Origin of the sequence: Kitasatospora sp. NPDC053057, assembly GCF_044546945.1 — a bacterium.
Taxonomy (GTDB): domain Bacteria; phylum Actinomycetota; class Actinomycetes; order Streptomycetales; family Streptomycetaceae; genus Kitasatospora.
Window position 1 is genome coordinate 1 of record NZ_JBITZP010000034.1, and the last position, 56,804, is coordinate 56,804.

The window sequence follows — 56,804 nt, forward strand, 5'->3', positions numbered from 1 at the left end:
GATCAGGCGTAGAGAACCTCGATCATCTCAAACCCACAGGGACACCTGTCGTCGTATCAGCCACGAACCCCCACCACTACCTGCGGATTCGGGTCAGATGCCGACGTAGTTCTCGGCGAACCAGTCCTGGTGGGTGCGCGAGGTGCGCAGGGATTCGACGCGGGAGCGCCGCATGGCTTCATGGAAGAACGATTCCTCGTCCGCTCCGGCCGGGGCGTGCAGGAGTTGGATCATCCAGTGCGCGAACTCCTGCGCCCGCCATATGTGGTCCAGGCAGCGCTGCGAGTACCGGTCGAGCGCCTGGGAGTCGCCGTGGGAGAGCTCGTCGATCAGGGCCTCGGCGAGTAGTTCGGCCTCCAGGACGGCGAGGTTGGCGCCCTTCGCGGCGGCGGGGGCGGGCAGGCTGGCGGCGTCCCCGGCCAGCAGCAGCGAGCCGTGCCGCAGCGGTTCGATCACGTCGGACTCCAGGTTGATGACGGAGCGTTGGATGATCCGGCCGTGGTGCAGCGGCCCGTGGTCGGCGGTGTACATCCGCAGGTCGAGTGCCGCCCAGATCCGCTCCTCGGACCAGGCGTCGCCGGGGACGCCGCGCTCGTACTGCAGGTAGTAGCGGGTGATGTCGGCGGTGCGGGCCATGTGGCCGGCGAAGCCGTCGGGGTGCATCGCGTAGCCGACGGCGTCCAGGCTCGGGGGCGCCTCGGCGAGCAGGCCGAGCCAGGTGACGCCGTGGTCGCGGTGGTGGCGGCGGGTGCCGGCGGGCAGGGAGCGCCGGGCGGCGCCGTGGCGGCCATCGCAGCCGGCCACGTACCGGGCTCGCCACCAGCCGGGGCTGCCGTCGGCCGCGCGGACGGCGACGGTGGGGCGGGGGCCGGTGGCCTCCTGCACGGTCCGGGCCTCGGTCTCGAAGCGGATACGGCCGCCCGCGTCCAGGTAGTGGGTCAACAGGTCGGTGACCAGATCCTGTTGGGGGTAGACGGTGTGTCGCTCGCGGCGGCCGAGGGCGCCGTAGTCGAGTCGGAAGCTGCCGTTCTCGGCGCGGAACTCGCAGGTGCCGTGCGGGTGGCCGCGCCGGTGCAGGCCGTCGGCCAGGCCGTGGCGGTCCAGCACGCGGACGGTGTTGGCGGCGAGGAAGCCGGCCCGGGCTCTGGTCTGGACGTGGGCGCGGTCGGCGCGTTCGAGGACGACGCAGTCGATTCCGGCGGCGTGGAGGAGGTTGCCGAGGGTGAGTCCGGCCGGTCCGGCGCCGAGGATGACGACGTCGGCGGATTCCTGGGCTATTCGGTTTGTCTGACGTTCAGTCACAGTACGGGGAGCTTAGCCACCGCTGGATACAAGAAAAGGCCGGAATGGCTCGGATCGGTGAATAGGGCGATGATCTTCACCGGTGCTTTGCCTGTTCGGGAGGTCGAGGGTCAACCGGCCGAGCTGGAGGGATCTTTGGAAGGCGTGGTCGAGGGTGAGGGTCGAGCCCGCGATGGAGCTGCCGTCGGGGAGCATGGCGACGCCGTCCTCGACCTGACCTGAGGGGGCCGAGGGGGTAGAGGCCGTCGCCCATGCCGGCGGCGCCCATGGCGTCGGTGATCAGGGCGATGCGGTGGGTCACGGTCATGGCCTCTTCCGTTCTCGGCGATGAGCGGTGCGATGCGCGATCGTGCTTGTATATGTTCAAAGCTTCGGGAGTTCAAGCATTCGTACGCAGAATCTCCAGGCCGTCAAGTGGACGGGTCGGGCAACGGCCGAGGAAGAGCCCACAGTCTGCGATCGTCGACGCGGGCTGAACTACACTCCGTCCATGCTCAAAGCTGATCGCGCCGCCAGGATCGTGTCGCACATCGCCGAGGCGGGGAGCGCGGACGTCCGCACGCTCTCCGAACTGCTCGGGGTGTCGGACGCGACCGTGCGCCGGGACCTGCAGGAACTGCAGGACCAGGGGCTGCTCCAGCGCACCCGCGGCGGTGCCGTGACGGGCGCGGTCAACCTGGAGATCCCACTGCGGCACCGCGGCGACCAGCAGCAGGAGGAGAAGCGCCGGATCGCCCGGGCCGCCGCCGAACTGGTGCCGGAGGGCGCCGTGGTGGGCCTGACCGGCGGTACCACCACCACCGAGCTGGCCAGGGTGCTGGGCGAGCGCGGCAACGTCACCGTGGTCACCAACGCGGTCAACATCGCCGCCGAGCTGATCGTGCGCCCCGAGGTCCGGCTGGTGGTGATCGGCGGGCTCGCCCGCTCGGCCAGCTACGAACTGGTCGGCCCGGCCGCCGAGCGGATGCTCGACCAGTACCACCTCGACCTCGCGTTCATCGGCGTGGACGGCCTGACCGTGCAGCAGGGCTGCACCACCCACGACGAGATGGAGGCGCAGACCGACCGGGCCTTCCTGCGCAGCAGCGCGCACACGGTGGTGCTCGCCGACCGGACCAAGGTCGGCCGGGTCACCTTCGCCACCATCTGCCCGCTCACCGACGTCCACGACCTGGTGACGGACTCCGGACTCCCGGACGCCCAGGAGCACGCGATCGCGGAGTGCGGCGTCCGGGTGCGGCGGGCCTGACCCCCCGGCGGACAGCCCCGGAACGCCAAGGACGGCCCCAGCCCTGGCCCGTCCCGGGACGGCGGAGGGACGCGGGAGGGACGGCGAAGCGTGGTGGACGGGACCACCGCGCTCCTAGCGTGGCAGCCGTTCGGTCCGCCGCACCGCGGACCCCTGCTGATCCCGAGGAGAACCGTGGCCCTCCAGTCCCTGGTCAAGCGCGCCGCCGTGGTGGCGGCCTCCGCCGCCGTCGCCCTGGGCGCCCTGTCCGGTACGGCCGGCGCCAACACCAACGCCGGGTACGTCGGCCCCGGCCAGGCCAACAACTGGACCGCCGTGTGGTGCGTCCAGCACGACATCAACGTCTTCAGCAAGGCCCGCGGCGGCTGGTACCCGCAGCTCACGGAGGACGGCTACTGGGGGCCCAACACGGACAACGCGATCCACTGGTTCCAGAACCAGCTGATCAGCTACACGAAGAACGCGGACGGCATCGTGGGCCCGCTCACCGGGGACATGCTGCTCGCGTACGGGGACTCCGACCAGGACGCCAAGTGCCGGGCCGCCCTGCCCACCACCTCCTGACCGGGCGCCGCCCGTAACTCCCGCACCCCCCTGCACCCCTGCCCCCGCGCCGTCAGCAGGCCCGGGGGCAGGGGCCTTTCCGTCTCCCCCCTGAGCCGTGAAGGACCAGGTAGCCCGCGTGATCCACGTTGACCCCGCCAACTCCGTCGGCCCCGGCCGCCGCTCCTTCCCGGCCGGTGCCGTGTCACCGGCGTCCCAAGGCCGTCCCAGGTCCGTCCCACGGTGTCCCGGAGTGCACCGGGACGTCCCCGGTGCCGCCGATCCGTGGCGGGACGGCCGGTCGGCCCCCGAGAGTGGGCGGCACCGCCTGATCACCCGACAGGCACCTGAGGAATGGGATGACCGTGAAGACAACCCCGGCCCTGCGCGGGCTGGCCGTGGCCGTGCTCGCCTTCGTCGCGCTGGCCCTGCTGCCGGCGCAGGCCCAGGCGCTGGACAGCACCACCTGGGTCCAGCGCAACCTGGTGGGCATCGGCTACCTGGCGAGCAGCGGCGTCGACGGCAACTACGGCCCGCAGACCACCGCCGCCGTCCGCAGCTTCCAGCACGACAACGGCCTCGACGAGGACGGCGCGTACGGCGCCCGCACCGAGCTGGCCCTGCACAACAAGGTCGCCGAGGTCCAGCGCGCCGCCGGCGCGGGCGCGGACGGCGCCTACGGCTCCGGCACGACCGGCTCCGTCACCGACTGGCAGCGCGCGCACAGCCTGGGCGCCGACGGCATCGCCGGCCCTGCCACCATGAACGCCATGGGCATCGCCCGCACTGTGCAGATCACCGCCCAGTGGAAGTTCCCCAGCCACGGCTGGAGCGTGAGCGGCCAGTTCGGCTGCCTGGACCAGATCTACATCCACGAGAGCGGCTGGAAGGTCTACGCCACCAACCCGTCCTCCGGTGCCTACGGCATCCCGCAGTCGCTGCCGGGCGACAAGATGGCCAGTGCCGGTTCCGACTGGCAGACCAACCCGGCGACCCAGATCCAGTGGGGCCTGGACTACATCAAGGACCGCTACGGCGACCCGTGCTCGGCCTGGAGCTTCTGGCAGGCCCACAACTGGTACTGACGGGCCCCCTGATCCCGTCCTTTTCACCCTTGTTCGTCCTTGCTCGACGTCTCCCAGTGCCGACTCCTCGAAGGAGCACGTAGTGAACAGCTCTTCTTTCGACCGCCGCTCACTCCTGCGCTACGGCACCGGCGCCGTGGCCGCGGCCGGGCTCGCCGCGGTCGCCAACATCGGGTTCGCCCGCCCCGCGGCCGCGTACGGCTGGTCCGGCAACCTCAGTGAGGGCTCCTCGGGTTCGGCCGTGGCCGAGCTCCAGATCCGCGTCGCGGGCTGGGCGGCGGACTCCGCCTCGCAGACCTACGTGGCCGTGGACGGCTCCTTCGGGCCGGGCACCGCCGCCGCGGTGCGCCGGTTCCAGGCCGCTTACGGGCTGAGCGCGGACGGCGTGGCCGGCCCGCAGACCTTCGGCGTGCTCAACTCGCTGGAGAAGTCGGACGGCTCCACCGCCCACTTCAACTGGTCGGAGTTCACCAGCCACGACGGCTCGGGCTTCGGCGGCGGCAACGTCGGCTCCGGCGAGGTGCAGGAGAACGTCCGCCGCACCATGTACAAGCTGGAGGCGCTGCGGAAGAAGGCGGGCGACCGCGCGATCACCATCAACTCCGGCTTCCGCAGCACCGCGTACAACTCCTCGGTGGGCGGTGCGGGGAACTCCATGCACACCTACGGGGTGGCGGCCGACATCGCCGTCTCGGGCCTGTCGACGCTCTCCGTCTACCGGATCGCCGAGACCTGCGGCTTCTCCGGCCTGGAGACGTACACCGTCTCCTGGCAGCACGTGGACAGCCGGATCGAGCACTCCAACTACGGCTCGGGCTTCTGGTGGTGGCAGGACGGCGTCGCGTAACGGCGAGCGCCCTCCGCGTGCCGCGGCACCGCGCCCTCCCCACGGGGGTGCGGTGCCGCTTCGCGTGTCCGCCGTTCTCGCGGTGCGGCCGGTCAGGCCTCGCGCCGGAACGGACGCCGGCCGGCGGCGACCAGCATCCCGCCCGCCCCGAGCGCCAGGGAGAGCAGGGCCACCCGCCGCAGCAGGGTGGCCTGCCGGCGGTGCGGGCACGCGGAATCCGCGTCCTCGGCCGGGCCCCCGTCGGCGGGACCGGCCACGGGGGCCGTCGTACCGGGCGCCGGGGCGCCCGGCGGGATGAACGTGATGCGGCGGCTGTCCGCGAGGCGCCACAGCTCCAGCAGGCGCTCGGCATCGCCCCCGCAGACGGACGCGATGCTCTGCACCGCGTCGCGCGGAGGGAACTGCTTCCCGTTGACCCAGCGCTCCCACGAGGACTTCGCGTAGTGGGTGCGTTCGCTGAGCCGGGCGTAGGTGAGGCCCGACCCGGACTTCAGCGACTGCAGCTCGCCGGCGAGCTGGTCGGCCGGCGACGGTGATGTGATCTCGGACGTGTGGTGGCGGCCCATGAGGTAACTCCCCGAACTTCCTCTGAGATGACCGTTGTGGTGCGGAGTACTCGGTGGTGCACCGGGCGCCCTCGTCTGCTCTGACTCGTCGAGGTCTTTACCCGGACCAGAACCGGTGTTGACCTCGGGCTACCCGGCGCGGCCAACTCTGCGCGATCGTGCACCGATCTTCGACCGTCTCCGATGGTTCTGAGACGACGGGCCCCGTTTCAGGGCCCCTGAGCTGGGGCTTGAGACACCGGGGTGGAGACGGTTGAGACGGAGGGCCGGATTCCGCGGGAGGTCGAGGGCGGAGCGGATTAAACTGATCATCCTAACGAAGATCAGTCCATGTCTGCCGTCGACCCGCCAGAGGTGCACCCCCACGATGAGTCAGTCCTGGAAACCGCTCCCTGACGACCTTTCGGAGCCGGCCCGGCGCCTGGCCGAGGAACTGCGCGCGGTCAAGGACGCGCACCGGATCTCGCTCGCCGAACTCGGGAAGCGGACCTACCTCAGCAAGGCCTCCTGGGAACGCTGGCTGAACGGCAAGCGCCTGATCACCTCTCAGGCGCTGGCCGGGATGATCGCCGCCCTGGACTGCGACGGCGAGCTGCTGACCTCCCTGCTCCAGCAGGCGGAGGCGGCGCGCGATGAGGCCGAAGGGTTCGCGTCGGCACCGGGGGCCGCCCCCGTGCCCGTCCCCGTTCCCGAGCTGCCGACCGAAGCGCCGGCCCCGCTCTCCGGCCGGCCCGAGCCGCGGATCGGACGGTTGACGGGCCTGCCCGCCATCCTCGCCCGAGCCGCCGGGTGGCGCCGCCCGTCAGTCCTGCTAGCCGCCGCCGTCGGCGTCGCGCTCCTCCTGGTCGCGAGCCTGTACCTGCACGGCCTGAACGGCGACACCGACGCCGCGGCCGCCGGGCTTCCGACGGTGAGTGCGGCGGCCGGGTCCGCCCCGCTCTGCCAGGGCATCGGCTGCGCCGGCAAGGATCCCCAGGCCATGGGGTGCGAGGCCGACGACCACACCCTGCTGACCGGCAACGTCGGCCAGGTGATCCTGTACCTCCACTACAGCCCGCGCTGCCGCGCCGCCTGGGCGGGGATCACCGATGGCGCCCCCAAGGACACCGTCACCATCACCACCAACACCGGCTGGCAGGAGACCGCCGTGATCCACTATGGCTACGACAACTACTCGGCCATGGTCGACGCCGGTCCGGCCGACACCACCTTGCAGGTGTGCGGCCACCAGCCGGGCGGCGACGGCTGCATCCCGCTGGTCACGGACCCCGCCGCCCGGGCGAGCACCATGGCCACCCCCTCGCCGAAGACCGCGACGCCGGCGGTGGGGACCCCGACGACCGCGGCCCCGACGACCGCGGCCCCGGCGTTGGAGACCCCGACGCCGAGTGCGAGTTCGTGAGGTCGGCCCGGTGGCCGGACCACCGTCCGGCCGCCGGGCTCACACGAAGTTCTTGTCGATGAGCATCTGCAGCACGTTCACATGGAAGTCCGGGAAGTCCATCGGGACGATGCCGAACCGGGCGCGCTGCCGGGTGCGGGCGACGAGGTACGGGTAGATGCTCCGGTCCATCAGGGCCTGCGAGCTGGTCTTGGGCCAGTAACCGCCCGCGTAGCTGAGGAAGTTCACGAACATCCGCGGGTAGCCCGGGTTGAGGAACGCCTTGTCGAACTGGGCGGTGATGTACCGGCCCTTCTCGCCCAGGGCGTCGGGGCCGCCGATCTGCCAGACGTCCTGGGTGTCGAACCAGCCGTTCTGGCCGCTGGACCAGTCGATCAGACCCCACGGATTGGCGAAGTCGGCGAGCAGCACGACCTTTCCGCGGGCCGTGCCCAGGGTGGGCCAGCCGTGGAAGTGGAACAGGCCGCGGTAGCCCAGGTCGTCCAGGTAGTGGTTGACCCGCCGCTGGAACTCGGTCTCGTCGAGCAGGCTCCTGACGGCAAGTCGGCCTCAGACCCGGTGGGCGGCGACGTAGCGGGCCGGGTCGCGGCCGAACTCGCCGTGCCAGCGTCCGAGGCACTGCTCGGCGAAGGTGCGGCCGGTGGCGACGATCTCGTCCAGCGGGTCCAGGAAGCCGGGGACGTGCGGCGGTTCGAGACCCGCCGCGACGCGGGCGCACAGGCCGGCCCGGGCGAGGCGGAGCAGTTCGGCGGCCAGCGGGCGGACGGGGTCGCCGCCCAGCCGGGTGGCGAGGCCGAGGGCGGGCAGCTCGGCGAGTGCGGCGCGGTGCTGCGCCGCCGTGTGGTGGCCGAGCAACTTCCAGGCGGCGGCACGGGATTCGGGGTGGTAGGTGAGGCCGGTCCACAGGGCCGGGACGGCGGCGATGAACGGGTACGGCGGTCCGTCCGCGCCGCGCAGTTCCAGGGTGTTGCGGACCCGGGTGTGGGTCCAGAGCTGGTTCAGGTGGGAGGCCCAGTGGGCGGGCGTGGGGCGCGACCCGTCGTCGTAGCCGTGCCGGAGGAGGTCGGCGAAGGGGCGGTCGGGCGCCGGGTGGTAGCGGCCGTCCGGGGTGCGGTAGTGGATCAGGGGGATGTCGAGGGCCCAGTCGATCACGTCGTCCACGCTGACGTCCGGGCGCAGCGCGGGCGGGAGCACGCCGACCCGGCGTGGGTCCATCCGCAGCCAGGCCCAGCTGCGGTGCGACAGCAGGCCCTCCGAACGCCCCTCCTGGATCGGGGAGTTGACGAGCAGGGCGGCGACCACCGGCGCGGCGGCCATCTGTGTCCGCAGCTTCTCGGTGAAGTCCCCGGGCGAGAGGTAGTCCAGTGTGACCTGGGTGGAGAGCGACAGCGCCATGATGTACCGGGCCCGGTCGCCCGCCGCGCCCAGCCCGGCGAAGTAGTCGCGCATGATGGCGCCCCTGGTCATCGGCACCCACTGGATGTCGGCCAGCCGGTCGAACGGGAGGTTGCCGCCGGGCACCAGGGCCAGGCCGAACCGGCCCACCAGGTCGGCGAGTTGCTCCAGTGCGGTGCGCATGTCGTGCACTGCCTCGGCCACGCTCGGGACGGGCACCGAGGAGTATTCGAGCTGGCCGCCGTGCTCCAGGGTGATCTGGCTGCCGTCCGGGCGCAGCACTCCGGTCAGCCGTCCGGCGTCCTCCTGGCGTTCGCCGCCCCAGTGGGCCAGCACGGCCTCCAGGACGGCCAGGACGCCGCGGTCCCCGAAGTAGCGAGCGGCCAGGCCGGTGGCCGGGTCGAGCAGGCCGCACTCGACCTCGATGCCGATCTGCTCGCTGCGGGCGGGTCGGAACGGGGCGCGGAGGTCGTCCCGGGCGAGCTCCCGGTCGGTCACGCGGTGCTCACCCGGGTGGCGGTCCGAGGGCGGCCGGCGCGGTCGAGCACGGCGCTCACCGCGTCGAGGGCGGACCGGGCGGCGCCCTGGCACCAGGCGTGGGCGCCGGACAGGTGCTCGCCGGCGAAGAAGATCCGCGGGTCGTCGGCCGGGTGCGGCGAGCCGAGCACCGTCAGGTAGCGGGTGTGCTCGCCGGGCGTCAGGTGGGCGAAGGCGCCGCCGCCCATGCCGGTCTGCACGTCCCAGTCGCAGTGCAGGATGTCGTCCACGTCGGCGGAGATGCCGGGGTGGAGCCGTTCCAGGCAGTCCAGGACCAGGGCGTCGCGGTCCGCCGGGGGCAGCGCGGCGAAGCGCCGGGCGTTCGCGCCCCACTGGTAGGCGCCGAGCAGGGCGGTCGGCTCGGCCGAGCGCAGCGGGTCGCGGGCGGCCCAGCGGTGGTCGGCGCTGCCGTTGACGCCGTCCGTGACCGGCATCGCGTTGTCCGACGGGTACCAGCACTGCTGGATCGGCAGGTCGGTGAAGCTCCCGCCGCCGTGGATGCCGTCCTCCAGCTCCCAGCGGCGGCGGGTGAGGTGGAGGACGGTCTTGCTGCTGCTGGCGTAGCTGATGCCGCGCACGGCGTGCCGCTGGGCGTGGGGCAGGCCCGGGCTGACGGTGATCTGGTCGAGTGCGGGCGCCGGGACGCAGCACACCACGTAGTCGGCGCGGTCCTCCAACGGGGCGCCGAGCCGCTTGCCGTGGATCCGGACGCCGTCCGTCGTGAGCGCCAGTTCGTCGATCCGGCTGGAGAGCCGGAGGGTGTCGGGGCGCAGCGCCCGGACGAAGGCGTGGATCAGCGCGTCCAGCCCGTTCACCAGCTCGACCTGCCCTTCGTGGAACAGGCCGAAGTAGTCGACCAGGACCTCCAGCAGGGAGGACTGCTCGTAGTGTGCGAGCCCGCTGGCGTGGCCGATGAGGTCCCAGGCGTCCTGCGACAGGTGCTCGTGGACGAACTGCCAGAGGGACACCGAGGCCGCCCGCTCCAGCGCCGGGTCGTCCCAGTGGCCGGCCAGCGTGTGCTCCTGCTGTTCGACGGTGAGCGCGCGCCACACCGGGCCGAGCAGGCGGTCGAGCACCGGCGTCGGGGCCTGCCGTTCGCCGGGGCGCAGCGCGTACGCGGGGTAGAGGGAGGCTACGTCCCGCACCCGGACCCGGCGGCCGCGCAGGTGGTAGTAGGCGCGCGGGTTGGCGTTGACGAAGGGGCGGGTCTCCAGGTGGAACCGGGAGACGTAGTGCAGCACGCAGTGGTGGTTGCCGGGGATGCGCATGGCGCCGAGGTCGACGTGGGTGCCGTCCCAGAAGCGGTGGGTCCGCACCCGTCCGCCGGGCCGGTTCGACCGCTCGTAGACCACGACGTCGAATCCACGCCGTTCCAGCTCGTACGCGCACACCAGGCCGGCGACTCCTGCGCCGATGACGGCGACCCGCCCTCGGGCGCCTACCACCGGGTTCAGCAGGGAACGCGGGAACGCAAAGCTCGTATCGAACATCGACACCGCACCCATCTGGCGACCGGACTTCCGCCTCAGCCTGGTCCAGGCCCGGTTCGTGTGCCACTCAGCGGCGCCGACGCGGGTGACGGGACGGGCCCGGCGTGCAGGGCCAATGTTGCTACCTAGCGCCCGGCGGCCCGGCCCCGGTGCGTCCGGGCGATCGGGCCGGACCCGGCGGTGCACCGGTTCCCGCACGCCGGGCCGAGCCTTCGTTCGAGTGCGGAAATTGACCTGACCGGTATTTCGGCGGCGGCGCGAAAAGGCCGGTTCGGCGTGTGCGGCGGAGGCATTTGTCGGGGGCCCGCCAGAACCCCGGGGCGCGACCGCACCGAGGGCGGTGGGATGGGCGACACCGCTGGTCGTGACGGTTTGGACATGCTTCCATCAAATTCCGTCCACCCCCCGGACATTGAGTGCGGACCAGCTCCGGAACGGGCTTGTGCCAGTAAATCCCCAGACCTTGGTAAATCTTGTTCCCAGGCTGCTGCGCCGGGCCGATCCGGCCGGGCATTATCAGCTCCCATGAGTCGACTCACCGTAATATCGCAGGGGGCTTTCGCGTGAGAGCCTTCCGCTTCCTCCCCGTCGTCGCGCTGGCCGTCGCCACCGCGGTGATCGGGTTGGCCACCGTCGTGCCGGCCTCGGCCACGAGCTCGCGGGTGGACCTGAACGTCCTGGTGGTCACCGACGGCAACCCGTGGGTCGAGGGCATCCGACAGCAGCTCTCCGCCGAGGGCGTGCCGACCACCGTCATCGACCTGACCAGCACCAGCCGCGCCACGATCACCGCCGCCTTCCTGGCCGACACCCTGGCCGACGGCACCCCGCACGGGCACTTCGAGGGCGTCGTGCTGCCCAACGACGCGCCGGCCCAGCTCTCCGCGGCCGAACTGAGCGCACTGAGCGGGTACGAGCAGACCTACCAGGTCCGGCAGGTGGACGCCTACGTCTGGCCCGGCGCCAACACCGGCCTGTCCGCGCCGACCTGGTCCGGTTCGTTCGACGCCACCACCGCCACCGCGAGCGCCTCCGCCCGGGCGGACGCCTTCCGCTACCTGAACGGCCCGGTGACCTTCGAGGGCACCGCCGGCGGCAGCGGCTCGTACGGCTACCTGCCGACCCCGCTGCCCGACAACCCGGCCACCGGCTCGCACTTCGAGCCGTTCCTGACCGAGACGATCCCCGGCACCGGCACCCAGGGCACCCTCGCCGGGGTCTACACCTCCGGCGGGCGCCAGCAACTGGTGCTGACCTTCGCGTACAACTACTACCAGCAGCAGTTCCGGCTGCTGGCGCACGGCATCGTGGACTGGGTCACCAAGGGCGTCCACCTCGGCTACTGGCGCAACTACTTCTCCGCCCACATCGACGACCTGTTCAACGCCAACTCGCGGTGGAGCCAGGTCGGCAACTGCACCCCGGGCGAGGGCGACTGCGTCGGCACCGTCCCGGCGACCACGCCGATCCGGATGACGCCCGCGGACGTCACCGCCACCGTGGCCTGGGAACAGCAGAACAACTACACCCTGGACTTCCTGTTCAACGGCGGCCCCAGCCTGGACTACGCGGCGGCCAACGGCGGCACCGACCCGCTGACCACCGCGCTGCTCGCGAACAAGAACAGCTTCATGTGGCTCGACCACACCTACCAGCACCCGTTCCTGGGCTGCGTGCAGAACTTCACCGTGATCCCGTGGAAGTGCCAGACCGACTCCACCGGTGCGATCCAGTACGTCGACCAGGCCACCGTCAACAGCCAGATCCAGCAGAACATCCAGTTCGGCCAGGCCAACGGACTGCCGTTCCGGCCGGGCGAGCTGGTCGCCGGTGAGCACTCCGGCACCGTGATGCTGCCGCAGCAGCCCAACGACAACCCGAACTTCCTCGCCGCGCTCAGCCGGAACAACATCCAGTGGCTCGGCGTGGACGCCTCCCGGGAGACCGGCCAGCGGCAGATCGCCTCGGCCCTCGGCGTGCCGCGCCACCCGGTCAACGTCTTCTACAACGTCTCCACCCAGTCCGACGAGGTCAGCGAGTACAACTGGCTCTACACCTCGAAGGCCAACGGCGGCAGCGGCAACTGCGAGGCCAACCCGACCACCACGACCTGCATCTCGCCGCTGAACCTCAGCACCGGCTGGGCGGACTACGTCCTGCCGATGCAGGCGAAGATCACCCTCGGGTACGTGCTCAGCAACGACCCGCGCCCGTTCTTCATGCACCAGTCGAACCTGACCGACGACCGGCTCGCCCTGCAGACCCTGACCAACATCCTCTCCACGTACCGTGGTTGGTACACCGCCGACACCCCGGTGGTCAACCAGACCCTCACCGACGCGGGCACCACCCTGCGGCAGCAGACCGCCTGGCAGCAGACCCTGACCGCCGGCACCGTCAGCGGCTACGTCCAGGGCGGCGTGGTCACCGTCCAGGGCCCGGCCGGCACCACCGTCCCGGTCACCGTGCCCTCCGGCACCACCGTGACCGGCGGCGCGGCCTTCGGCAGCGTCTACGGCGGCGAGCAGTCCGCGTTCACCACCCTCGGCACGACGCCGACCAGCCTCACCGTGGCCAGCGCCCTGTTCGGCACCGCGCCCAGCGCCAGTGCGACCCCGAGCACCGGGATCGCGCTCGCCTCCTACTCGATCGGCTCGCCGCACGAGGTGCGCCGCAGCGGCAACGCGGTGACCGTCACCGACCCGTTCGGCACCCACGTGCTGCCCAAGCTCGCCGGCAAGCCGGACGAGGAGCTGCACGTCGGCGGCACCCACCACCACCCGTACCAGACCCCGGTGGCGCAGACGAAGAAGTAGCCCGCAGCGCAGCGCAGGCGAACGGCCGGCCGGGAGCAGCCGCTCCCGGCCGGCCGTCGGCTGTCGGGTGGGGCTGGCTACGCTCGGTCCGGCTCGGCCGGGCGGCGGACGGAACGATCGCCTCCGTCGTGGTGGTCGGCGGCTTCCAGCCGCACCCGTACCGACGGGTAACGCCGCCGGGCCGCGGCTGAACCCCGGTCGACGGAAGCCACGTTGAGCGGGACGGAAAGGGACGGGGGGAGGAACAGCGGATGGATGCGGACGGCCCGGAGGTGCGTGCGTACATCGCGGCCCTGGTGCGGATGGGCGCGCCGGAGGTGCCGGGGCCGCCCGCGCTGGCGGTGCCGGCGGACACCGCGGCCGAGGTGACGGCCGTCGCCCGGCGGCTGGCGCTGCGGGCACTGCCGGAGCGCCAGCGGCGGCCGGAGCCCACGCCGGGGCTGCTGGCCGTGGCGAGGGAGCTGGTGGTGGACGTGCACCCGTCCGCCCCGGGGTGGACGGTGGCCGAGCGGGAACGGCTGGCGGGGTGGGTCGCGGTGCTGATCGAGCACCGGGGCGAGGACGGCGTCCAGGAGCTGGTCCGGGAGCTCGACGAGGGCTGAGCGGTGGCACTCGGCGGCGGGGCCGGTGCCCGCGGGTCGGCGTTGGCGGATCGTTGGCGGGTCCTTGGCGGCGCCCGGCAGGCTGCTGTCCGACCGCCACGGGGGATGTCCGGCGGAAGCCCTGCCATGTGCCCTTGCCCGACCTGAGAGGTAGCGCGTGTCGAAGCCGTCCGTCGCCCAGCCCATGCCCGTCGCCCAGCCGCCCGCGGGCCCCCCGGCCGCCTCTGCGGCGACACCCGAGCCGGCCCCGGCCCGACCGACCCTCGACCCCGACACCCTGGCCGAGATCCACCGGCTGCACGGCGGCTACCTGCTGCGCGCCCTGATGCGCACCACCGGCGGCGACCGCGGCAAGGCCGAGGACATCCTCCAGGAGACCCTGCTGCGCGCCTGGCAGCACCCGGAGGCCCTGGCCGCCGGCCCCGAGCAGGCCCGCCCCTGGCTGTTCACCGTCGCCCGGCGGATCGCCATCGACCACTACCGGATGGCCGCCGCCCGCGCCAAGGAGGTGATCGGCGAGCCGGTCGAGGACCGCCCGCTCGCCGACGACCCGTACGAGCAGGTCGTGGTCGCCCGGGACCTCGCGCTGGCGCTGCGGCGGGTGCAGAAGCACCACCGCGAGGTGCTGGTCGAACTGCACCTGAAGGACCGCTCGGTGGTGGAGGCCTCGGCCCGGCTGGGAGTGCCGCCGGGGACGGTCAAGTCCCGGAACTTCTACGCGGTCCGGGCCCTGCGGCCGGTCCTGGCGGCGGAGCACGGGTACGCTCCGGTCACCGGCTGAGCGCCCGCCGGGGGCTTTGTCTCAGGGGGTGCGCAGGCTGAGCGAGGTCTCCAGGCCCGCGGTGAACTCGCTGCGGTAGCCCGCCAGCCGGTCGTGCCGGCGGAAGCGCTCCAGCGCCGAGGCCAGCCGTGCCCGAACCTCCGGCGCGCGGCCCCGGGCCACCAGGTGGGCCGCGTAGGACTGCTCGGTGACGGCGTGCAGGTAGAGCAGGCCCGCCTCCTCGCAGGCGGCCAGCAGCCGGTGCCAGGCGAGGTCCGCCGCGTCGTCCCGGACGGTCGGCGCCAGCGCCTGCGCCTCGGTCAGCAGCGACCACAGGTGCACCTGGGTGACCGGACGGGGCGGCAGCAGCTCCCTGGCCTCCCGGGACCGGCGCTGCGCACCCGCCGGATCGCCGGTCGCCAGGCTCACCCAGCCCTGGTGCACCAGGGCGTCGACCAGCCGCTCGCGGTTGCCGGACTCGACGGCCAGCGCGGCCGCCTCGGCCGCCAGCCGCTGTGCCTCGGTGGAGTCCCCGAGCATCGCGGTGACCAGGCCCAGGGTGGCCAGCGCCCGGACCCGCGCCGAGGCCGCGGCGGGCCCCTCGGCGGACTCGGCGGCGGCCACCCCCTTTCGCGCCGCCTCGGCCGATTCGTGACGGCGCTCCAGGGCGACCAGCGCCTGCGCCCGGCAGTTGTGCAGGAAGGCCACCGCGACCGGGTCGGCGCAGCGCTCGGCCGCCGCCAGGCCGACGTCGGCGCGGGCCAGCCAGTCGGTGAAGCGACTGGCGCCGTAGTAGAGCGAGCCGGCGGTCAGGGCGAGCCGCCAGGCCCGGTCGGGGTGGGTGACGGCGGCCCCGTCGATCAGGGCCCGGACCGCGGGCTCCTCGGTGCGGAACCAGTCCAGCGCGGTGCGGATGTCGACGGCGGGCGGCAGGGGCTGCGGCGGCTGGGCGGGCGCCCCGTCGTCCTCCTGGCCGGGGTCGAGGTAGGAGCCGCAGTGCCGCAGGGCGGTCTGGTAGTGGTCCAGCAGGCGGAGGAGGGCGCGCTCCCGGCGCCGTCCGGACGGTGCGGGCTGTCCGGCGAGCAGGTCGACGCTGAACAGCCGGACCAGGTCGGAGCGGTGGTAGCGGCCGGGGGCGGCGCCGGTGAGCAGGTGGTGGGAGGCCAGCTCGCCGAGTGCCCGGTGGGCGGTCGCGGTGTCGGTGCCGAGCAGTGCGGCGGCGGCGTGGCTGTCCACCTCGTGGCCGGGGTGGAGGGCGAGCAGGGCGAGCAGTTCCGCTGCCGGTGTGGAGAGTTGATGCAGCGTCAGACTCAGCTGCTGTCGCAGCCCGGTGTGCGCGTCGAGCTCCAGGGCGGCCAGCCTGGTCCGCTCGTCGGTGAGTTCGGCGACCAGTTCGGCGACCGTCCAGCTCGGGTGGGCGGTCAGCCGGGCGGCGGCGATCCGCAGGGTGAGCGGCGACTGCTCGCAGAGCCGGACGAGTTCGGCGGCAGCCTCCGGCTCGGCGCGCAGCCGCCCGGGTGTCAGCAGGTGCTCCAGCAGGCCCAGGGCGTCGTCCTCGGGCAGCGCGGTCAACCGCAGCAGGGCGGCGTCCTCGGTGGCGACCAGCTTCTCCAGCGAGCCGCGCGCGGTGATCACGGCGGCGCAGCCCGGCCCCTGTGGCAGCAGGTCGGTGAGCTGGTCGGCGTCGGCCGCGTCGTCCAGGACGACGAGCAGGCGGCGGCCCTTCGTGTGCTCCCGGTAGAGCGCGGCGCGGCCGGCCGGGTCGGCGGGGACGGCGTCGTCCGGGACGCCCAGGGCACGAAGGAAGCGGCCGAGGACGGCCCCGGGCTCGGCGGGCCCGGCCGGGTCGAGGCCGCGCAGGTCCGCGTACAGCCGGCCGTCCGGGAAGCGGTCGCCGGCCCGGTGGGCCCAGGCGGTGACCAGGGCGCTCTTGCCGATCCCGGCCGGGCCGACCACCAGGGCGGGCCCGTCGGTGGCCCGGTCGGGGGCGCAGGCGCGGTCCAGCCACTGGGTCTCGGCGGTGCGTCCGACCAACTCGACGCGCCGGCGGGGGAGTTGCTGAGGAGCCAGATGGCTGGGCCGGGCGGCCGGGGGAGCGGCGGCGGCGACGGCGGCGGGGACGGCCGGGGGTGCCTCCGGGCGGTCGTCCGCCAGCACCTCGGCGAACGCGGCCCGCAGCGCCGGTCCGGGGCGGATGCCCAGCTCGCGGTCCAGCCGCAGCCGGGCCCGGTGGTAGGCGTTCAGCGCGTCCGCGGGCCGTCCGGCCTGGTGCAGACAGCGCATCAGCAGTGCCACCAGCTCCTCGCGCAGCCCGTCCCGGCGGACGCTCTGCTCCAGCACCGCCACCGCCGCCGCACCGGTGCCCTGGCGCAGCCGCAGCCCCGCCCAGCGGAGCAGCGCGGCGGTGGAGGACTGCTTCAGGTGGTCCACGGTGGCGGCGCGCAACGGGGTGTCCGGCAGGTCGGCCAGGGCCTCACCGCGCCACAGTTGCAGGGCCTCCTCCAGCAGCGCGATCGCCTCGTCGCCGGCACCGCGGTCGGCGCGCTCGCCCGCCCGCTCGGCGAGCGCCGTGAAACGCAGTGCGTCCACCTCCTCGGCCGGTCCGCTCAGCAGGTAGCCGCAGGCCCGGGTGTGCAGCTCGAAGGGGGTGTCGGCGAGCACCTTGCGCAGCGCCGCGACATGCCCCTGCACCGCCGCCCGGGCACTGGCCGGCGGCCGCTCCCCCCACAGCAGCTCGCAGAACTGGTCCATGCTGACCACCTGGCCCAGCCGCAGCGCCGGCAACGCCAGGACCGCCCGCCGCTGCGACCCCGCCAGCGTGGCGAGACCGCCCGCCGCGACCTCCAGCTCCACCGGCCCGAGCAGCCGAATCCGCACCAGTAACCCCACCCTCGCCGCACCCCGAGACCCGAAGGCGGCCTTCGGGGTGGAGCAGTGTAGTGCGCACACGTGTCCGGTCCGCACTCGAACGCTCGCAGCCGACGGAGCCGCCACGGGTACAGAGTCCGTGGGGGCGGCGGATGGTTGCCTGCCGACGTCCGGGGCGAGGTTCCGGCGGCTCAGGCCCGGGATCCGCCGCGACACCCGGTCGACCTCGGCGGTGGTGGGCGGGATCGGTCACGGGCCGGGATCGCAGGCCCGCGGGCCGACACCGAGGCGGGAGGTGCGGGGCGCCGTGTCGGGGCGGGCCGATAGCGTGCGGGCATGGACGAGACTCTCGGGAGACACGTGAACGCCCGGTTCGAGCGGCTGGCCCAGCGGGTCCGCGACGAACTCGCCGCCGCCGGACTGCCGGTGGTGGCCCCGGGCCTGGACGACGAGCTGGCCGTCGGTGCGGCGGTACGGATCAGCGCCTGGAACCAGCACTTCGGGGAGGAACCGGAGGTGCTGGTGAGCTGGCACACGAGCCCCCGGCTGCGGAGCAAGGCGATGGCGGACCTGCGGCGGTACGGGGAGCCGACTCCGGCGATCGTCCAGGGCGGTCAGGTCCACCAGGCGATGTCCGCCGCGGTGATCGCGATCCTGTCGGCGGCCGGCTTCACCGTCAGGGGCTCGGGGAACGACTACGCGCCGTTCGACGTGCTGGTCGTCGAGGGGCCGGACTTCAGGACGCCGCCGGTCTGGTCCGACCTGGCGGAAGGCCCGGACCGTATGGAAACGGACCGTACGGAGGGTGAGCCCGCGAAGTGAACCGGCGGCGTCCGGTTCGGCGTACTGTCCCACGACGAGAGGGAAGGGGAGCATGGACATCGAGCTGCTCGGGCCGATGGTGGTCCGGCGGGAGGACGGCACGGTGGCCACGCCCTCGGCGCCGAAGCGGCGTGCGCTGCTGGGGGCGTTGGCGGCACGGCTGAACCAGCCGGTGAGCGCCGAGGAGCTGATCGAGCTGGTCTGGGACGGCGCCGCGCCGCCGACCGCGCGGGCGGCGCTGCAAGGCCATGTCGCCGCGCTGCGGCAGCAGTTGGACGACCCCCGGCTGGTGCTCGGCACCCGCGGCGGCGGGTACGTCCTGGAGGGGGACGCGGACCGGGTGGACCTGGTGCGCTTCGGGGCGCTCTGCGACCGGGCGGGGCTCCTGCTGCCCGATGCGGCCGCCCGGGTGGGGACGGACGACCCGGCGGTTCCGCTGCTGCGCGCGGCTCTCGACCTGTGGCGCGGGCCCGCGCTCGCCGACTGCGGGTCCGCCCTGCTGCGCGAGCGCACCCTCCCGTACCTGACCGACCTGCGGCTGCGGGCCCTGGACCGGCTGGCGCAGGGGCTGGTGCTGGCCGGTCGCGGCGGGGAGCTGGTGGCCGAGCTCACCGAGGCGACGGACGCGCACCCGAGCCGGCAGCCGCTGGCCGCCCGGCTGGTCGAGTGCCTGGAGCAGGCCGGGCGCGGGCTGGAGGCCCGGGAGCGGTACGAGCAGGCGGTCGCCCGGCTGTCCGGCCCGCCCGGGCCGGAACTGCGGCAGGCGGGTGAGCAGTTGGCGCGCCACGCCGCGCCGGACCGCCGCTTCGTCGGCCGCGCCGCCGAACTCGCCCGGCTGCACGAGGCGTTGGCCGTCGCCGCCCGGACGGCCTGCCCGATCCTGGTCACCGGCCCGGCCGGGGTGGGCAAGACCGGCCTGGTCCAGCACTGGGCGGCGCAGCGCTTCCCCGAGGGCGTCCTGCACGCCGACCTGCGCGGCTCCGGCCCGGACGGTCCGCGCCGGCCCGCCGACGTCCTGGCCGGCTTCCTCACCGACCTCGGCGTCGCGCCGGAGGCCGTCCCCGCCGGGCTGGAGGAGCGCGCGGCCCGCTACCGCGAACTCCTCGCCGACCGCCGGATCCTGATCCTGCTCGACGACGCCGCCTCGTACCGGCAGCTCGCCCCGCTGCTGCCCGACCGGCCCGCGGCGACCAGCACCGTCCTGGGCCCGGTCGCCGTCATCACCAGCCGTGACCGGCTGCGCGAACTGCTGCTCCACGAGGACGCCCTGGTGCTGCCGCTCGGCCCGCTCGGCGCCGAGGACGCCCGGGCGCTGCTCGCCCGCGGACTCGGCCCGGACCGCCCGGCCACCGACCCGGAGACGGCCGCCGAGCTCGCCGACCTCGCCGAGCGCTGCGACCATCTGCCGCTCGCCCTGCGCCTGGCCGCCGCCCGGCTGGCCGCCCGCCCGGACTGGTCTCCGGCCGACCTCGCCGCCGAACTCGCCGACGAGCAGACCGGCCTCGCCGCCCTGGCCGGGGTCGGTGCCGCGCGCGGCCCGATCGGCGTCGGCGCCGCCCTGGACCGTACGTACCGGACCCTGCCGCCCGCCGCCGCCCGGCTGTTCACCCTGCTCGGGCTGCACCCGGGCGCGGAGATCGACACCGCCACCGCCGCCGCGCTCGCCGACCTGCGGCCGGCCGCCGCCCGCCCGCTGCTGACCGCGCTCGACGCCGTCCACCTGCTGGCGGAGACCACCCCGGGCCGCTACGCCCGGCCCGAACTGGTCCGCCGCTACGCCGCCGGACAGGCCGCCGCGCTGGACTGCGAGGAGCGGTTCGGCGCCCTCGACCGGCTGATCGCCCACTACCTGGAGCTCACCGCCCCGTGGGTCGGCGAGGGCGGCGAGGCCCCCCGGCTCCCGGCGGCCTGGTTCCGCCGGGAGGAGAGCGCACTGCGCGCCGTCGTGCTCTGCGCCGAGCAGTACGGGCGCACTGACGCTGCCTGGCAACTCGCCCACCGGGTCAGCCTGTTGTACGAGCGGTCGGACGAGCCCGGCGGCCAGGACCAGGCGCACTGGCGGACCGTCGCCGAGATCGGGCTGCGCGCCGCGCACGCCGACCGGGACGAGGCGGCCCTCGCCCGGCTGGGCACCGACCTCGCCGTCCTGCATGTGCGCCGGGCGGCCCACCGCACCGCCCTGGAGCACCTCGACACGGCGGCCGCGGCCGCCGACCGGGCCGGGGACGCGGTGCTGCGCCACCACTGCCGCAGCCGGGTGGCGGCCGCGCTGGTGCGGGCCGGGCAGTACGACCGGGCGCTGCCGCTGCTCACCGACCTGGTGGCCGCCGCCCGGATCCCGGCCGCCGGGCACCTGCTGGTGCGCGCCCTGACCGATCTCGCCGAGGCCCTGGTGCTGCTCGGCACCCCGGAGCGTGCGCTCGCCCACGCGGACGAGGCGGTCCGCACGGCCACCGCCCGTGCCGCCGACGGCCGGCCGGCCGTCGGCCGCCCCGACGGTGTCGAGACGGTGCTGGCCACCCACAGCCGGGCCCGCGCCCTGCACGCCCTCGGCCGCCGGGACGCCGCGCTGTCCTCGGCCCGGCTCGCCGTCGCGCTCGGCCGCACCGTCGGTGACGCCGCCGTGGAGGCGCGCTCGCACGGGCTGCTCGCCGACCTGCTGTTCGAGCTCGGCCGCAGCGTCGAGGGGGCGGAGGCCAGACGGCAGGAACAGGCGCTGGCGGCGGCGGAGCGCTGAGCACGGGCACCGCGCACGGGCACTGAGCACCAGGCACTGAGCACCGGGCACTGAGTACTGGTGCACAACTGCCTCCCGCGCTGTCGGCACAGGCGGAACTATCGGCGGTTCCGGCGCGCGGAACCAGTTGCCGGGCCGCCCCCGTCCCGGGCATCCCCGCAGGCGGAGGGCGGGTACGCGCGGTACTTCCGCCGGGGCATACTTCTGCCTGAGGGGAACTGCCCGGCACGGCGCCCGGCAGAACTGCGAAAGTACGGAACCAGGGGCGGGGCGGGGACATGACGGTGGTGAGCGGAACCGGGGAGTTCGGCCACCTGCTGGCCGGGCATCGGGTGGCAGCGGGTCTGACCCAGGAGGACCTGGCCGCCAACGCGGGGATCAGCCTGCGGGCCCTCGGGGACATGGAGCGCGGCCGCACCCGGGGACCGCAGCGGCGCACCGTCCGGGCGCTGGCCGCCGCCCTGGGCCTGGACGGCGCGCAGACCGCCGCGCTGGAGGGGGCCGCGCAGGCCGGCCGGCCCCGGGGCGTGCGCCAGGTGCCGCTGCAGGGGCAGGCCGTACGGCCCGTCGGCCCGGCCGTGCCCGTACCGGAATCGGCAACGCCCGTACCGGAATCGGCAATGCCCGTACCGGACGTTGCCGGAGAGCCCGCGCCCCCCGGCGCGCTCGCCCTCCCGCGCGACCTCGCCGACTTCACCGCCCGCGAGCAGGCCCTCGCCGAGCTCGCCGCCCTCACCGCCGACGAGCACCCCGCCCACCCCCGGGTGGTGCTGATCAGCGGTCAGCCCGGCCTCGGCAAGACCACCTTCGCCCTGCACGCCGCCCATTCGCTCGCCCCTGCCTTCCCGGACGGCCAGCTCTCCCTCGACCTCGGCGGCATGGCCGCCACGCCGCTGTCCGCCCGCGAGGCCCTCGGCCAGGTGCTGCGCGCCCTCGGGGTGGCGGACGGCGCGGTGCCCGCCGGGACGGAGGAGCGGGCCGGTCTGTTCCGCGCCCTGGTCCGCGACCGCCGGCTGGTCCTGGTGCTGGACAACGCCGCCGACGAGGGCCAGGTGCGCCCGCTGCTGCCCGGCTCCGGGCCGGCCGTGACCATCGTGACCAGTCGTCACGCCCTGCCCGGCCTGGAGGCGGTGCACCGGCTGCGGCTCGACGTGCTCTCCCCGGCCGAGGCGTCCGCACTGCTGGCCCGGATCGCCGGGCCGGAACGGGTCGAGGCCGCCCCGGACGCGGCCGCCGAGCTGGCCCGGCTCTGCGGCTACCTGCCGCTCGCGCTGCGGATCGCCGGGCAGCGGCTGGTCGCCCGCCCGCAGCAGCCGGTGGCCCAGCTGGCGCGTCAGCTCGCCGCCGAGGAGAACCGCCTGGACCTGCTGGAGACCGGGGACCTGGCCGTTCGCCCGGCCTTCGAACTGTCCTACCGCAGACTGCCCGCCGAATCCCGACTGGTGCTGCGCCGCTGCGCGCTGACGGCCGGGGCGGACTTCACCGCGGCCGTCCTGGCCCGCTACGCGGAGCTGTCGGCCGCGCGCACCGAACTGGTCCTGGAGCAGCTGGTGGACGCCGGCCTGGTGCAGCCGGCCACCCCGGAGCGCTACCGGCTGCACGACCTGGTGCGGCTGTACGCGGGCGAGCGCCTGGCCGCCGACGAGACTGCCGAGGCCGTCGCCGAAGCCCGTACACAGGCCGGGAGTTGGCTGCTGCGCGAGGCGGCCGCCCACGGCCTGCGGTTCGACCCGGACCACGCCGCGGCCGACGAGGCCGGGCCCGCCTACGACCGGTCCGTCCCGCTCACCGAGGCGGCGCGCTGGCTGGAGGAGGAGCACCCGGAGTGGCTGGCCGCGCTGTACCGGGCGCAGCGGGAGGGTCGCCACCGGGAGGTGATCGACACCGCCGAGGCCATGCACTGGTTCTCCGACCGCCTGGTCAGCTGGGACCTCTGGGGCGAGGTGTTCCAGCTGTCGGTGGACGCGGCCCGCGCGAGCGGCGACCGGCAGGCCGAGGCGGTGCACGTGAACTACCTGGCCTGGACGTACGTCACCTGTCTGCACCGCTACCAGCGCGGCATCGAACTCGCCGGTGAGGGCCTGGAGTTGGCCCGCAGCCTGGGCGACTACGAGCAGCAGGGCTGGGCGCTCACCTACCTCGGCACCGGGCTGCGCCACCTCCAGCGCTACCGGGAGGCCGGCGAGAGCTACCAGCGGGCGGCGGAGGCCTTCGCCGAGGTCGACAACCGGGCCGCGATGATCGGCCGGCTGGTCACCCTGCGCGGCGCCGCGACCTGCCTGCGCCACCTGGGCCGGGCCGAGGAGGCACAGGACTCCCGCCGCCGCGCGCTGGCGCGCGCCCTGGAGCTGGTGGAGCGGTGGTCCTCGCCGCTGATGCACCTGCTGGCGGCCATGACGGCGCACGAACTCGGCCAGGACCGGGCGGCGTTGAAGCGCTGGCCGGCCGCCGAGAAGGCCTACCGGCAGGCGCTGGTCCACTACGAGGCGATCGGGCGTCCGGACAGCATGACCAAGACGCTGACCGAGCTCGGCACCGCGCTGATCGAGCAGGGCCGCGCCGACGAGGCCCGGGAGATCCTCACCGAGGCGCTCACCGACCTGAGCGCGGACGGCCGTCACGGCCGGGGCCCCGTGTAGCGGGGCCCCGGGCCGCGGCGCGAAGGGGTCAGATCCGGGTGTCCTCCACCACCGGCAGCCCCTGGTCACCCTGGTCGTCCTGGCCGTCCCGCGCGGCCGGGGCGAAGGCCGTCCGGGGCGCGGCCGCCGGCTTCTTCCCGCAGAAGGCCGGCTCCAGCGCGTTCATCAGCCCCTGGGTGACGGAACCGTTGTTGGAGGCGTTGGCGAAGACCACCACCGAGCGGTGCCCGTCCGGGGTGGTGAAGGACTGGGTCTGGTAGCCCTGGACGATGCCGCCGTGCCCGTACACGTCCCCGCAGGACAGCGAGATGCGGCGCAGCCCCAGCCCGTAGGAGATCTTGGCGGTCGGCGTGGGCAGCGCGGCCTCCATCTGGCGCAGCGAGTCGTCCGAGACCAGCCCGCCGGAGCTGCCGGCCATCAGCGCGGTGAGGAAGGTGTCGAGGTCCTCGGCGGAGGAGACGACCGCCCCGGCGCTCCACACCCAGGAGCCGGTCTGCTCGGTGGAGTCCAGCAGCGGCTTGCTGCGGTCGTCGTTGGTGAGGTAGCCGGTGACGTGGGCGCCCGCGATCCGCTGGTCGGGGACGACGAAGGAGGTCTGCTCCAGGCCGAGCGGCTCGATGATCCGCTCGCGCAGCACGTCCGCGTACGGGCGGCCGGTGAGGTGCTCGACGGCGAGGCCCATCAGCACGAAGTCGGTGTTGGAGTAGGAGTAGCGGGTGCCGGGCGCGTACTGCGGGCCGTGCTTGACGGACATCGCGACCAGGTCGGCCGGGGCGTACACCTTGGTGCGGATGCGGGCCTCGAAGGCGGCGGTGGTCTCCTCGCCGGGCTGCTCCAGCAGGTCGTCGGTGTGGTCGTAGATGCCGGCCCGGTGCTCCATCACCTGGCGGCCGGTCATGTTCCAGCCGTCCGGCAGGGTGCCGGCCGGGAGGTAGTCGCGCAGCGGCTTGTCGAGGTCGATCCGGCCCTGCTGCGCCAGCTGCATCACGAGAACGGCGGCGAACACCTTGCTGTTGCTGCCGACCCGGAACCTCCACGTGGAGTTCATCGGCGTCCCGTCCAGGTTCGCCCTGCCGACGGTCAGCGAGCGGGTCCGGTCGTCGTCGCCGTGGTCGCGGATCACCGCGAAGGCGCCCGGGGCGCCCGCGCCGGTGGTGGCCTGAAGTGCGCTGAGCACCCCGGCGGTGTCGGGGGTCGGCAGCGTCGCGCCGTGTCGGTCGGCGGCCAGGGCGGGCACGGTTCCGGTTGCCGCCAGGACGGCGGCGGTGGCGGCCACCGCGAGCGGACGCAGAAGGCTGGTCTTCGCCATGTTCCTCGGCTCTCTCGTGAGCTGACGTGGTGTCGGATCGTGTCGATCGGTGATCACTATCACGGGTTCGGGCGGCTGGTGGCAATGTGAAAAGGATCGCCCGAATTGTCCGTTGCCGGGTGGATTCGCCTGACGCACCGTTCGTTTTCCGGGCCGGGGCCAAGGTTTTACCTCCCGTCGTCTACCCGCGTTGACCGCGCCGCCCGCATGCTGTTCGGGCGCTCGCTCCGCCGTCCGGTGGCCCCACCGCGCCGGACCTCCCCCTCCGCGGCTTCCCCTCACCGACCATGGAGTCCCCATGCCCCTGGCCACCTTCGCGCGCCGTGCCGGCGCCCTGCTGCTCGCCGGTGCCGGCCTGATATCCGCCACCGGCACCGCCCACGCGACCGGCACCTACACCGCCGTGGTCTTCCCCGACCAGAGCCACGCGATGGTCTACAACCTGATCAACTCGGCCACCAAGACCGTCGACGTCACCATGTACGAGCTGCGTGACACCACGGCCGTCAACGACCTGATCGCCCGTCAGCGGGCCGGCGTCAAGGTCCGGGTCATCCTGGACGGCCGGCACACCTCGGTCAACGGTTCCGCCTACAACGCGCTGAAGGCGGCCGGCGTCGGCGTCACGTACTCCTCCTCGGCGTTCGTCTACACCCACCAGAAGACCGTCACGGTGGACGGCGCCACATCCCTGATCCTGACCGGGAACCTGGACGCCACCTACTACTCCAGCAGCCGCGACTACGCCGTCGTCGACACCGACGCCAACGACGTCAACGCGATCGAGCAGGTCTTCGCCGCCGACTACGCCAAGACCTCGATCACCCCCTCCGACGGCGACAACCTGGTCTGGTCGCCCACCGACTCGCAGGACCGCCTGCTGGCGCTGATCAACGGCGCGCAGACCTCCCTGGACGTCGAGGAGCTGGAGTTCGGCGACCCGGCCCTGGTCGACGCGATCACCGAGGCCGCCAACCGCGGCGTCACCGTGCGCGTCGTCGGCATGGACCCCAGCTCGTACGGCTCCTACTTCGACCAGGTCACCACGGCCGGCGCCAAGGTGGTCACCTACTCCTCGACCACCGGCCTGTACATCCACGCCAAGGCCATCGTCGCCGACTACGGCACCTCCACCGCGAAGGTGTTCGCCGGCTCGGAGAACTTCTCCGACAACTCGCTGAACAGCAACCGCGAGCTGGGCCTGATCGTCTCCGACGCCGGGGTGCTCAGCACGATCGAGTCGACCTTCGCCACCGACTTCGCCAACGGCACGCCCTACTAGGGTCCGTCCGGCGGATCCTGCCGGACGGGCGCTGATCCGTTCGGCGAGAGCACGACAGTCCGGCACCTCCCGTTCCGGGCGGCCCCGCGGGGCCGCCCGCCCACCCGAGGACCTGTCATGACTTCGTCCGCGAAGCCCCTGAACGACTCCCCCCGCCCCCGATCCCGCCGCACCGCGACCGCGCTCGGCTCGGCCGTCGCGCTCGTCGCCGCCTCCGCCGGGCTGTGGGCGGCCACCGCCACCACCGCGCAGGCGGCCGGGCTGCCCACGCCCGACCACATCATCGTCGTGGTGATGGAGAACCACTCCTACAGCCAGATCATCGGCAGCAGCAGCGCGCCGTACCTCAACAACACCCTGAAGGCGGGCGGCGCCAGCCTCACCCAGTCCTACGCCATCACCCACCCCAGCGAGCCGAACTACTACGCGTTGTTCTCCGGCTCCACCCAGGGCCGGGTCGACGACAGCTGCGTGACGGTTGGCGGGTTCCAGGCCCCGAACCTGGCCTCCGAGGTGCTCGCCGCGGGGAAGACCTGGGCGAGCTACAACGAGTCCCTGCCCGGCCAGGGCAGTACGGTCTGCAGCAGCGGCAAGTACGCGCAGAAGCACAACCCGTGGTTCGGCTTCGGCAACGTGCCGCTGAACAGCGCCATGACCTTCGCGCAGTTCCCGACCGACTACACCACCCTGCCCAAGGTCTCCTTCGTGATCCCGAACCTGTGCAGCGACATGCACGACTGCTCGATCGGCACGGGCGACACCTGGATCAAGAACAACCTGGGCGCGTACGCCACCTGGGCGCAGAGCCACAACAGCCTGCTGGTCGTCACCTTCGACGAGGACAACAGCCTGTCCGGCAACCGGATCCCGACCGTGGTCTACGGCGCCCATGTCACCCCGGGCAGCAGCTCGGCCACGACCTACAACCACTACAACGTCCTGCGCACCCTGGAGGACCTCTCCGGGGCGAGCGGCCACGCGGGCAACGCGGCGACCGCGACGGACATCACGGGCATCTGGAACTGACCTTCCGCGAGCAGGAGTTGACCGGGACCGGCGGCCGCTCGACGGCCGCCGGTCCCGCGAGTTCCCCGGCCCGCACGTGGACGAGTTCGGCACCTGCCCGTCCTGGCCGGCCGCGCCGCCCCCTCCGACCTGCGCGGCGACCTCACCCCCGCCCCCGCACCAGGGGACGCCGACCCACGGCGTCCCACGGCGCCGTGAGACGCCGTGGGACGCAATCACTCGGCCAAACGCGGTGCTCCGCCCGCAATGCCGGGGTACGTTGACCCGCGCATGAAAGATCAGCATCCCGCCGGGCCACCAGGCCGGAGCGGGCATGGCACGGCCCGACATCCACGGCCCGACCGGCCGGTGGACGGGCCGGGCACGGGGAGGGGGATCACGTGGTGCAGTACGGGATTCTGGGGCCCTTCGAGGTCCGGTTCGACGACGCTCCGGTGGTGGTGCCGCGCCCGCGGCAGCGCGCCGGACTGGCTCTGCTCCTGCTCAACGCCAACCACCCGGTCAGCATCGACCGGATGGTGGACGCCCTGTGGGCGGACGCACCGCCGCGCACCGCCCGCGCGCAGGTGCACACCGTCGTCTCCACCATCCGGCGGGCCCTCCCGCCGCAGGCCGCCCAGGCGCTCACCTTCGAACCGGCCGGCTACCGTCTCGCCGTACGGGACGAGGACCTGGACGCGGCGGAGTTCGCCGCGGCGCTGGCCCGCGCCCGGGGGCTGGCCGGGGACGGCCGGGCGGAGGAGGCGGCCCTGGGGCTCCGGCAGGCGCTGGCCCTGTGGCGCGGCCAGGCGCTGAGCGACATCGACGCGCCGTTCGCCGCCTCGGCCCGGGCCCGCCTGGAGGAGGAACGGTTCGCCGCCTACGAGTTGCTGGCCGACCTCGAACTGGCGCTGGGCCGGCACCGCGAACTGGTGCCGGAGCTGACCGCCCTGGTCGGCGAGTTCCCCGCCCGGGAGTCCATCGCCGAACGGGCCGCCAACGCGCTCTACCGCTGCGGACGGCAGGCCGACGCGCTCGCGGTCGTCCGCACGACCAGGGAGGTGCTGGCCGACGAGTACGGCCTCGACCCCGGGGAGCGGCTGCTGGAACTGGAGCAGGCCATCCTCCGGCACGAACTGCCCCTCGTCCTGCCGTCCCGGGCCGACACCGCCGATCCGGCCCCGGTCGACACCGCCCCGCTGGAAGCCCCGCAGGAAGCCCTGGAGAGACCCCCGGCCCCCTCGGCCCCGGCCCAACTCCCGCAGGTCACCGGTGGGTTCGTCGGCCGGCTGGAGGAGATCGACCGCCTGGCCGAGCTGTCCGGCGCCGGCCCCGGCAGCAGCCGGATCACGGCCGTGACCGGTCCGGCCGGCGTCGGGAAGACCTCCCTCGCGCTGCGCTCGGCCCAGGACCTCGCCGCGCACTATCCGGACGGCCAGCTCTTCGTCGACCTGCACGGCTACGACCAGGACGAGCACGAGCCGCCCGCCAGGGTCCTGGAACGCCTGCTGCTCGCCCTCGGCGTTCCCGGCCGCTCGATACCCCATGACGCGGACCTGCGGGAGGACCTCTACCGGTCGACCGTCGCCGGCCGCCGGCTGCTGGTGGTGCTCGATGACGCCCGGGACTACGAGCAGGTCCGCCCGCTGCTGCCGAGCTCGCCGCAGAGCTTCACCGTGGTCACCAGCCGGGGCAAGCTCGGCAGCCTGGTCGCGACCACGGGCGCCGTGCCGCTGCGGCTCGGCGTCCTGTCGCCGATGGACTCGGTCGAGGTGCTCGGCCGGATCGCCGGACGGGACCGGGTCGCCGGGGCACCGGAGGCCGCCGGGGAGCTGGCCCGGCTCTGCGGCGGACTGCCGCTGGCCCTGCGGATCTCGGCGGTCCGGCTCGCCGAGCGGCCCGAACTGCCGCTCTCCGGCCTCGCCGAGGAACTCACCCCCGAGGACGAGCGGCTCACCGCGCTGAGCCTGCCGGACGGCGAACTGACCGTCTCCCGGGCCCTGGAACACACCTACCGGCGCCTCGGCCCGGACGCCGCCCGGCTGCTGCGGCTGCTCGGCCTGCACCCGGCCGAGTCCGTGACGGAAGCCGCCGCGGCCGCCCTGCTCGGCTCGGCGGACACCCCGCTCGGCGCCTCCGGGGCAGCGGCCCGGCCGCTGCTGCGGATCCTGGAGTCCCTCCACCTCATCGAACCCGCCGGCCCGGGCGGTCGCTACCGGATGCACGACCTGGTCCGGCTGTACGGCCGTCAGCTCGCCGCCGCGGACCCGGCCGGGTCCGCGGCGGCCCGGGCCCGGATGTTCGATTGGTACATCACGGTCGCCGACGCCGCCCAGCGGCTGCTGGCCCCGGCCGGCCACCACGTACCGGTCGAGCCCCGCCACCCCTGGCAGGGCCCGTACCCGTTCGAGGAGGCGGGCGCGGCGCGGGACTGGTTCCGGGCCGAATCCGGCAACCTGCTCGCCCTCACCAGGCTCGCCGCCTCGCTCGGCGACCACCACGCGACCTGGCAGCTCGCCACCGTGCAGCACATCCACCTGATCGGCAGCCACGGCCTGGACCCGCTGGTGGAGACCCAGCAGCTCGGCGAGCGCGCGGCCGTCCTGGCGGGCCACGATCTGGCCGCCGCGACGCTCGCCGGCAGTCTGGGCATCGCCTTCGCGATCCGGCGCGACGCCCGCGCCCGCGAGTACCTCCTGCGGGCCGTCACCGGCTTCCTCGCCCTCGGCGACCTGCGCCGCGCCGCCGGCACCCGGCTGTACCTCGGCGGCCTGGACGACGAGACCGCCCACCGGCTCTGCCTCGCCGCCCTCGGCCGCCTGGGGAGCGGCGACGAGGAACGCCTCGCGCAGGCCGTCCAGGACCGGCCCGCCGAGTCGGCCTGACCTCGCCGGGCAGGAGAAAACCGCAGCTGGCGACGGGTGGGGCGGACGGGTAGCCGACGGAGAGCGGTCGAGTAGTGGGACCGCTGAGGATGGTGACCACAGCCCCGCCGGGCCCCACCCGGTGGGTCTGACGGACCGCTCCGGTCCGGCTTGTGACTCACCCCCTAAGGAGACGATCATGCAGAACGAGAACACCGAGAAGGTCACCGTCCAGGTCGAGGACGAGGTCGCGGCCATCGAGATCCGCATGCTCGACCGGATCGAGACCATCGGTAACAAGTCCGCCCAGGGCTGATCCCTCGACGGAGCGACACCGAGTGCCGGCGGGGGGTCCGTCCCCCGCCGGCACGTCCGCGTCACCCCCCCCCGACACACATCACCTGCGCACCGACCGACTCCCGGGGAGAGCTGCCCTGATGAGACTTCCGAAGGTCAAGTTCGACCACCTGCCGTACCGTACCGACGACGGCTCGGTGCGGATCGGCGGCGAGCTCTACGGCCTCGGGGCCGAGATCCGCGACCCCCACGGGTGGATCTGGACGGCCCTCGGCCTGATGGACGGTACCCGTGGCGAGGACCGCATCGCCGACGAACTGCGCGCGGATCACCCCGAGTTGACGCCCGCATCGGCCGCCAAGCTGGTCCGCGGACTGATCGGCACCGGCTACGTCGAGGACGCGGCCGGCGCCACCACCGACCTGCTCGACGCCGCCGAACAGGACCGGTACGCCAAGAACCAGGCCTTCTTCCGCCGGACCGACCTCCGGCCCCGGGAGAGCCAGTGGGACGCCCAGCTGAAGCTCAAGCGCGCGAGCGTGGTGGTGCTTGGCGTCGGCGGCACCGGCAGCCACGCCGCCTGGGCGCTCGCCGCGGCCGGCGTCGGCCGGGTGCACTGCGTCGACCCGGACCGCGTCGAGCTCTCCAACCTGACCCGCCAGGTCCTGTACGCCGAGGCCGACCTCGGCCGCCCCAAGGCGGAGGTCGCCGCCGAGCGGCTGCGCGCCGTCAACTCCCGCATCGAGGTCACCCACGACACCCGGACCGTGAGCGGCCGGGCCGACCTCGCCGAACTGGTCACCGGGCACGACGCCCTGGCCCTGTGCGCGGACGAGCCCGACAGCGAGACCATCCGCGGTTGGGCCTCGGAGGTCTGCGCGCAGACCGGCGTCCCCTGGGTCGGCGGCGGCTACAACGGCCCCTTCATCTCCGTCGGCACCTTCACCCGGGAAGGCCCCTGCTTCCAGTGCCTCGCCGCCGGCGAGGAGGCCCAACTGCCCGCCGGACCACCGCCCAGGCTCGGCGGCGAGGGCGTGCTCTCGGCCTCCGCCGGCATCTCCGGCAACCTGGTCGCCTACGAGGTGATCGCCCTGCTCACGGGGACCTCCCGGCTGGCCCCGGGCTACATGCGGGCGGTCAACCTGATCGCCTCGGACGACAAGCCGCTGATCCGCCACGAGCGCCGACCCGACTGCCCCAACTGCCGTGGCTGAGGCCGTCGGTGGCGGCGAGCAGGCCGTCGTGGAGCGGGTGGTCTTCCACCCGCTCGGCATGCGCGAGGACGCCGGGGAGTGGATCGTCGGCCGGGCCGACACCGGTGACTTCGTGGCGCTGCCGCCCGAAGGCGTCCAGGCCATCCGGCTGCTCCAGTCCGGCCTGTCGGTGGCCGAGACGGCGGCCCGCATCCAGCGCGACACCGGCCGCCGCCTGGCCGTCGCCCCCTTCGTCGACTCCCTGACGGCGCTGGGCTTCGTCCGCTCGGTGGACGGCCGCGAGGTGGACTCCGCCCCGCCGGTGCGGCCCAGCCTGCCCTGGATCCGCACCGAGCACGTCCGCCGGCTGCTCAGCCCGGTCGTCCCCGCCGTCCTGCTCGCGATCGCCGCGGCCGCCGGCCTCGTGCTGGCCGTGCAGCCCCGGCTGCGGCCTGGCTGGCACGACCTGGTGTGGAGCGACCGCGGCACCTTCGTGCTCGCCGGGCAGGCCGCGCTCGCCTGGGTGCTGCTCTACGTCCACGAGCTGTCCCACCTGCTGACGGCGCGCGCCGCCGGGGTGCCCGGGACGATCCGGCTGGGCACCCGGCTGCAGTTCCTGGTGATGCAGACCGACGTCTCCGGCATCTGGCAGTGCACCCGGCGGGTCCGGTGCACCGTCTACCTCTCCGGGATCGTGCTGGACCTCGGTGTCGCCGGCGGCTGCGTGCTCATCGAGGCCGGCACCGGCCCGAACCGGTTCCTCTCCCTGCTCGTGCTCAGCAAGCTGCTCGCCGTGGCCGTCGAGTTCATGGTCTTCATGCGGACCGACGTCTACTTCCTGCTCCAGGACCTGCTGTCCTGCCGCAACCTCTACCAGGACGCGGCCGTCTACTGCCGCCACCTCGCGCTCCGGTGCGCGGGCCGGGCCCAGCCCTCCCCGCTGGCCCGCCTGCGGCCGCGGGAGCGGCGCATCGTCCGCGGCTACGCCGTGCTGATGGTGCTGGGCTCCGCGGGCTCGCTCGTCCTCGGCTACCTGCTCTTCGCCAGGGTCACCCTGGTGCTCCTGGCCCGGGCCCTGCACACCCTCGGCGGCCCCGCCGACCCGCTCTCGCTCGCCGACGCCGTCGCCACGGTCCTCGCCCTGGTCGCCGCCCAGGGCCTGTGGGTGCGGGCCTGGTGGCGCCGCCACGGCCCGAAGGTCCGCCGGCTGCTCGGCGGCGGGGGTTCAAGAAGCCTGTAGCTCGACCGGTGGTACGCCCGACTGGTATCGATAGGGGCGTGCGATTCGAACTAGTGCCGATGCCGGACGAGGTGGGGGAGCGGCCCCGGGACGGACGCGGGTACCCGGTGCCGGCGATCACGCCGTGGCAGGACGGGCAGCCGCAGTTCGCCCTGACCGACCACGGGCGCAGCGCCGACTGCGCGTTGGAGCGCCGGTGTTCGGTGTGCGGGATGTTCATGGCGCGCGGGCCGGTGTGGCGGGTGGTGGGGCCGGCCGAGAGCGCCGCGATCGCCGAGGCGATCGCGGCGGGGCGCCCGTACCGCAATCTCGCGCCGACCATGGAGGGCCCCGGGCACCGCGCCTGCATGCTGTACGCCTCGATGGTGTGCCCGTACCTGGCCCGGCCCAATGCCCGCCGGAAGGTGACCGCCGAGGGCGGGGAGGACTGGCTGACCGCCGCCGCCGTCCGCGGTGCGGCCCGTGGCGGGACGGGGGCGGTGGTCGGGTTCGGTGACTACGAGTACGCGGTCACCGAGACCCGGGTGCTGTTCCGCTTCCTCGACGTGGTCGAGTTCCTGCCGCACGAGTCCGCCGACGAGCATCTGGCCGAGCTGCGGGCCGAGTTGGCCCGGTCGGCGCGGGATCAGGGCCGGTAGACCGGCAGGCCCAGGAGGGTGGAGACCTGGGTCGGCGCGGCGGAGCCGTCGGCCGGCACGGTGTCGATGCCCTCGGGGGTGCGGGCCGCGATGGTCTTGCCGTCGGGGGACCAGGCGGGCTCGGTGAAGTCCGTGGTGGCCGAGGGGGTGAGGTCCTTCTCGGCCTTCTGGTCGTGCTCGGTGGAGCGGGTGAACAGGTGGTCGTGACCGTTCACCGCGCGGACGAAGACGATCTGCCCGCCGTCCGCGGACAGGGCCGGCTGCGAGCCCTTGCCGATGTCCTGGGTGGCCGGGCGGATGTAGTCGTCGTAGATGTACACCTCGTTCGTCGGGGTGTTGGCGTACGCGATGGCAGCCTGCTGGCCGCCCGCGTTGGCCCAGGTGTTGCCGGTCTGCGGTGGCTGGGGGAGGTTCGAGTTGTCGCCGCCCTCGGAGTTGTGCGGGCTGACGTCCTCGACGGTGCCGCCCTTGGCGGGGACCTTCGCCAGCCGCAGCACGCCGGCCTTCTTGGCGGTGAACACGATGTTGTTGTAGCGCTCGGTCTCGTTGGGGACGACGTTGCCGCTCGGCCCCTTCGCCGCGTGCTGCCAGGTCGGGTGGGACCACTCCTCGCCGTCCGGGTGCTTGGCGAGGGTGGCCCTGCCGGTGCCGTCCGGGTTGGCGGTCATCAGATCGCCGCTGTCGCCGACGTAGACGACCTTCTTCCCGTCCGGCGACCAGGCGAGGTCGCGCACCACAGAGCCGAAGTCGACGATGGTGCCGTTCATCGCGACGTTCCTGGTGCCCGTGCTGATGGTCAGGTGGTTGGCGACCGAGGTCCCGTTGACCTCCTTGCGGCCGGGGGCCGGGCTGCCGGAGTGCGAGGCGCCGCCGGGCGCCGCCGTTCCGGGCGCGCTGGTGCCGGGCGCGGCGGTGGCGCCGGGGTCGGCGTTGTCAGGGCCGCAGGCGGAGAGCAGGACCGCGCTGACGGTGGTCATCAGCGCGATCGCTGCGGCGCTGCCGAATCGGTTGCGCACGGACATTCCGGTTCCCCCTTGGTGGTGCTGTTCGCTTTCGTCAAGGAGGTTCGCAGTCCGAGGTCAGCGCCCGGTACCCGCTCTGTCACAGCCCTGGAACAGTACGACCGACACGGCGTCAGTTCGTGTGCGCCACAGGGTGGATGCTGTCCCCGGCGTGCGGTCAGAGGCCGAGTTCGGTGAGCCCCGGGCGGTCGTCGGGGCGGCGGCCCGGCTGCTCCTGGACGCCGCGGTGGATGCCCGGAGCCGAGCGGCTGTGCGCGGCCACGTACTGCTCGGTTCGCCGCCTCGGAAGCCGGGTTCCGGCCCCTCCCGTCCCACCAGCCCCTCGTTTATCGCCCGTTGATCGTCGGCGCCTAGCGTCGGGCCCATGGACGACAGGACGGCCGAGTGGCCGGGGGCGGCGCCCGAGGGGCGGATCACGGAGCAGGACACCGAGCGGTTCCGGCAGTTGCTGGCCGGGCTGGAGAACTCGCTGGCGGCGGACCGGGAGGCGGCGGGGCGTGAGGCCTGAGGCCGCCGAACCGCGCGGCCCGGTGGCGGTGCTGCCGCTCTGGCGGCGCGGGGAGGAGTGCCGGGACGCGGACCGGCCCGGGGTGCTGCGGGGGCACCCCGGGCCGGTGGCGTCCGATCAGCCGGAGGCTGTGCCGGACGAGGCGTGACGGATCACGAGCAGTCGCAGCAGCAGCCGTCGCATCCGCAGTCGTCGCACCCGCAGCTGTCGGAGCAGTCGCACCCGCACTTGCAGCAGTCGCAGCAACTGAGGTCGCAGGAACCGCAGCAGTCGCAGCAGTCGTGCCGCTCGCAGAAGCCCTTGCGGCGCTCGCGGCTGAACGGGTCGTTGTGCTCGCAGCAGAGCAGCTGGCAGGTGCAGGCCATCAGCGCCCACACCGCGCACCCGGCGAGCAGGTTGCGCGGGTGCGGCGGCTTCCCGCCGGGCGGGCTGAAGCCGGGGCCCTGCGGCACCCACGGCGGGACCGGCGCCTGGTTCGGGTCCTGGCCCGGGTACGGGCCGCCCGGATAGCCGGGCGGCACCTGACGCGGCGGCGCGTCGTGGGGGTGCTCGGCGGTGGCGTCGTGGGTGGCGCCGTGCCGGCCGGTGCGGCAGCTCGCGCCGTGCCCGGCCCGGCCGAAGACCCGGTCCACCGCGCTCTCCGTCTCGTGCCCGAGCAGCACGTGCACCAGCGCCCGGTCGGTCAGTTCGACCTCGCGCAGTGCGAGCCGGATGCCGTGCACGGCGTCGCGGCAGAGCCGTTCGGCCTCGGCGCGGTCGGTGCCGGTGGCGGTCAGCGGGTTCCAGGCGCCCGAGGCGGCGTCGGCGGCCTGGTCCTCGGCGGCGTCGAGGAGGTGGGCGAGCCGGCCGAACAGCCGTCCCGCCTCGGCGAGCGGCGCGGCGTTGCCGGGGCGGCCGGCGATCACGGCGGTGTGCGCGAAGGCGGCCGAGGTGGCGGTCTCGGTGGGCTCGGTGACCAGCAGCACGGAGCTGCCGGGCAGCAGCGAGCGCTCCAACTCGCCCTGCCGGGAGGCGGCGTCGAGCAGCACGGCGGTGTCGAAGCCGACGGTGGAGGCGCTGCCCGCGCTCTTGCGGTCCCAGCGCCGGGTCACGGCGCGGGCCCCGACGGCGACCGGGCGGCGGGCGAACACGCCGTCCCGGTCCTCGACGTGGTCACGGATCTTCACCGAGGCGAGCGCGAGCGAGACGGCCGCCGCCAGCCGGGCGCCCTCGCCCTTGGCGACGGAGGCGGTGCGCATGCCGCGCAGCGGGCAGGGCCCGGCGGTGCGGCGCCAGGTCGAGTCCTCCCGGGCGGCCTGGGCCTCGACCAGGACGGAGATGATCAGCCCGTCGTAGTTGGTGGCGGTCCGGGCGAGCTGCCCGTGATCGTCCCGCAGGGCGAGGCAGAGCCCGCACAGGTGCGCCATCCAGGAGGCCTGGAGGCGTTCGGACAGCCGGTGCCTGCACGGTCTGATGATGCCGAACACGATCCTGGATCCCCCTCGCCGATGGGCCGCTGACCGGCCACTTTGTCGGCGTACATCATATGATCACCGGCGCGTCGGGGGCGCCATGTCGGCCGAACCGGAGCCGAGCAGCGGACTCGTCGCCCACGGGGCGCCCGCCGCCCGTCCCGCCCTGGCTGCTCGCCCTGCTCCAACTGCTCGGCGGCGCCCCGGTCGGGTGAGCGCGTGGGAGCGGACGTCGGAGGATCCGGTCGCGGTGAGCCGAGGGCGAACAGCCACGCGGTAGCGGCCGATCGGCGCGTACGGTGGCGGGCATGACGACAGTACGGACGGTGCGGCTGCCCGAGGTCACCCTCGCCTACCACGAGAGCGGACGACCCGACGGCCCGCCGCTGGTGCTGCTGCACGGCCTCGGCGAGCGCGCCGCCGACTGGGACGTCGTGCTGCCCGACCTCGCCCCCCGACACCAGGTGTACGCGCTCGACCTGCGCGGCCACGGCGACAGCGGCCGCACCGCCGCGTACGGGCTGGAGGCGATGCGCGAGGACGTGCTCGCCTTCCTCGACGCGCTCGGCCTGGACCGGGTCGACCTGGTCGGCCACTCGATGGGCGGCGCCGTCGCCTACCTGCTCGCCCAGGCCGCGCCCGAGCGGATCGACCGGCTGGTCCTGGAGGAGATCCCCGCCCTGCACCCGCGCCCGTCGAGCGTGCCGCCCGAGGGAGCGGATGAACCGGCGCACTTCGACTGGGCGATGGTCCGGGCCGTCAAGGCGCAGCTCGACACCCCCGACCCGGCCTGGCGGGAAGGGCTGACCCGGATCACCGCCCCCACTCTGGCCGTCGCGGGCGGGCCCACCAGCCACGTCCCCCAGGAGCGGATCGCCGAACTCGCCCGGCTGATCCCGGACTGCCGCCTGGTCACCATCGAGGCCGGGCACCTGGTACACAGTGCCCGCCCGGCCGAGTTCATCGCCGCCGTGGCGCCGTTCCTGGAAGCCTGAGCCGGGACTCCGGGTCGAGCGAGCCGCCAGCCGGATCCCGATGGCCGCTACCGCCAGGCCACGCCCTCGGCCTCCAGCGCCCGGTGCAGCACCTCGGCCCCGTCCCGCAGATCCGGGGTGCCGAGCAGCGCCACACTGATCGAAAGTCCCATGCCCGCTACACCCCCTGCTCGGCGGGCAGCCGCCCGCTGCGCACCGCCGTCACCAGCTCGGCGTGGTCGGCCTCGGTGCGGTCCGCGTAGGCGACGGCGAAGGCGGCGACGGCCTCGTCCAGCGCCTCGCTCTTGCCGCAGTACCCGGCGAGCAGGCCCGGGTCGGCGGTGTGGGCGTGGGCGCGGGCGAGCAGGGCGCCGGTGATCCGGGCGTAGTCGTCCAGCTGGGCCGGCAGCAGCGCGACCGGGTCGACGCTGCCCTTGCGGTTGCGGAACTGCCGTACCTGGTAGGGGAGTCCGTCGACAGTCGTCCAGCCGAGCAGGGTGTCGCTGACCACCTGCATGTGCTTCTGTCCCAGCACCACCCGCCGGCCCTCGTGCTCCTCCGCCGTCCGCTGCCCATGGCCGTCGAGGTACGGCAGCAGCACGGACGGCCGGGCCTCCTTCACCTGCAGCACCAGCGGCTGGTCCCGGTGGTCGGTGAGCAGTACGACGTAGGAGCGGGTGCCGACACTGCCGGTGCCGACCACCCGGAACGCCACGTCCTGCACCCGGTACCGGGACAGCAGGGTGCGCACCTCGGCGGGCACCGTCGCCACGTACGGGCCGAGCGCCTCGGCCACCGCCCGGGCGGTCCCGTCGGTGACCTGGGTGAGCACCGGCGCGGCGGCCGTGAACCGCCAACCGCCGTCCGCGGTACGGGTGGTGCTGCGGGCGGCGAACCGGGCGCTGGTGTTGCCGAGCGCCTTGGCGCCGACCTTCCGCAGCACCTCGGCGAGGTCGTGCGCCTCGGCGAAGGACACCAACTGCTCGTCCGCCACGGCGTTCCAGGCGTCCAGGGCGGGCAGCTTGGCGAGCGTGCGCATGGTGCGGCGGTAGGAGCCGGCCGCGTGCTGGGCGGCCGCGCGGGCGGTGGTCTCGCCGGCACCGGTCTCCCGGCCGGCCAGCACCAGGCTGGTGGCGAGCCGCTTGAGGTCCCACTCCCAGGGGCCCGGTACGGTCTCGTCGAAGTCGTTGATGTCCATGACGAGTTGGCCGCGCGCATCGCCGTACAGCCCGAAGTTCGCCGCATGCGCGTCCCCGCACAGCTGCGCGGTGACGCCGGTCACCGGCGTGCCCGCGAGGTCGGCGGCCATCAGCCCGGCCGACCCGCGCAGGAAGGCGAACGGCGTGGCGGCCATCCGGCCCACCCGGATCGGCACCAGGCCCGCGATCCGGCCCGCGTTGGACGCTTCCAGCGCCGCCACCGCCGTGGGCCGGTCGGCCGCGGGCGCGAACTCCGCGTGCCGCTCCCGGGGCACCCGACCCCGCAGCGCCTTCCCCCGCTCCCTCGCCCGCTGCGCCCGGCCGTCCGGCCCGGTCGCGAACCCGGGGACGGTGAACTTCCGGCGCCCCGTGGTGTTCCCGTTGTCCGTCACTGTTCCCCGCCCGCTCGCCTTGCTCGAACTCCCGCCCGTGACCTGCACGGACGGCTCGTCAGGGGGAGTGACGTCCGGCGTCGCGCCGTGGTTCCGGGGGCGGGGGCGGGGGTGCGGATGTGACGGATGGGGACCGCACGTAGCCTGGGGCGGATGGACGATCTCCGCAGTCTCCCGCCCCGACGGCTACGGCCGGAGTTGCTCACCCGACTCCCCGCCGCCGCGGCCGCGTTGCTCACGGTGGCGGCCGGCCTGGGTGTACGCGCCGCCATGACCGGCGACCCGGCGAAGTACGCGGGCGACGCGCTCTACACCGTCCTGGTCTACGCCGTGGTGGTGCTGGTCGCGCCGAAGGTGCGGCCGGCGCGGGCCGCGCTGGTGGCGGCCGGGGTGAGCTGGGCGGTGGAGCTGTTCCAGGCCACCGGGCTGCCGGACGCGTGGGGGCGGCACAGCGGGCTGGTGCACCTGGTGCTCGGGTCGACCTTCAACCCGCCGGACCTGCTCTGGTACCTGGTCGGCGCGGCCGGTGCCGCACTGCCGCACCGGGTGCTGCGGTCCGGTGGGACCGCGGCACCCGGTGGCACTGCTTGACGGATCGTCAGAGCGGGAGCAGCTCCGGCCGCTTGGCCTCGACGTGGTCGCCCGAGGACTCGCCGCGCAGGCGACGGCCGACCCAGGGGATCAGGTGCTCGCGGGCCCACTGGAGGTTCTCGCGCCGCTGGTCGGCGGGAGAGAGGACGCGGGTGGTCGGCCACGGGGCCTCCGGGTCGTCCTCGGTGCGCAGGCCCAGCGAGCGGGCGGCCAGCAGGGCGACCCGCTGGTGCCCCTCGGGGGACAGGTGGAGCCGGTCCTCGCTCCAGGCGCGGCGGTCCTGCACCGCGCGCAGCGACCACAGGTCGGCCACCTTGCAGTCGTAGCGGTCGGCGACCGCCCGCATGTGGCCGTTGTAGGTGGCGATCTTGCCGCGCAGGTGCTTGATCAGCGGCACCTCGCGGGTGTCGAAGCCGGTGCAGATCAGCACCGTCCCGGCGTTCTCGGCGAGTTGGGCGATGGCGGCCTCGAAGCGCTCGGCCACCTCGTCCGGGTCGCTGCCGGGCCGGAGGATGTCGTTGCCACCGGCGCAGAAGGTGACCAGGTCGGGCTGGAGCCGGCGGACCTGCGGCACCTGCTCGGCCACGATCTGGTCCAGCAGCCGTCCGCGCACCGCCAGGTTGGCGTAGCGGAACCCGCCCGGCGGCCTGCCTTCGGCGAGCATCCCGGCCAGGCGGTCGGCCCAGCCGGCGAAGGCGCCGTCGGCACCGGGGTCGTTCAGACCCTCGGTGAAGCTGTCCCCGAGGGCGGCGTACGAACTGAGGTCAAGGGTCTCCTGGAGGTTCGGCATGAAAGAGATAGTTCACCTCTTCAAGTGACCTACGCCACCGTAGGTGACCCTGGCGGTACGTGAGATGGGCCACGTAGCCCGCGCGGCCCCGGTCCGAGCCGTCGGAGCTCGCCCTGCGCGGTGCCGCGCCCAGAGCGCCGTGCACCGGAAAGCACAAGATCCGGGCCCCCTTCCGCTTTCCGGCCCGTCCGGACCATGCTCGAAGTACGGCGCGCCGCACCGGCGGCCGTTCTTCCTGGGGGAGAACCGGACCATGAACCCTTCCGAGAACTGGACCGTCGACGACCGCTGCACCAACTGCGACGTGGCCCGGCAGCTAGCGCCCGACCTGATCCGCGAGCACGCCCGCAAGTCCGAACTGATCCGCCAGCCGCGCGACGAGGCCGAGCAGCGGCAGCTGCTCGCCGCCGCCCACGCCTGCCCGACCCGCTCGATCCGCCCCGGCACCGGCCGGCTCGACCCGGCCACCGACCCGTTCCCGCTCGCGCTGGACGAGGACGGGGACGTGCTGCTGCTCGGCCACAACTCCCGGCAGACCGCGGGCGCCAACTCCTACCTGTGCCGCCGGCCCAACGGCTGGGTGATGATCGACACGCCCCGCTACAGCGAGGCGCTCGCCGCCCGCTACCAGGCGCTCGGCCCGGTCACCGACGTCCTGCTCACCCACCGCGACCACGCGGCACACGGCCGGGAGTACGCCGACCGGCTGGGCGCCCGGCTGTGGATCCACGAGGGAGACCTCGCCTCCGCCCCCGACGCCGACGAGGTGCTGCGCGGCACCGACCCGGTGGAGATCTCGCCCGGCCTGGTCGCCCACCCCTTCCCCGGCCACACCCTGGGCAGCGTGCTGTACGTCGCCGACCAGCGCTACTGCTTCAGCGGTGACAGCCTGTACTGGTCCCGCACCAACGAGGACATCGAGGTGCAGGAGGCGGTGACCTGGTACTCGATCGAGGAGCAGTCCGCCTCGCTGGACCGAAGCCTGGACGCGCTGCGCTTCGAATGGCTGCTGCCGGGCCACGGCGACAAGCAGCGGATGCCCGCCGAGGAGGCGGACCGCCGACTGCGCGCCCTCGCCGTCCGCGCCCGGGCGCTGCGGACCGAGCCGGTGGACTTCGCCGCCGTGCGCTGGTAGCCCCGGGCGGCATGGCCGTGCGCCGGGGCTCGCGCCGGGTGCGCGGGGGGTTGCGCCCGCCGGGAACGCCCGCGCGGGTGTGCGAACGGGAGCGACGGGGCAGCCGCCTCTGGAGCGACGCGTACCCCGACTCCCCGCGATCCGAGGACGGTTGAGCAATGCCCACGCACACCCCGGCGCGTACGGCGCGGCCCCGGCGCTACCTGATGTGCCGGCCCACGTACTTCACGGTGGACTACGCGATCAACCCGTGGATGGACCCGGCGCAGCCCACCGACACCGAGCTCGCCGTCCGCCAGTGGGAGCGGCTGCACCTGACGTACCGGCGCCTCGGCCACACCGTCGAGCTGATCGACCCGGTGCCGGGCCTGCCCGACATGGTCTACGCCGCCAACGGCGCGACCGTGCTGGACGGCCGGGCCCTGGTGGCGACCTTCCGCCACCGGGAACGGGCCGCCGAGTCGGAGGCCTACCAGTCCTGGTTCCGCCTGCACGGCTACCGCGCGGTGCGCCGCGCCGGGCACGTCAACGAGGGCGAGGGCGACCACCTGGTGGTCGGCCGCCGGGTGCTCGCCGGGACGGGCTTCCGCACCTCGCGGGCCGCGCACGCCGAGGCGGAGCAGCTGTTCGGCGTGCCGGTGGTCAGCCTGACCCTGGTCGACCCGCGCTTCTACCACCTGGACACCGCGCTGGCCGTCCTCGCCGACGACGACGTCATGTACTACCCGGAGGCCTTCGACTTCCACAGCCGCTCGGTGCTGCGCTCCCTCTACCCGGACGCGATCCTCGCCGACCGGGCCGACGCCGAGGTGTTCGGGCTGAACGCGGTCTCGGACGGCCGCCGGGTGCTGCTCCCGGAGGCGGCCAAGAATCTGGCGGGCCGGCTCGCCGAGCACGGCTACGAGCCGATCCCGGTGGACGTCTCCGAGTTGCTCAAGGGCGGCGGCGGGGCGAAGTGCTGCACCCTCGAACTCAGGCCGTGACGAAACGGCGCGGGCCCGCCCGTGAAGGTAACGGGCGGGCCGGTGCCGGCGAAGGAGGCTGCGCAGGAACCTTCTTGAGGGATCAGGCGCCGGCGCCGTGCCAGAGGTCCGGCCCGAACACCTCGTAGTGGATGTCCGCCGCCGGGACGCCCGCCTCGATCAGCTGCCCGCGCACGGCGCGCAGGAAGGGCAGCGGGCCGCACAGGTAGGCGGTGGTGCCGGCCGGGACCTCGACGGTCGACAGGTCGGCCAGGCCGGTGCGCTCGGCCGGCCACTCGCCGAGCGGCTGCTCGTAGAAGACGTGGGCGGTGGCGTTGGCCAGCTTGGCGGTCAGCTGCTCCAGGTCGGCGCGGAAGGCGTGGCTGAGCTGGTCGCGGTCGCCGTGCACCGAGACGACCTGCCGGGTGGAACCGGTGGCGGCCAGGTGGTCGAGCATGGCGGTCATCGGGGTGTTGCCGATGCCGGCCGAGGCGAGCAGCACCGGGCCGTCGCCCTCGGCGAGGAAGATGTCGCCCAGCGGGGGAGCCAGCTCGACGGTGTCGCCGGCCTGCAGGTGGTCGTGCAGGTGGCCGGAGACCTCGCCGTCACGCTTGACGCTGAAGCGCAGGGCGTTGTCGGCGCCGCCGGACAGGCTGTACTGGCGGATCTGGTGGGCGCCGTCGGCCAGTTCGGTGCGCACCGAGACGTACTGGCCGGGGCGGGAGGCCGGGAGGGGGCGGCCGTCGGCCGGGCGGACCAGGTAGGTGGTGACGGTCTCGGTCTCCTGGTGGCGGGCGACCACGGTGTACGGGCGCCACAGGTCGGCCTGGTCGCCGCCGGCCGCGGCCTCGGCGCGCAGCCGCTTCTCAATGGCCATCAGAGCGTTGGCCATCAGCCAGTAGACCTCGTCCCAGGCGGTGGCGACCTCGGGGGTGACGGCCTCGCCGAGGACCTCGACGATCGCGGCGAACAGGTGCTCGTGGACGACCTTGTACTGCTCGTCGTTGATCCCGACCGAGACGTGCTTGTGGGCGATCCGCGCGAGCATCGCGTCCGGGCGCTGGTCGGGGTTGGCGATCAGCGCCGAGGCGAAGGCGGCTATCGAGCCGGCCAGCGCCTCGCGCTGGGTGCCGTTGGCCTGGTTGCCCCGGTTGAACAGGTCGCGCAGCAGCTCCGGGTGCGCGGCGAAGAGCCGGTCGTAGAAGCGCGGGGTGATGTCACCGATCGCGCCGCCCACGACGGGCAGGGTGGCCTCGACGACCTCGGCGGACTTCGCGGACAGCATCAGAGGAGCTCCTGACTGGTAGCTGAGAACTGGTATCTGAGATTCGCATTAAAGCCTGTGGGCGCCGACTGACCCCCGGGGGGATGGGGTCAGTCGGCGGGTCTGGGGGTGAGGCTGAGCAGCACCGGCCCGGTGGGGGAGGCCACCAGGTCGTCGATGCTGAGCGGGTCGAGCGCCGCGAAGAACGCCTCCTGCGCGGTGCGCAGCGCCCCGCGCAGCCGACAGGCGGCCCGCAGCGGGCACGGTGGGTCGTCCTCGCAGCCGACCACGTCGCCGATGCCCTCCAGCTCCCGCAGCAGCAGGCCGAGTGAACCGGTCCGCCCGGCGAAGGTGATCATCAGCCCGCCGCCGCGTCCGCGCCGGGCCTCCACCACTCCGAGGTGCTGCAGCCTGCTGACCACCTTCGCCGCGTGGGTGTACGGCACGCCGACCGACTCGGCCACCTCCCGGGTGGTCGGGTTCTCGCCCTCGCCGAGTACGGCGAGTCGCATCGCGATGCGGAGGGCGATGTCGGTGCTCTTGGTCAGCCTCACGATCGAACGCTAACGAATACGACTCCACAACTCCAATTTCCTGCCGGATCCTGACTGAGACCCTGGTCACGTCGCCGGACACCCGGCCGGAGCTTTCCCGAGCGGCTTCTGGACGAAGCATCCGAGTCGGACGTACAGTCCATCCATGCCTGCCGAAACCCCCGACCCGCGTGTGCGGACCTGGTCGCCGGTCTGCCGCGCGGTGGCCCTGCTGCTCGGTCCCTACGCCGAGGTGGTGCTGCACGACACCGCCACCGACCGGGTGCTGGCCATCTGGAACCCGATGACCACCCGCGCCCCCGGCGACCCGTCCCTGCTCGGCGAACTGGACGAGCTGGACCCATCCGCGCCCGACGTCTACGGGCCGTACGAGAAGCTGCTGCCGGACGGCCGGCGGCTCTCCTCGGTCAGCGCGGTGCTGCGGGACGAGGCCGGAAAGGCCTCGGCGGTGCTCTGCGTCAACCTCGACCGCGGCCCGCTGGAGCAGGCCGCGGCCCTGCTGGCGAACTTCGCCGCGCCCACCGCGCCCCGCCCCGAGCCGCTGTTCGAACGCGACTGGACGGAGCGGATGAACGACGTGATCGGCGGCCACGTCCGCGCGCGGGGCCGCCCGCTGGAACGCTTCACCCGCGAGGACCGGCTCGCCGTACTGCGCGAGCTGGACGAGGCCGGGGTGTTCGCCGTCCGCCGCGCCGTCCCCGCCGTCGCCACCGCGCTGCGGATCTCCCGCTCCACCGCCTACGCCCTGCTCGCCGAGCTCAAGCACCCGGCCGAACCCCAGGAAAGACTGAGAACCCGATGACCCAGCTGCCCGACTTCCGGCTCGAAACCTACTTCACCCGCTGGGAGTTCACCGCCCGGTACCACCTCACCGCCTCCGACTCCCAGAGCATGACGATGGCCGAACTCCTCGCCCTGGCCGGCCCCGAGGACCGCGAGGCCTGGGACACCCTCGCCCTCGGCTACACCGAGACCTTCGGCGACCCGGGCCTGCGGCGGGCGATCGCCGGGATGTACGAGCAGGTCGAGGCGGACGACGTGATCTGCTTCGGCGGCGCCCAGGAGGGCATCAACCTCGCCATGCAGGTGCTGCTCGAACCGGGCGACCACGCGGTGGTGCTGACCCCCAACTACCAGTCGGCGGAGACCATCCCGCTCTCGCTCTGCGAGGTCACCGGCGTCGCGCTGGACGAGCGGCAGGACTGGGCGCTCGACCTGGACGCGCTCGAGGCGGCGCTGCGGCCGAACACCAAGGTGCTCTCGGTCAACTTCCCGAACAACCCCACCGGCACGCTGATCCCCGCCGCCGACTTCGCCCGGCTGGCCGAACTCTGCGAGGAGCGCGGCATCCGGCTGTTCTCGGACGAGGTCTACCGCGGCCTGGAGCGCGACCCGGCCCGCGCCCTGCCGCAGGCCGCCGACCTCTCCGCGACGGCCCTCTCGCTCAACGTGACGTCCAAGTCCCTCGGCCTGCCCGGCCTGCGGATCGGCTGGATCGCCTGCCGGGACCGCGAGCTGCGCACCCGGCTGGAGCGGGCCAAGCACTACACCACCATCTGCAACTCGGCGCCCAGCGAGGTGCTGGCCCGGATCGCGATCACCGCCCGCGACCGGATCCTGGCGCGCAACCGGGGCATCATCGCCGAGAACCTGCCGCGGTTCGACGCCTTCTTCGCCGAGTTCCCCGAGCTCTTCGACTGGCGGGCCCCGGAGGGCGGCTGCGTCGCCTACCCGCGCTACCTCGGCCCGGACGGCGTCGAGGACTTCTGCACCACCCTGGTCGAACAGGCCGGCGTGCTGCTGATGCCCGCGAGCATGTTCCGCTCCGAACTCACCCCCACCCCCACCGACCGCTTCCGGATCGGCGTCGGCCGCCGCGACCCCGGCCCCGCCCTGGACGCCTTCGCCGACTGGCTGCGCAAGCGCTAGCGAAAACGGACAGCCGGGGTGCCGATCGAGGGATCGGCACCCCGGCTGTCGTGACCGTACGGGTCAGAGCTTCTGCCAGGCCGGCTTCGCCGCGTAGGTGTCGCGGAAGTAGTCGGCGAGCCTGAGGCGGGAGGCGGCGGCCTCGTCGACCACCACGGTGGCGTGCGGGTGCAGCTGCAGGGCCGAGGCGGGCACGGCCGCGGCCAGCGGGCCCTCGACGGCCAGGGCGACGGCCTCGGCCTTGGCCTCGCCGGTGGCCAGCAGGACCAGGTGGCGGGCCTCCAGGATGGTGCCGATGCCCTGGGTGATGACGTGGTGCGGGACCTCGTCGATGCTGTCGAAGAAGCGGGCGTTGTCCACCCGGGTCTGCCGGGTCAGGGTCTTGATCCGGGTCCGGGAGGCGAGCGAGGAGCAGGGCTCGTTGAAGCCGATGTGGCCGTCCGTGCCGATGCCGAGCAGTTGCAGGTCCACGCCGCCGGCCTCGGTCAGCGCGCGGTCGTAGGCGGTGGCGGCCGCGGCGATGTCGGCCGCGTTGCCGTCCGGGCCCAGGAAGGAGTCCTCGGTCAGGCCGAGCGGCTCCACGACCTCGCGCAGCACCACCGAGCGGTAGGACTCCGGGTGGCCAACCGGCAGGCCGACGTACTCGTCCAGCTGGCAGACGCGCGCCCGGGAGGCGTCCAGGCGGCCGTCCCGGACCCGCTCGGCGAGGGACTGGTAGATCGGCAGCGGGGTCGAGCCGGTCGCGACACCGAGCAGAGCGTCGGGCTTGTCGGTCAGCAGATCGGTGATCGCCGCGGCGATGAGTTCGCCGGCCGCTGAGGCGTCAGGGACGATCACGATTTCCATACTGGGTCCACCGTTCTGAGGCGAGTCTGAGGTCTAGACCTCCGAGGTCTAGACCAGTTTGCCGTGAACGGGGCCGTTAGGTCCACCCGGGGCCGGTGCGGGGGCTCGGGCGTCCGGCCTGGTGGGGGCTTGTCGGGGCGGATGTGCGAGGAGCCGGGGCCTGTGAAGGCCCCGGCTCCCTGCGCCCTGTCGTACGGGCTGCCCTGTCTTACGGATGCCGTTCCACGGGTGGACGGCCCGGAGTTCTGACGTCAGGGGTCAGAACGGGTTGGTACAGGTGGTCACCTGCTTGCTGGCGTCCAGCGCCGGGCCGGCGGTGGCGCAGATGATGTGGGGGGCGGGGCCGGTGACCTTCGGGGTGGCGGCCTGGGCGGAGCCGAGTCGGACGGTCGACGCGCTGGCGACCGCCTCCCACGGGCTGCCCCAGGCCTGCTGGGAGCGCACCTCTACCTGAACCATCGTCAACTGGGTGGGGTCCGCGTTGACCTGGGCTATGCCGACGATGCCGTCACCGTCGGCCTGGTGCGTGATGCAGGGGCGGTTGAGCACCGTGGCGCAGGCGACGGTGCCGGCCTCGGACGTCGCCGTGGCGGCCATGGCGGGGGCAGCCGACAGCCCTGCGATCCCTGCCACCGTCATCATCACGGCTGCAATCCGAGTGTGCATGATACGAACCTCCTTGGAAATTAAGGGAATCTCACTGGGTGAGATGAGTCTTGCACACATCCTGGACTACGCATGTGTGCGTTGCGTCACACTCATGGTGACCATTCAACTACTGACTGCAATCGTTCGCCGAATGTTCAGCACACGGACAAGTTGCCGCCTGACGGAGGATCAGTCATCGGGGTGGCGGAACCATCCGCCGCCCGGCCGTCGCGCCGCCGTCCACCGGCACCGACGCCCCGGTCTGGTGACCGAAGTCGTCCGAGGTCAGTGCCAGGATCGCCCGGACGATCTCCTCCGGTTCGGCCATACGTTCCAACCCCTCGATGTTCAAAGGGCCGTAGGCCTTCTTGGACTGTACCCAAGCCCCGTCCGGGACGCCTGCCGGGCGGATGAAGGCGGTGCCCGTGGTGCCGGGGAGGATCGCGTTGATCCTGATGCCCCGAGGCCCGTACGCCAACGCCGCTGCTTTGACCAGACCTTGAACCGCCCTTTTGCCGGCCGTGTACGCGCCGCTCACGGTCCCGGAGGACAACTCCGCGCCGACCGGACGGGGTTGGCCGCGTTCCTTCACTCGTCCGGGTGGCGCTTTGCCACCCCGGCGAATCGGACGGATACCATCGAGCCGATCCCACGGAGGTGGCTGCGTGGACACGGTCATCGTGCAACTGCCCGGCCCGGCGCCGGATCCGGCGCCCGGCGCGGCGCCCGGACTGCTGCGGATGGGCCCCGGCGAGGCCGCGGTGTTCGGCCGCGGCGAGCCCGGGCGGCCGCTCGCCATCCCGCTGCCCGACCAGGGCGTCTCCCGCCGCGCCGGCGAGGTGGTCGCCGCCGAGGACTACTGGCGGCTGTCCAACTTCAGCACCACCGCCACCTACGTGGTGGAGAACCTCGAAGGCGCGGGGGAGCACATCAAGGTGGCCCCGGGGCGCCTCGGCGCACCCGTCCCGTTCGAGCTCTCCCGCGTCCTGCTGCCCGCCCTCGGCGAGCCCGCCGCCTTCAAGGTCTTCGCCCCCCAGCACGCCTACCTGGACGGCCCCCCGGGCGGCGCCGACGGCGAGCACACCGTCAGCCCCTTCGCCCTGGACCCGACCGCCAAGTACTTCCTGGTGCTGCTCGCGCTCTGCGAACCCCGGCTGCGCTCGCCCTCCACCGCCGCCGTCCCCGGGGTGACCGACGTGCTGGCTCGGCTGCGCGCCCTGCCCTCCTGCCGGGGGCTGACCCGCTCGGCGGTGAACTACCACATCGACTACCTGGTCGGCGCGAAGCTGCGGCTGCGCGAGCCGTACGAGGAGGGCCCGGCGGGCGGCAAGCGCGAGGAACTGGTCGCCCTGGCCCTGAGGTTCGACCTCGTCCGGGAGGAGCACCTGGCCCTGCTCCCGCCCCGGCGCCCGGTCCACCGGCCGTGAAGCCGCCCGGGCAGCGGGGCGAGCGGCACGGCGAGCAGCAGGGCGCCGCCCCGGATGCCGAGCCCCCCGCGGAGCGACCCGTCGCCGCGCCGCCGCCCTTCGACGTCCCCGACGGCTACCCGCTGGCCGGCTACCGCACCGGCGCCTTCCTCGGCGCGGGCGCCTGGGGCAGCGTCTACGCCGCCGAGGGCCCGGACGGCACCCCGGCCGCCGTCAAACTCCTCGGCCCGGCCCGCTCCAGCCCCGGTCAGCGCCGCACCCTGGCCCAGATGGCCGCGGGCGAGCTGCGCTTCAGCCGCCGCGCCGACCACCCCCACCTGATCCGCACCCTCGCCGTCGCCACCGTCGACGACCCCGACCACCCCGAACTGGACGGCGCCGTCGCCCTGGTGATGGAGCGCGCCGCCCGCAGCCTGCAGGACGTCCTGGCCGCCGCCCGCGTCGGCACGGCGGTGCCCGGCGCCGAGCGGATCCTCACCGAGGTCTGCGCCGGACTGACCCACATGCACCGGGCGGGCTGGGTCCACGGGGACCTCAAACCGGCCAACATCCTGCTGATGCCCGACGGCACCGCCAAGATCGCCGACTTCGGCCTCACCGCCGAACTGGAGGGCACCCACGCCTACGCCCCGCCGCTCGGCTCGCCGGACCACGTCCCGCCCGAGTGGTGGTCCCAGCGCACCGGGGCGCGCGGGGTCGCGCTGCGCCCCAGCGCCGACGTCTGGGCCTTCGGGGTGATCGCCCACCAGCTGCTCACCGGCGGACTGCACCCCTTCCTCGGCGCCACCGCCCGGGCCCGGTCACTGGCCGCCCAGGCGTACGCGCGCGGCGCCGCCCCGCTGCGGCCGGACCAGGCGCTGCCGGCGCGCTGGCGGCCGGTGGTGGCGGCCTGCCTGGCCGCCGACCGGGAGGAGCGCGCCCGCATCGACCTCGCCGCGCTGGTCGCCCGCGCCACCGCCCGCCCGGCCGGGCGCCGCAGGGCCGTCCGGGCCGGCGCCGGCCTGCTGGCGTGCGCGGCCGTCCTGCTGGCGCTGACCGGCGGCCCCGAGCCCCTCGCGCCGGGCGTCCACCGCGCCCCGCCGCCGCTGCCCGGGGCGATCCCGGCAGGCTCCGACGTCCCGACGGCCTACCGGGGCATGATCGAGGACGCGGCCCGGCGCTGCCCCGAGCCGGAGATCACCCCGGCCCTGCTGGCCGCGATGCTCAAGGCGGAGAGCGGCTTCGACCCGAACGCGGCCAGCCCGGAGACCGGCGAGTACGGCATCGCGATGTGGACGCCCGCCGTCTTCGACGCCTGGGCCAAGGCCGCCAACCACGACGGCCCGAAGTCCTACCTGGACCCGGGCGACGCGATCGCCGCGATGGGCAACTACGTCTGCTGGCTCGACCAGCAGATAAAGCGCCGCGGCTTCACCCGGGACCTGCCCGCCCTGGTCGCCGCCGCCTACCGCACCAGCGACAAGTCGGTGGCGGCCGCCGGCGGCGTTCCGGAGCGGGTCCGCCCGCACGTCGACAAGGTGCTCCGCTACCTCGCCGACTACGGCGGGTGACTGCGCAAATCGGGATGAGTCGTGCCACATCCCTACGTACCCCGGCGCGGGCGCCGGGGTGACCGGCCCCCGGTCTGGGATCCTCGGGCGCATGATCACGAAGCTCCGCGCGGCCTCCGCGCAATGGACCCTCGTCGTCCCGGTGGCGGCGTTCGTCGTCCTCGTCCTGACCTGGCACAAGGACCTGCCCGGCTGGGTGGTGGGCGTGGTCGCCGTGTTCCTGATCGGGGCGGTGCTGGCCGCCGTGCACCACGCCGAGGTCATCGCCCACTGGACCGGGGAGCCGTTCGGATCGCTGGTGCTCGCGGTGGCGGTCACCGTGATCGAGGTGGCGCTGATCGTCACGCTGATGGCCGACGGCGGGGACAAGTCCGCGACCCTCGCCCGGGACACCGTGTTCGCCGCCGTCATGATCACCTGCAACGGGATCATGGGCCTGTCGATCATCGTGGCCGCGCTCAAGTACCGCACCGCCGTCTTCAACGCCGAGGGAACCGGCACGGCGCTCGCCTGCATCGCCACCCTCGCCACGCTCAGCATGGTGCTGCCGACCTTCACCACCAGCACCCCGGGCCCGCAGTTCTCCACCACCCAGCTCGGCTACGCGGCCACCGCCTCGCTCGTGGTGTACGGGCTGTTCGTGACCACCCAGACCCTGCGGCACCGGGACTACTTCTTGCCCGTCACCCCGGAGGGCAAGATCCGCCGGGACGAGGACGACGACCACGCGAGCCCGCCCACCCTCCGGGCCGCCGGGGTCAGCCTGCTGTTGCTCGCCGTCGCGCTGGTCTCGGTGGTGGGCCTGGCCAAGGGTGTCTCGCCGACCATCGAGTCCGCGGTGGACAGCGCCGGACTCCCGCAGGCGGTGGTCGGCGTGGTGATCGCCATGATGGTGCTGCTGCCCGAGACCATCGCGGCGCTGCGCTCGGCCGTGCGCAACCGGGTGCAGACCAGTCTCAACCTGGCCCTGGGCTCGGCCCTGGCCAGCATCGGCCTGACCATCCCGGCGGTCGCGATCGCCTCCGCCTGGCTCTCCGGCCCGCTCGTCCTCGGCCTCGGACCGTCGCACATGGTGCTGCTCACCCTGACGGTCGTGCTCGGCACCCTGACCGTCATCCCGCGCCGGGCGACCCTGCTGCAGGGCGCGCTGCACCTGGGGGTGCTGGCGGAGTTCGTGGTGCTGGCGGTGAATCCGTGACGACGGTGAACCACTGAGGCCGTCGTGGCCGTGGTGAAGAACGGAAGCCCCTGGCACGTCCCCCCGTGCGGCCAGGGGCTTCCGTCGTCTTCGGCCGTGCCCGCTGGGAGGGGCGGGGTCACGGCCGGGAGCCCGTGGCGCCGGCGCGGCTGCCGACGGGGCCAGGGGCTCCGTGGTGCCGCGGCTCAGACGCGGCCCTGCGGCCTCCGGAGGGCTCAGACCCCCGGAGGCGGCGCGATCGGGTTCCGGCGGCACCTCAGCGGTGCCGCCGGCTCCTGCGGATCGTCAGGAGGAGGTGCGGCGACGGCGGGTGTAGACCACCGCGCCCGCGCCGGCGACCAGCAGGGCGGTGCCGACGCCCGCGTACAGCAGGGTGCCGTCGCTACCGGTGGAGGCCAGCTTCTTGCCGTCCGAGGCGCCCGGGATCGGGGTCGGGACGCTGACCTTGGCGGGCACGACCAGCGGCTGCTCCGGGGTGACCTTGGTGCCGGTACCGGGGTGCACCGGGACGGTGGCGGTCGGCGGGGTGGACGGGCCGGCGCTCGGGGCGTCGCTGGGCGCGTCGGTCGGAACCTCGGCGGCCGGGGTGGTGGGCGCGGGGGTCTTCGCGGGCTCGGTGGCCGGGGTGGTCGGCGCCGGGGTCTTGGCCGGTTCGGTCGCCGGAGTCGTCGCCGGGGCGGTGGGCGCCGGGGTGGCGGGCGGCGTGGCCGAGTGCGAGGGCGCGGGGGTGTGCGACGGGGTCGGGGTGTGCGAAGGGGTCGGGGTGTGCGACGGGACCGGGGTGTGCGAAGGGGTGGTGCTCGGCACGGCGGTCGGGCTCGCCGACGGGGCCTTGGTCGGGGTGCCGGTGGCGGTCGGCTTGCCGGTCGGGGCCGGGGTCTGGCCGCCGCAGTCGACCTTGAAGACCTTGTGCTTGGGGTTGCTGACGTCCGGCTGCTCCGGCAGCTCGCCGTCGACCAGCGGGATGGCCTTCCAGAACAGCATGTAGTGGCCGTCCGGCAGGTTGATGTCCTCGGTGCGGATGTGGCCCTTGTCGTCGACCGGGAGGTCACCGAACACGACCGGCTCGGTCATGTCGCTGTTCATGTCGAAGATCGCCCAGAGCACGTCCTGGTTCGGGTCGAAGCCGAAGGAGTCCAGGTAGAAGGTGCAGACCTTGGGCTCGTTGCGCACGTCCTCCTGGCCGGTGGCGGCATCGTGGATCTTCACGGTGCCGTTGTTGCCGGGGTGGCCCTTGCCGTTGCCGTTGCCGCCGGCGGCGGCGTGCGCGACGGGGGCGAGCAGCATCAGGGCGGCGGCGGTCGGGACGGCCACCAGGGAGCGTGCGGCGGTGGAGCGGATGTGCATGCGTTTTCCATCGGGTAATGGCAGGCCGGGACGAGCCTGTGAGGTGGGAGGGATGTCTCGGTCGGCCGCCGGGCTGGGGACCGGATTCGTACGACGTGAGGGGCACAAAAGTTCCCGTAGTGGGAAACGTGACGCAAGGGAGGTTTGGCCGGAATGCATCGCTGAGAGCGATTAGTCCGGCTAGTCCCTCGCAACAATCTGATCACCCGATTGTGTTGAACTCGTGCGCGCCGCAGGCATGTCATGCGATGGCCGGTATTGGCCGGTCCGCGACCCGGGCCCGCGTGTCGGGGCGGCGGGCGGAAGGCGGGGTTCTCTATCGTCCGTCTGGAACCGCCCAGTCCGCCGATTCCGTTGCGGGTGCGGCCGACCGCGTGAGCAAGCGGTCCGGTCCGCAGCCGATCCGACCCAGGGGGAGTGTTCGATGCCCGGCCCAGAGCAGCAGGTGCGACCGGAGCGGCAGCCGACCGCTCCGACCGAGGACAGCGCCGACGTCATCGTCGTCGGCGCCGGCCCGGCCGGCTCCACCGCCGCCTATCACCTCGCCCGCACCGGCCTGGACGTCCTGCTGCTGGAGAAGTCCGCCTTCCCGCGCGAGAAGGTCTGCGGCGACGGCCTCACCCCACGTACCGTCAAGCAACTGGTCGACATGGGCATCGACACCTCCGAGGAGGCCGGCTGGCTGCACAACCGCGGTCTGCGGCTGATCTCCGGGCACCGCTCGCTGGAGTTCGACTGGCCCGAACTCTCCGCCTTCCCCGGCCACGGACTGGTGCGCCGCCGCGCCGACTTCGACGAACTGCTCGCCCGCAAGGCCGCTGCGGCCGGTGCCCGGCTGATCGAACGGGCCAACGTGGCGGGCCCGTTGACGGACGATCGGTCCGGCCGTATCACCGGCGTCAGCGCCAAACTGGGCGAGGAGCGCAAGCCCGTCGAGTACCGGGCCCCGATCGTGATCGCCGCCGACGGCAACTCCACCCGGCTGTCCGTGGCGATGAAGCGCTACCGGCGCACCGATCGCGCGATGGGCGTGGCCTACCGCACCTACTTCACCACCCCGCGCCACGACGACCGCTACCTGGAGGCCTGGCTCGACCTGCGCGACCCGAACGACCCCGCCCACCGCCTCCTGCCCGGCTACGCCTGGGTGTTCGGCATGGGCGACGGCACCGCCAACGTCGGCCTCGGCGTCCTCGACACCGCCGGCACCGACCTCGACTGGCGCGACCTGCTGCGGCGCTGGTGCGCCGACCTGCCGCCCGGCTACGCCTACACCCCCGAGGCCGTCACCGAGCCGATCCGCGGCTCCGCCCTCCCGATGGGCCTCAACCGCCAACCCCACTACGCGGACGGCCTGTTGCTGATCGGCGACGCCGGCGGCACGGTCAGCCCCGGCACCGGCGAGGGCATCGCCTACGCGATGGAATCCGGCCGCTACGCCGCCGAGACCATCGTCCAGGCGCACGCCCGCCGCACCGACCGCGGCCGCGAACTCGCCCTGCGCGCCTACCCGCAGAAGCTGCGCTCCGCCTACGCGGGCTACTTCGCCCTCGGCCGGCTGGCCGCCGACCTGCTCGGCCGCCCCCGGCTGCTCGGCGCCGCGGGCGCCGCCGGACTGGGCCACCCGGCGCTGCTGAAGGTGGCGTTCCGGCTGATGGTCAACCTGACCGAGCCCAACTCCAAGGACGCCCTGGACCGGCTGCTCCACCTGCTCGGCCGGGTCGCCCCGGGGCGCTGAGGCCGGTGTGCCGGAGGTTGTCGTTCGGATGATCGGCCGATCCGATCGCCCGGTGCCTATCCGGCCACGCAGGGCAGCGCAATACCCCTGCGTGGCTTTCCGTGATCTGAACCGGCCCCGCACACGACGTCCGAGCTGTCTCCACAGCTGCACGGCTTCGCGATCGGGACCCGGGGGAATCCGTCCGGAGGCGGGACGCGGCCCAGCTGCTGACGGCCCGCCAGCCCCCCACGCCCGTTCCCCCAGGCTCCCATCCACCCTGAGGAGATCAGCCCGTGCGCGCACGTCTCGGCACGCTCAGATCCCTGCTCGTCGGCCTCTGCGCCGGAGTCACCGTCCTCGCCCTCACCACCGGACCGGCGCAGGCCGCACCGGCCGGCACCCGCGTCGGCGCGAGCCCGGCCGCCCGTGCGGCGGCCGCCTCCTACACGATCAGCACCCCGAGGAACATCTCGGCCGCCTGCTCCGGGCAGAACGCCGAGACCATCCAGGCCGTCGATCCGGCGGTGAACGCCGTGTACGACGTCTGGATGGGCTGCAAGGGCATCGGCTTCGCCGGTTCGCCGGACGGCGGATCCACCTTCGGCCTGCCGCTGACACTGCCCGGCAGCACCGGACAGAACGGCAGCCGGTCCTGGGACCCGGCGATCACCGTCGCGCCCGACGGCGCGGTCTACGTGGCGTTCATGGTCTCCCGCTCCGGCCTGACCTACCCCGTCGTGGACGTCAGCACCGACCACGGCGCCAGCTTCAAGACCGTCGGCCAGATCGCCCCGCCGGACGCGAACAACTGGGGCGACCGGGACTTCATCACCGCCGGTCCGGACGGAACGCTCTACCTGACCTGGGACTACGGGCCGAGCGCGGCGGCCGTCACCTTCGTCTGCGCGGCGTCCGGCAGCTGCTCCTTCGCCACCGGCGACGTCAACGCGGTGCTGCAGAAATCCACCGACGGCGGCCGGACCTGGAGCGCGATGTCGCACATCAGCCCCGGCTACCCGAACAGCGGGGCCGACAGCGCGCCCGTCGTGGTCGAGCCGGACGGCTCGATCGACGTGCTCTACCAGGGCTACGTCGTCACCAACGTCCCGACCGACGACCTGACCGTCGCCTACACCTACGCGACCCGCTCCACCGACGGCGGCGCGACCTGGTCCCAGCCGGTGCGGATCGGCGGCGGCGCCGGGTCGATGAACAACAGCGAGTGGTGGATCGACGGCAGCGAGGCGCTCGGCCCGGACGGGACGCTGTACGCCACCTGGGACACCCAGGGCTCGAACAGCGACACCGGGTGGCTGTCGTACTCCCGGGACCACGGGGCGACCTGGTCCGCCCCGCTGCAGGTGCCCTCCGACACGCTGAACGTCCCGCACATCATGCAGGTCGTCGCCGGACCGCCCGGGATCGCCTACGTGGGCTGGCTGTCGAGCAGCGACCCGCGCGGCTACGCGCAGTACCTCCGGACCTTCTCGACCACCCAGGGCTGGCTGTCCGCCCCGGTCCAGGTCTCGCAGAACTTCGGCACTGGCACGGTGTGGCCCGGCGACACCTTCGGGTTCTCCGCGCTGGGCCCGGACCGGTTGGTGCTGGCCTGGGGCAGCGCCGTCGCGCCCTCGGCCTCGAACGACGGCATCTGGGCCGCGACGGTCGGCGTGGCGCTCTCCTAGGACGAGGCGGGTGTGCCGGCCACGGGCCCTCGGGTCGCGCGGCCGGCACGTCCCGAGCGCGCGCCCGGCACCGGATTGATCGCGAGGCGGCGCTGGCCCGGCCGGTTCGTCCTGGTGGCTAGCG

Annotated in this window: 48 protein-coding genes and 1 pseudogene (1 of these 49 running past the window's edge); 30 read left to right on the plus strand and 19 right to left on the minus strand. The window is 73.7% G+C overall.

The features are described from left to right. Window positions 1-93: 93 nt before the first annotated feature. Entirely contained in the window at window positions 94-1,302 is a 1,209-nt protein-coding gene (locus ACIG5E_RS28865; protein ID WP_396538199.1) for a 4-hydroxybenzoate 3-monooxygenase, read from the minus strand. Window positions 1,303-1,404: 102 nt separating this feature from the next. After that, window positions 1,405-1,594: pseudogene (locus ACIG5E_RS28870) on the minus strand (N-acetylglucosamine-6-phosphate deacetylase); the annotation flags it as partial. Window positions 1,595-1,792: 198 nt separating this feature from the next. Here ACIG5E_RS28870 and ACIG5E_RS28875 point away from each other — a divergent pair. From ACIG5E_RS28875 to ACIG5E_RS28890, 4 genes are all read left to right on the plus strand, one after another. Next, on the plus strand, window positions 1,793-2,551 hold the full coding sequence (locus ACIG5E_RS28875) for a DeoR/GlpR family DNA-binding transcription regulator (protein WP_396538201.1): 759 nt from the start codon (window positions 1,793-1,795) through the stop codon (window positions 2,549-2,551). Between the two features lie 174 nt (window positions 2,552-2,725). Further along, window positions 2,726-3,115 carry a peptidoglycan-binding protein gene (locus ACIG5E_RS28880; RefSeq protein WP_396538203.1) on the plus strand — a complete coding sequence of 130 codons (390 nt, stop codon included), beginning with the start codon at window positions 2,726-2,728 and terminating at the stop codon, window positions 3,113-3,115. A gap of 338 nt (window positions 3,116-3,453) precedes the next feature. After that, window positions 3,454-4,179, plus strand: coding sequence for a peptidoglycan-binding protein (locus ACIG5E_RS28885; protein WP_396538205.1), 726 nt, complete (start codon window positions 3,454-3,456; stop codon window positions 4,177-4,179). An 82-nt stretch (window positions 4,180-4,261) separates the two neighbouring features. After that, the gene (locus tag ACIG5E_RS28890) at window positions 4,262-5,026 is read left to right on the plus strand and encodes a D-Ala-D-Ala carboxypeptidase family metallohydrolase (protein WP_396538207.1); all 765 of its coding nucleotides are present in this window, start codon (window positions 4,262-4,264) and stop codon (window positions 5,024-5,026) included. A gap of 92 nt (window positions 5,027-5,118) precedes the next feature. Here the strand turns inward: ACIG5E_RS28890 and ACIG5E_RS28895 are convergent, their stop codons facing one another. Then, complete coding sequence (locus tag ACIG5E_RS28895; RefSeq protein WP_396538209.1) at window positions 5,119-5,592, minus strand: helix-turn-helix domain-containing protein; 474 nt, start codon at window positions 5,590-5,592, stop codon at window positions 5,119-5,121. Window positions 5,593-5,959: 367 nt separating this feature from the next. On the opposite strand from ACIG5E_RS28895, the gene ACIG5E_RS28900 reads away from it, so the two are divergent. Next, complete coding sequence (locus ACIG5E_RS28900) at window positions 5,960-6,994, plus strand: DUF2690 domain-containing protein (RefSeq protein ID WP_396538211.1); 1,035 nt, start codon at window positions 5,960-5,962, stop codon at window positions 6,992-6,994. A 39-nt stretch (window positions 6,995-7,033) separates the two neighbouring features. Here ACIG5E_RS28900 and ACIG5E_RS28905 read toward each other — a convergent pair whose 3' ends face one another. The 3 genes from ACIG5E_RS28905 to ACIG5E_RS28915 form a co-directional block, all read right to left on the minus strand. Then, complete coding sequence (locus ACIG5E_RS28905) at window positions 7,034-7,405, minus strand: hypothetical protein (protein WP_396538213.1); 372 nt, start codon at window positions 7,403-7,405, stop codon at window positions 7,034-7,036. A gap of 138 nt (window positions 7,406-7,543) precedes the next feature. Next, the gene (locus ACIG5E_RS28910; RefSeq protein WP_396538215.1) at window positions 7,544-8,887 is read right to left on the minus strand and encodes a glutamate-cysteine ligase family protein; all 1,344 of its coding nucleotides are present in this window, start codon (window positions 8,885-8,887) and stop codon (window positions 7,544-7,546) included. After that, window positions 8,884-10,371, minus strand: a complete 1,488-nt coding sequence (locus tag ACIG5E_RS28915) for a flavin monoamine oxidase family protein (RefSeq protein ID WP_396538217.1) — start codon at window positions 10,369-10,371, stop codon at window positions 8,884-8,886. Before ACIG5E_RS28915 ends, ACIG5E_RS28910 begins: the two co-directional genes overlap by 4 nt. Window positions 10,372-10,979: 608 nt before the next feature. Here ACIG5E_RS28915 and ACIG5E_RS28920 point away from each other — a divergent pair. The 3 genes from ACIG5E_RS28920 to ACIG5E_RS28930 all read left to right on the plus strand — a co-directional run bounded on the left by ACIG5E_RS28920 (window position 10,980) and on the right by ACIG5E_RS28930 (window position 14,615). Beyond that, entirely contained in the window at window positions 10,980-13,232 is a 2,253-nt protein-coding gene (locus ACIG5E_RS28920; RefSeq protein ID WP_396538219.1) for a hypothetical protein, read from the plus strand. 251 nt (window positions 13,233-13,483) lie between these two features. Beyond that, the gene (locus tag ACIG5E_RS28925; RefSeq protein ID WP_396538220.1) at window positions 13,484-13,834 is read left to right on the plus strand and encodes a hypothetical protein; all 351 of its coding nucleotides are present in this window, start codon (window positions 13,484-13,486) and stop codon (window positions 13,832-13,834) included. Between the two features lie 157 nt (window positions 13,835-13,991). Next, entirely contained in the window at window positions 13,992-14,615 is a 624-nt protein-coding gene (locus ACIG5E_RS28930; RefSeq protein ID WP_396538221.1) for a sigma-70 family RNA polymerase sigma factor, read from the plus strand. 21 nt (window positions 14,616-14,636) lie between these two features. Here ACIG5E_RS28930 and ACIG5E_RS28935 read toward each other — a convergent pair whose 3' ends face one another. After that, the gene (locus ACIG5E_RS28935; protein ID WP_396538222.1) at window positions 14,637-17,471 is read right to left on the minus strand and encodes a BTAD domain-containing putative transcriptional regulator; all 2,835 of its coding nucleotides are present in this window, start codon (window positions 17,469-17,471) and stop codon (window positions 14,637-14,639) included. Window positions 17,472-17,798: 327 nt separating this feature from the next. Here ACIG5E_RS28935 and ACIG5E_RS28940 point away from each other — a divergent pair, with 327 nt between their 5' ends. The 3 genes from ACIG5E_RS28940 to ACIG5E_RS28950 all read left to right on the plus strand — a co-directional run bounded on the left by ACIG5E_RS28940 (window position 17,799) and on the right by ACIG5E_RS28950 (window position 23,660). Beyond that, window positions 17,799-18,284 carry a hypothetical protein gene (locus tag ACIG5E_RS28940; protein WP_396538223.1) on the plus strand — a complete coding sequence of 162 codons (486 nt, stop codon included), beginning with the start codon at window positions 17,799-17,801 and terminating at the stop codon, window positions 18,282-18,284. Window positions 18,285-18,336: 52 nt separating this feature from the next. Then, a complete protein-coding gene (locus tag ACIG5E_RS28945) occupies window positions 18,337-21,021 on the plus strand; it encodes a BTAD domain-containing putative transcriptional regulator (RefSeq protein ID WP_396538225.1) in 2,685 nt (894 codons plus the stop codon). Window positions 21,022-21,299: 278 nt separating this feature from the next. Next, window positions 21,300-23,660, plus strand: a complete 2,361-nt coding sequence (locus ACIG5E_RS28950) for an ATP-binding protein (protein WP_396538227.1) — start codon at window positions 21,300-21,302, stop codon at window positions 23,658-23,660. 28 nt (window positions 23,661-23,688) lie between these two features. On the opposite strand, the gene ACIG5E_RS28955 is transcribed toward ACIG5E_RS28950, so the two are convergent. Beyond that, window positions 23,689-24,969 carry a serine hydrolase domain-containing protein gene (locus ACIG5E_RS28955; RefSeq protein WP_396538229.1) on the minus strand — a complete coding sequence of 427 codons (1,281 nt, stop codon included), beginning with the start codon at window positions 24,967-24,969 and terminating at the stop codon, window positions 23,689-23,691. 298 nt (window positions 24,970-25,267) lie between these two features. On the opposite strand from ACIG5E_RS28955, the gene ACIG5E_RS28960 reads away from it, so the two are divergent. The 6 genes from ACIG5E_RS28960 to ACIG5E_RS28985 all read left to right on the plus strand — a co-directional run bounded on the left by ACIG5E_RS28960 (window position 25,268) and on the right by ACIG5E_RS28985 (window position 33,488). Further along, the gene (locus tag ACIG5E_RS28960) at window positions 25,268-26,251 is read left to right on the plus strand and encodes a phosphatidylserine/phosphatidylglycerophosphate/cardiolipin synthase family protein (protein ID WP_396538231.1); all 984 of its coding nucleotides are present in this window, start codon (window positions 25,268-25,270) and stop codon (window positions 26,249-26,251) included. Between the two features lie 117 nt (window positions 26,252-26,368). Further along, window positions 26,369-27,277, plus strand: coding sequence for an alkaline phosphatase family protein (locus tag ACIG5E_RS28965; protein ID WP_396538233.1), 909 nt, complete (start codon window positions 26,369-26,371; stop codon window positions 27,275-27,277). 383 nt (window positions 27,278-27,660) lie between these two features. Continuing rightward, complete coding sequence (locus ACIG5E_RS28970; protein ID WP_396538235.1) at window positions 27,661-30,141, plus strand: BTAD domain-containing putative transcriptional regulator; 2,481 nt, start codon at window positions 27,661-27,663, stop codon at window positions 30,139-30,141. A gap of 416 nt (window positions 30,142-30,557) precedes the next feature. Further along, window positions 30,558-31,631, plus strand: coding sequence for a HesA/MoeB/ThiF family protein (locus ACIG5E_RS28975; protein ID WP_396538237.1), 1,074 nt, complete (start codon window positions 30,558-30,560; stop codon window positions 31,629-31,631). Next, window positions 31,624-32,850, plus strand: coding sequence for a hypothetical protein (locus tag ACIG5E_RS28980; protein WP_396538239.1), 1,227 nt, complete (start codon window positions 31,624-31,626; stop codon window positions 32,848-32,850). The genes ACIG5E_RS28975 and ACIG5E_RS28980 overlap by 8 nt, the downstream gene beginning before the upstream one ends. Before the next feature lie 38 nt (window positions 32,851-32,888). Continuing rightward, window positions 32,889-33,488, plus strand: a complete 600-nt coding sequence (locus tag ACIG5E_RS28985; RefSeq protein WP_396538241.1) for a hypothetical protein — start codon at window positions 32,889-32,891, stop codon at window positions 33,486-33,488. Here ACIG5E_RS28985 and ACIG5E_RS28990 read toward each other — a convergent pair. After that, window positions 33,476-34,510, minus strand: coding sequence for a TolB family protein (locus tag ACIG5E_RS28990; RefSeq protein WP_396538243.1), 1,035 nt, complete (start codon window positions 34,508-34,510; stop codon window positions 33,476-33,478). The genes ACIG5E_RS28985 and ACIG5E_RS28990 overlap by 13 nt on opposite strands. Before the next feature lie 364 nt (window positions 34,511-34,874). Here ACIG5E_RS28990 and ACIG5E_RS28995 point away from each other — a divergent pair, with 364 nt between their 5' ends. Beyond that, window positions 34,875-35,018 (plus strand): hypothetical protein, encoded by a 144-nt coding sequence (locus tag ACIG5E_RS28995; RefSeq protein WP_396538245.1) that lies wholly within the window; start codon window positions 34,875-34,877, stop codon window positions 35,016-35,018. Further along, window positions 35,008-35,166, plus strand: a complete 159-nt coding sequence (locus ACIG5E_RS29000; RefSeq protein WP_396538247.1) for a hypothetical protein — start codon at window positions 35,008-35,010, stop codon at window positions 35,164-35,166. Before ACIG5E_RS28995 ends, ACIG5E_RS29000 begins: the two co-directional genes overlap by 11 nt. Before the next feature lie 4 nt (window positions 35,167-35,170). Here ACIG5E_RS29000 and ACIG5E_RS29005 read toward each other — a convergent pair whose 3' ends face one another. After that, entirely contained in the window at window positions 35,171-36,484 is a 1,314-nt protein-coding gene (locus tag ACIG5E_RS29005) for a DUF5685 family protein (RefSeq protein WP_396538249.1), read from the minus strand. Between the two features lie 293 nt (window positions 36,485-36,777). Here ACIG5E_RS29005 and ACIG5E_RS29010 point away from each other — a divergent pair, with 293 nt between their 5' ends. After that, window positions 36,778-37,464, plus strand: coding sequence for an alpha/beta fold hydrolase (locus tag ACIG5E_RS29010; protein ID WP_396538251.1), 687 nt, complete (start codon window positions 36,778-36,780; stop codon window positions 37,462-37,464). 157 nt (window positions 37,465-37,621) lie between these two features. Here ACIG5E_RS29010 and ACIG5E_RS29015 read toward each other — a convergent pair whose 3' ends face one another. Continuing rightward, window positions 37,622-39,034, minus strand: a complete 1,413-nt coding sequence (locus ACIG5E_RS29015) for a DUF2252 domain-containing protein (protein ID WP_396538253.1) — start codon at window positions 39,032-39,034, stop codon at window positions 37,622-37,624. Between the two features lie 153 nt (window positions 39,035-39,187). Between ACIG5E_RS29015 and ACIG5E_RS29020 the strand changes: the two genes are divergently transcribed. Beyond that, the gene (locus tag ACIG5E_RS29020; protein ID WP_396538255.1) at window positions 39,188-39,625 is read left to right on the plus strand and encodes a DUF2809 domain-containing protein; all 438 of its coding nucleotides are present in this window, start codon (window positions 39,188-39,190) and stop codon (window positions 39,623-39,625) included. A 7-nt stretch (window positions 39,626-39,632) separates the two neighbouring features. Here the strand turns inward: ACIG5E_RS29020 and ACIG5E_RS29025 are convergent, their stop codons facing one another. Continuing rightward, window positions 39,633-40,415: an SGNH/GDSL hydrolase family protein gene (locus ACIG5E_RS29025; RefSeq protein ID WP_396538257.1), complete on the minus strand. Its 783-nt coding sequence runs from the start codon at window positions 40,413-40,415 to the stop codon at window positions 39,633-39,635. Between the two features lie 253 nt (window positions 40,416-40,668). Here ACIG5E_RS29025 and ACIG5E_RS29030 point away from each other — a divergent pair, with 253 nt between their 5' ends. Both ACIG5E_RS29030 and ddaH read left to right on the plus strand, forming a co-directional pair. Continuing rightward, complete coding sequence (locus tag ACIG5E_RS29030) at window positions 40,669-41,550, plus strand: MBL fold metallo-hydrolase (protein ID WP_396538259.1); 882 nt, start codon at window positions 40,669-40,671, stop codon at window positions 41,548-41,550. A gap of 158 nt (window positions 41,551-41,708) precedes the next feature. Beyond that, complete coding sequence (gene ddaH / locus ACIG5E_RS29035; protein WP_396538261.1) at window positions 41,709-42,533, plus strand: dimethylargininase; 825 nt, start codon at window positions 41,709-41,711, stop codon at window positions 42,531-42,533. 82 nt (window positions 42,534-42,615) lie between these two features. Here ddaH and ACIG5E_RS29040 read toward each other — a convergent pair whose 3' ends face one another. Both ACIG5E_RS29040 and ACIG5E_RS29045 read right to left on the minus strand, forming a co-directional pair. After that, on the minus strand, window positions 42,616-43,797 hold the full coding sequence (locus ACIG5E_RS29040) for a globin domain-containing protein (RefSeq protein ID WP_396538263.1): 1,182 nt from the start codon (window positions 43,795-43,797) through the stop codon (window positions 42,616-42,618). Window positions 43,798-43,886: 89 nt separating this feature from the next. Continuing rightward, window positions 43,887-44,330, minus strand: a complete 444-nt coding sequence (locus ACIG5E_RS29045; RefSeq protein WP_396538265.1) for an RrF2 family transcriptional regulator — start codon at window positions 44,328-44,330, stop codon at window positions 43,887-43,889. 145 nt (window positions 44,331-44,475) lie between these two features. On the opposite strand from ACIG5E_RS29045, the gene ACIG5E_RS29050 reads away from it, so the two are divergent. Both ACIG5E_RS29050 and ACIG5E_RS29055 read left to right on the plus strand, forming a co-directional pair. Next, window positions 44,476-45,132 carry a transcriptional regulator gene (locus tag ACIG5E_RS29050; protein WP_396538267.1) on the plus strand — a complete coding sequence of 219 codons (657 nt, stop codon included), beginning with the start codon at window positions 44,476-44,478 and terminating at the stop codon, window positions 45,130-45,132. Then, window positions 45,129-46,259: an aminotransferase class I/II-fold pyridoxal phosphate-dependent enzyme gene (locus ACIG5E_RS29055; protein ID WP_396538269.1), complete on the plus strand. Its 1,131-nt coding sequence runs from the start codon at window positions 45,129-45,131 to the stop codon at window positions 46,257-46,259. Before ACIG5E_RS29050 ends, ACIG5E_RS29055 begins: the two co-directional genes overlap by 4 nt. Before the next feature lie 63 nt (window positions 46,260-46,322). Here ACIG5E_RS29055 and nagB read toward each other — a convergent pair whose 3' ends face one another. The 3 genes from nagB to ACIG5E_RS29070 form a co-directional block, all read right to left on the minus strand. Continuing rightward, on the minus strand, window positions 46,323-47,105 hold the full coding sequence (nagB, locus tag ACIG5E_RS29060) for a glucosamine-6-phosphate deaminase (RefSeq protein WP_396538271.1): 783 nt from the start codon (window positions 47,103-47,105) through the stop codon (window positions 46,323-46,325). Window positions 47,106-47,363: 258 nt separating this feature from the next. Further along, window positions 47,364-47,771 carry a hypothetical protein gene (locus tag ACIG5E_RS29065; protein WP_396538273.1) on the minus strand — a complete coding sequence of 136 codons (408 nt, stop codon included), beginning with the start codon at window positions 47,769-47,771 and terminating at the stop codon, window positions 47,364-47,366. 175 nt (window positions 47,772-47,946) lie between these two features. After that, the gene (locus tag ACIG5E_RS29070; protein WP_396538275.1) at window positions 47,947-48,291 is read right to left on the minus strand and encodes an SDR family oxidoreductase; all 345 of its coding nucleotides are present in this window, start codon (window positions 48,289-48,291) and stop codon (window positions 47,947-47,949) included. Between the two features lie 127 nt (window positions 48,292-48,418). Between ACIG5E_RS29070 and ACIG5E_RS29075 the strand changes: the two genes are divergently transcribed. The 3 genes from ACIG5E_RS29075 (at window position 48,419) to ACIG5E_RS29085 (ending at window position 51,928) form a co-directional block, all read left to right on the plus strand. Next, window positions 48,419-49,180: a serine/threonine protein kinase gene (locus tag ACIG5E_RS29075; RefSeq protein ID WP_396538277.1), complete on the plus strand. Its 762-nt coding sequence runs from the start codon at window positions 48,419-48,421 to the stop codon at window positions 49,178-49,180. Next, window positions 49,177-50,730 (plus strand): serine/threonine-protein kinase, encoded by a 1,554-nt coding sequence (locus tag ACIG5E_RS29080; protein WP_396538279.1) that lies wholly within the window; start codon window positions 49,177-49,179, stop codon window positions 50,728-50,730. The genes ACIG5E_RS29075 and ACIG5E_RS29080 overlap by 4 nt, the downstream gene beginning before the upstream one ends. A 91-nt stretch (window positions 50,731-50,821) precedes the next feature. Then, window positions 50,822-51,928, plus strand: a complete 1,107-nt coding sequence (locus tag ACIG5E_RS29085) for a calcium:proton antiporter (RefSeq protein WP_396538281.1) — start codon at window positions 50,822-50,824, stop codon at window positions 51,926-51,928. Window positions 51,929-52,213: 285 nt separating this feature from the next. Here ACIG5E_RS29085 and ACIG5E_RS29090 read toward each other — a convergent pair whose 3' ends face one another. Beyond that, window positions 52,214-53,275, minus strand: a complete 1,062-nt coding sequence (locus ACIG5E_RS29090; protein ID WP_396538283.1) for an LPXTG cell wall anchor domain-containing protein — start codon at window positions 53,273-53,275, stop codon at window positions 52,214-52,216. A gap of 424 nt (window positions 53,276-53,699) precedes the next feature. Here ACIG5E_RS29090 and ACIG5E_RS29095 point away from each other — a divergent pair, with 424 nt between their 5' ends. Together ACIG5E_RS29095 and ACIG5E_RS29100 are read left to right on the plus strand one after the other, a co-directional pair. After that, window positions 53,700-55,013, plus strand: a complete 1,314-nt coding sequence (locus tag ACIG5E_RS29095) for a geranylgeranyl reductase family protein (RefSeq protein WP_396538285.1) — start codon at window positions 53,700-53,702, stop codon at window positions 55,011-55,013. 275 nt (window positions 55,014-55,288) lie between these two features. Then, window positions 55,289-56,680: a hypothetical protein gene (locus tag ACIG5E_RS29100; protein ID WP_396538287.1), complete on the plus strand. Its 1,392-nt coding sequence runs from the start codon at window positions 55,289-55,291 to the stop codon at window positions 56,678-56,680. A 118-nt stretch (window positions 56,681-56,798) separates the two neighbouring features. Here ACIG5E_RS29100 and ACIG5E_RS29105 read toward each other — a convergent pair whose 3' ends face one another. Then, window positions 56,799-56,804 carry the 3' portion of a VOC family protein gene (locus ACIG5E_RS29105; protein ID WP_396538289.1) on the minus strand. It continues 384 nt past the right edge of the window, so only the last 6 of its 390 coding nucleotides appear in the window; its start codon lies off the right edge, out of view; its stop codon occupies window positions 56,799-56,801.

Bases quoted from the DNA above. Each gene is read 5' to 3' on its own strand.
- ACIG5E_RS28875 (WP_396538201.1), top strand. From the start codon at position 1,793: ATGCTCAAAGCTGATCGCGCCGCCAGGATCGTGTCGCACATCGCCGAG.
- ACIG5E_RS28885 (WP_396538205.1), top strand. From the start codon at position 3,454: ATGACCGTGAAGACAACCCCGGCCCTGCGCGGGCTGGCCGTGGCCGTG.
- ACIG5E_RS28895 (WP_396538209.1), bottom strand. From the start codon at position 5,592: ATGGGCCGCCACCACACGTCCGAGATCACATCACCGTCGCCGGCCGAC.
- ACIG5E_RS28900 (WP_396538211.1), top strand. From the start codon at position 5,960: ATGAGTCAGTCCTGGAAACCGCTCCCTGACGACCTTTCGGAGCCGGCC.
- ACIG5E_RS28925 (WP_396538220.1), top strand. From the start codon at position 13,484: ATGGATGCGGACGGCCCGGAGGTGCGTGCGTACATCGCGGCCCTGGTG.
- ACIG5E_RS28940 (WP_396538223.1), top strand. From the start codon at position 17,799: ATGGACGAGACTCTCGGGAGACACGTGAACGCCCGGTTCGAGCGGCTG.
- ACIG5E_RS28945 (WP_396538225.1), top strand. From the start codon at position 18,337: ATGGACATCGAGCTGCTCGGGCCGATGGTGGTCCGGCGGGAGGACGGC.
- ACIG5E_RS28950 (WP_396538227.1), top strand. From the start codon at position 21,300: ATGACGGTGGTGAGCGGAACCGGGGAGTTCGGCCACCTGCTGGCCGGG.
- ACIG5E_RS28955 (WP_396538229.1), bottom strand. From the start codon at position 24,969: ATGGCGAAGACCAGCCTTCTGCGTCCGCTCGCGGTGGCCGCCACCGCC.
- ACIG5E_RS28960 (WP_396538231.1), top strand. From the start codon at position 25,268: ATGCCCCTGGCCACCTTCGCGCGCCGTGCCGGCGCCCTGCTGCTCGCC.
- ACIG5E_RS28965 (WP_396538233.1), top strand. From the start codon at position 26,369: ATGACTTCGTCCGCGAAGCCCCTGAACGACTCCCCCCGCCCCCGATCC.
- ACIG5E_RS28975 (WP_396538237.1), top strand. From the start codon at position 30,558: ATGAGACTTCCGAAGGTCAAGTTCGACCACCTGCCGTACCGTACCGAC.
- ACIG5E_RS28990 (WP_396538243.1), bottom strand. From the start codon at position 34,510: ATGTCCGTGCGCAACCGATTCGGCAGCGCCGCAGCGATCGCGCTGATG.
- ACIG5E_RS28995 (WP_396538245.1), top strand. From the start codon at position 34,875: ATGGACGACAGGACGGCCGAGTGGCCGGGGGCGGCGCCCGAGGGGCGG.
- ACIG5E_RS29010 (WP_396538251.1), top strand. From the start codon at position 36,778: ATGACGACAGTACGGACGGTGCGGCTGCCCGAGGTCACCCTCGCCTAC.
- ACIG5E_RS29020 (WP_396538255.1), top strand. From the start codon at position 39,188: ATGGACGATCTCCGCAGTCTCCCGCCCCGACGGCTACGGCCGGAGTTG.
- ACIG5E_RS29025 (WP_396538257.1), bottom strand. From the start codon at position 40,415: ATGCCGAACCTCCAGGAGACCCTTGACCTCAGTTCGTACGCCGCCCTC.
- ACIG5E_RS29030 (WP_396538259.1), top strand. From the start codon at position 40,669: ATGAACCCTTCCGAGAACTGGACCGTCGACGACCGCTGCACCAACTGC.
- ddaH (WP_396538261.1), top strand. From the start codon at position 41,709: ATGCCCACGCACACCCCGGCGCGTACGGCGCGGCCCCGGCGCTACCTG.
- ACIG5E_RS29040 (WP_396538263.1), bottom strand. From the start codon at position 43,797: ATGCTGTCCGCGAAGTCCGCCGAGGTCGTCGAGGCCACCCTGCCCGTC.
- ACIG5E_RS29050 (WP_396538267.1), top strand. From the start codon at position 44,476: ATGCCTGCCGAAACCCCCGACCCGCGTGTGCGGACCTGGTCGCCGGTC.
- ACIG5E_RS29055 (WP_396538269.1), top strand. From the start codon at position 45,129: ATGACCCAGCTGCCCGACTTCCGGCTCGAAACCTACTTCACCCGCTGG.
- nagB (WP_396538271.1), bottom strand. From the start codon at position 47,105: ATGGAAATCGTGATCGTCCCTGACGCCTCAGCGGCCGGCGAACTCATC.
- ACIG5E_RS29065 (WP_396538273.1), bottom strand. From the start codon at position 47,771: ATGCACACTCGGATTGCAGCCGTGATGATGACGGTGGCAGGGATCGCA.
- ACIG5E_RS29085 (WP_396538281.1), top strand. From the start codon at position 50,822: ATGATCACGAAGCTCCGCGCGGCCTCCGCGCAATGGACCCTCGTCGTC.
- ACIG5E_RS29090 (WP_396538283.1), bottom strand. From the start codon at position 53,275: ATGCACATCCGCTCCACCGCCGCACGCTCCCTGGTGGCCGTCCCGACC.
- ACIG5E_RS29095 (WP_396538285.1), top strand. From the start codon at position 53,700: ATGCCCGGCCCAGAGCAGCAGGTGCGACCGGAGCGGCAGCCGACCGCT.